This window comes from Thalassospira lucentensis (assembly GCF_032921865.1).
Classification (GTDB): Bacteria; Pseudomonadota; Alphaproteobacteria; order Rhodospirillales; family Thalassospiraceae; genus Thalassospira; species Thalassospira lucentensis_A.
In genome coordinates, this window is sequence record NZ_CP136684.1 from 4,306,850 (window position 1) to 4,364,520 (window position 57,671).

The following is a 57,671-nucleotide window of genomic DNA, read 5'->3' on the forward strand; positions in this document are numbered from 1 at the left end:
TCTGCGCCTTGATGGCGACCTCGTTGCTGCGCAGATGTTCGATGGTAACCTTGCCGGTCGCGACACCGCTCAGATAGGGATCGGCGGCAAAACCGACCTGCTCCAGCGCAGCGAGATCAAGATCGCCTTCAAGGTCATAGTGGCTGATGACGGGGGTATCGTCGGCAAAGCTTTCGACCCATTTGATGTTGGTTCGTCCCTTGCCAATCGCGGCCTCGCCCGACAGTTCGAGCCCCTTGGTATTGACCTGCAATTCAAAGGTGCCATCGGAAATATCAAGGTCGCGGAACGCATCGGTAATTGCGGCATTTTCGATGCGCGAAGCGGCTGCGACCTCGACATCATCAAACGACAGATCCTTTAACAACGGGAAATGCAGCTTCACACGGGTTGCCTGCTCACCTTCGATCTGTGCCGGATCGATACCGAGCTGTGTAGCAAAACCAAGCGGTTCTTCATCGATCATTTCAAGCGCATTGCGCGCACCACCATGGGCGACGATTTCGAAATCGGCCATTTCGCTGTCGGTATCGAGCTGCGAGAAAACAAGCGTTGCCTCGTCAACGACGATGCCGTCGGCTTCGCCCTCATTAACAAAGATGCTGAAGCTTGACTGATCAAACTCCGCCCGACCGCCAGCGCCCAGAACCGATGGCATATCGCCAAGGTAATGCACGGTAACGCCGGTCATGTTCATTTCGCCGTCCAGATGATCGACGATGATATTTCCGGTTTCGTCCTGATGCAGTCTGGTGCGCAGTTCGGCCTGATGAACGATGCCCTCGGTCAGGTTTTCAACAACCCATGTCCGCGCATTGTCGCCAACGGTTTCGGGCCACAATTGCGGCAGATCGTTGGTCCGGACGTCGGTTGCCGTCGCCGTGATATCGATGGCCCACTGGCCAAGCGGATTTATTGCCTGCCCTTTGAGCACGGCGGCGGTTTCGCCAGCTTCGATCCGGACATCATCAAAGCTTAACCGGCCGGGTACGAAGCTTAAGCCCACCTTGCCACCGGTGACGTGATAGGCCGCGACCATTGGGGCGGGCAGATCGACCCGGCCCACACCAAGGTCAAGATCGGTACCAAGTTCGATAACGCTGCCATCCGCGCCAAGCTTTGCCGTAAGCCTGCCGGATACCGGGACATCAACCCCGGCCAGATCAATAAACGTATCCGATATGCTGGTCAGGTTTGACGGGATCACTTCGCCAATATCGGCCACCATGTCGATTTCCTCGACCCGGCTGTCATATTCGGCCGTGACATTGACATCGGTTGATACCAGCCCGGCATTGACCTTCATCGTTGCTTCGGCGTGAATGCCCATCGGTTTGCGTGACAGACGGATATCGGCAGATGGTGCCGCCCAGACAAGATCAAGTGCCTCATCCCATACTTGAAGATCCGCGCCAGATACGCCGAAGCTTTCGAAATAGGCGGCGGCGGGAAAATCGGCCATCTCGCCCGACAGGATCGCGACAATTTCGCGCATCGCCGCACTGCCATCGCGAATACCGCGTTGCGCATCGCTAAGCGATTGATCGGGTTCGGTCCCGGTGCCTTCCGACGGCGACGGCAGGGGCATATTCACGCCCGGCTGTTCGGCATTGTTGCCGCTGGCATCACCGGATGCCGGGGCGCCCGGATTGTTTTGTGCCGGTTCTGGCGCTGTTTCGGGTTCAGGTTCTGTTTTGGGATCTGTTTTGAAATCGGGGACTGGCAGGGATTGCAGCGGGGTTTCGGCTTCGGCCTGTCCTTCGGGATTATAGCCGATATCGATCTGGCCGTTGGCGTGCCGGACCAGACGCAATTTCGGTGCGATCAGGTTCAGTTCCCGCAGGGCCAGAACCCCGTCAAAAAGCGCCTTGCTGGAAAACACCACGTCGGCCTCTGGCACATGGAGCATTTCACTTCCTGCCCCGTCGCGCACCGACACATCCTGAAGACGGATATCAAACCGTTCTTCCCATCCGCGCCAGAACAGGACCATGTCGCCGACTTCGAATTTGGTGTCACCGCTGCTTTCATTCAGTTCGGCAACGACATAAGGCACGAGACGATGCAGGGAAACCGGGCCCTGCGCGATGCGCCAGACCAGAACACCGGCAAAAACGCCGACAAACAGGATCACGGCCGCAAGAAACAGCCCACACCAGCCAGTAAAGATTTTGATGCGACGCACCTGCCTAAAGATCCCGAATTTGCGATGCCATGAATGACATTTCCAATCAATGTAACAACGCCGTCAAGCCAATGATGTTTCCCGGCCTGCGAAAAACCCAATAAATGTAAACTGATACTGTTTCCCTGTCCCCTTTTTGGTATCGTCGGGGGCATAAGGAAACCTTTCCGTGTCATGTCGCGTGCGTGGCCGGATGCCGGAGATATCCTGCGTTGCGTCACGAAGCCAAGGGATAGCCCGGTTTTACGTCCAAGAGCAATAACAAGAGCAACACAAGGAAAGCAAAAAGTGTCTCTTTCCTGGATTACGCCAGATTTGCCGAAACCCTTCGATACCGATCGTTGCAATAACGGTTTCGAAAGATGGTCTGCGCTTGCCGATCGCCCCGCTTTCGAGCATCTCGCACAACAGATTGGCGATATTGCGGCCAACAAACCAAAACGCGACGTTTTGGCGGCGATGTTTGGCAACAGCCCCTATCTTGGCAATCTGTGTCTGCGCGATCCCGATATCATCTGTCTAGTGTTTGATCAGGGGCTTGACGCGGCCTTTGACGCGGCCCTTGATCCGGTGCGCAAAAGTGCGGACGCCGCCCAGACCGATCAGGCGACAACCATGATGATGGTGCGCAAGGCAAAACGCCGGGCGGCCCTTGTGATTGCGATTGCCGATATCTGCAAGGCGTGGTCGCTTGATAAAATCACGGGCGCGATTAGCACCACGGCTGAAGTGACCCTTGAATTTGCACTGGCCCATTGCCTTTCGGCGACGGCAAAGCAGCGCAAATTCGACCTGCCCCATCCCGACGATCCGCTGCGCGATTGCGGGATTTTTGCGATTGGCATGGGAAAGCTTGGCGCCAAGGAGCTTAACTATTCATCCGATATCGACCTGATTTTCCTCTATGACCACGAGGTCGTTACCTATATCGACCATGATCGCCTGCAACAGGACCTTGTGCGGATGGTGCGCGATGTCACCCGCATCATGGAAGAACGCACCGGCGACGGGTATGTTTTCCGCACCGATCTGCGCCTGCGCCCCGATCCGGCATCCACCCCGCCGATCCTGTCGATGCTGGCGGCTGAAACCTATTACGAGACGGTCGGGCAGAACTGGGAACGTGCAGCAATGATCAAATCACGGATCGTTGCAGGTGACAAAAAATCAGGGGATATATTCCTTGAAATATTGCGCCCATATGTCTGGCGCAAGCATCTCGATTTCCTTGCGATCCAGGATATTCATTCGATCAAGCGCCAGATCAACGCCCATAAAGGCGGCAGCAAGGTCGTTATTCCCGGCCATAACATCAAGCTTGGCCGCGGTGGCATTCGCGAGATTGAATTTTTCGCCCAGACCCAGCAACTGATCTGGGGCGGGCGGGCCGTTGCGCTTCGATGCAAGGCGACCTGTGATGCGCTTCGTGAACTGACCAAATTCGGGCAGGTGTCCGAACAGGTGCGCGATGAAATGCTGGCGGCCTATGAGTTTCTGCGCACAGTCGAACATCGTTTGCAGATGACAAACGATCATCAGACCCAGACCCTGCCTGAAACCGAGGAAGGGTTGCATGCTCTTTCGACCTTCCTTGGTTATGACACGCTTGATGGTTTCAAGGCCGATCTTTTGCATCACCTGCGCAAGGTCGAAAGCAATTATGCCGAATTGTTTGAAGACGATATTCCGCTTGCAGCAGCGGATGGAAACCTTGTCTTTACCGGCACGGAAGACGACCCTGAAACACTTGAAAATTTGCGCCAGATGGGGTTCGAGAACCCGACCAATGTTTCGGTCACGGTGCGGGGATGGCATCACGGGCGGTATCGCGCCACCCGGTCGCGGCGTGCGCGTGAAATCCTGACCGAACTGATGCCGACCCTTTTGAAGGCATTGTCGCAAACCACCAATCCGGACATGGCGTTTCGGGCGTTTGACGAATTCCTGAAAGGTCTGCCTGCGGGGGTTCAGCTTTTCTCGCTGGTGACGGCAAATCCGGAACTGCTGGAGCTTCTGGCACAGATCGCGGGCACAGCGCCGCGCATGGCCAAATATCTGGGGCGCAATGCCGGGGTGCTTGATTATGTCCTGATGTCGGGTTTCCACGATGAACTGCCCGATGCCGACACGATGCTCGATGAACTTAACACTCGGCTGGCGCGCGAGGATATGGTCGAAGACTGGCTTGATACAGCACGGCGCTGGGCGAATGATCAGAAATTCCGCATTGATGTCCAGACCATCCAGAACCGCCATACCCCGCATCAGGCAGGCCGGGCCCTTGCCGATGTGGCCGATGTCGCCATCCGTGCCCTTTTCCCGCGTATTGCCGATGATTTTGCGCAAAAGCATGGCAAATTTGATGACGGCGGGCTTGCCGTCTTTGCACTTGGCAAACATGGCGGGCAGGAACTTTCGCCCGGATCCGACCTTGATATGATCTTTGTCTATGAGGTGCCAGAGGATGCCGAGGAATCAAATGGCGAAAAGCCGCTTAGCCCCGGCCATTATTACATCCGGTTAAGCCAGCGTTACATCAATGCGCTTTCGGCACCGACGGCCGAGGGGGTCCTGTTTGAAACCGACCTTCGCCTGCGCCCCAGCGGCAACAAAGGGCCCCTTGCCACCCATTTCAAAAGTTTCGAGGCCTATCAGCTTAACGAAGCCTGGACGTGGGAGCATATGGCGCTGACGCGCCTTCGTGCGGTTTATGGTCCGCAAGCCCTGTGTGACAGGGTGATGGAAACCACCAATGCGGTCCTGCAGAAAAAGCGTAATCCCGATGATCTGCTGCGCGATGTTTATGACATGCGCAACCGCATGGATGCGGGCAAAGGCGATAGTCATCCCTGGGCGATCAAGATGCGGCGCGGCGGGTTGGTTGATCTGGAATTCATTGCGCAATATCTGCAACTGGCGCATGCGCACACCCATCCCGAAATTCTGTCCCCCACCACGCGCGAGGTGTTTAAAAACCTTGGAAGTGCTGGCATTCTGGATGCCGAGGAAGCCACATTCCTTGCCAATGCCGGGTCGTTCTGGCTGGCACTGCAGGCGATCCTGCGCCTGACGACCGAGGGGCCGTTTGAGCCGAAAAATGCCAGCACCGATTTGCGGCGCATGCTGGCGCGCGCCGGGCAGTGCGATGATTTTGATGCGCTTCAGGTCAAGCTTGATGAAACAGCAATGCGGATCAAGGCCGTCTATGACCGACTGATCACGCAACCGGCAGAAAAACTTCCGCCGCGTTCGGAATGACTAGAGTGATCCGGATGAATTGGCAATGCTTATAAGGCTTTGTAATTTGGTATGCAGATTTTGGCGAAACTTCCTGACATGGCTTTCCGAAGCCGGTCAGGGACGCGACACTTTGAACAAGGATAAAGAAATGACGCTTGATGTTGGTGACAAGGCCCCCGATTTCGACCTGCCGACCGATGGTGGCGGTTCGGTAAAACTATCGGACCTTAAAGGCAAACCGGTGGTGATCTATTTCTATCCCAAGGACATGACGCCGGGCTGCACCACGGAATCCTGCGAGTTTCGCGATGCCGAACCCGATTTCAGTGCGGTCAATGCACAGATCATCGGCATTTCAAAGGACAGTGCGGATCGTCATGACAAGTTCAAGGCCAAGCATGATCTGAACTTTATCCTCGCATCGGATGAAAACAGCACGACCTGCGAGGATTACGGCACCTGGACCGAAAAAAGCATGTATGGCAAAAAATTCATGGGAATCGAGCGCAGCACCTTTGTCATTGATGGTGATGGCGTGATCCGCAATGTGTGGCGCAAGGTAAAGGTCAAGAACCACGTCGCCGAGGTTCTTGCCGCCGTCAAGGCGTTGTAATTTCCAGCCCTGCCCTTACGAACAGGACCGGTCGGACCAAAATCCGGCCGGTTTTGCATTTTTTGTAACGGTTAAAAGAAGATAGTTTTCAAGCACCTAATAAACCACAGGCTTATTCAATATATTGCCTTGCCTTGTTTGTCGGGCTAAGAATCCGGATATGGGAGTTATGGGTGTAGCGATTTTGCACTTCCTGGCGTATGGCGAATGACCGGGCAACCGGCAAGGCAGGATATAATAATGAGCAAGAATGTTATCGATCTCGACGATCAGATGCTCGCCGATTTCCGTGATGAAGCGAACGACATCGTCAACAGCATTGGCGTGCATCTTCAGAATGCGCGCAGCAAATCCGATCCGGCGATCCTGACAGCAATCCAGCGCGAGATTTTCAATCTTCGATACAAGGGCAAGTCGGTCAATGCGCCGCTGGTCAATCTGACAAGCCACCGTCTTGCCGATTATGCCACGACATGCCGTGAACTGACCGAAGAGGCGATTGCCGATATTCAGGCCTTTATCGACAAGATCGAAGGATTGCTTGATGGCGACGTCACCGGGGGCGGTGCCGATTCAGCCGAATTCGTGCGTGAACTACCATCCAAACGAGCGCCTGATATCGATCCGGCGTGGCTGAAAAAAACCAATGTCGAAGCCCTTCTGGTTATTCCGCAGCGTTCCATGTCGGCCATTGTCGAACGCGAACTGGCGGCCTGCGGTTATCGCTGCTCGGTCACGCAAAGCTCGTTCGAGGCGATTGAACTTGCCGTGCGCACCCGCCCGGATTTCATCATTGTTGCCAAAACCATCGATGAACTTGGCGGTGTTGATGTCGCCAATGCGTTGCAGGCCATGCCGAAAACCCGCAACATCCCGACCGCCGTTCTGACATCGGATGCGCCGAACCATCCGTCGCTTCGGGACCTGCCCTGCCGGACGGCCATCATCCGCAAGGGCCCGGCCTTTGGCGAAGATCTGGCCGAGGCACTGGCGCGCTTTAACATTACCTGATCAACAGACCATACCGCTTTGACAGGGCGACCGTGTTTTTCCGGTCGCCCTTTTTTGTGTCATCAGTATGCCGGGATTGACCCGCCTTGGCGCACATGGCACAGAAAGCCGGTAATTCTTCATGTTCCGGAAACAGCCCCATGTCCCGCCTTACCCTTGCCGAAGCTGCCAAACGTGCCCTTATGACGGCGGACGCCACGGAAAAAGCCGATGTCACCGCCGAAATGGCGGCGATGTGGCGCAATGGCGAGATTACCGAGGTTGGATCAACCGATCTTCCGGACCGCCCGGGCCGCCCGGCAAAACCCGAACTGCTGCCACCCAACAAAATGCCCAAACGCAAAAAAGGCAGCGTTCAGGGGCGTATCGGGCTTTTGCATGCGCTGGCGCATATCGAACTTAATGCCATCGATCTGGCGTGGGACCTTTGCGTGCGGTTTCCCGAAGCCGACATGCCCAAGCATTTTCATGATGCCTGGGTTCAGGTCGCCGATGACGAGGCGCGCCATTTCAAGATGATCAACAAACGTCTGGGTGAAATGGATGCGACCTATGGCGATCTGCCGGCCCATGATGGCCTGTGGCAGACATCGATGGATACGGCCTATGACATTCTGCCGCGTCTTGCCGTGGTGCCGATGGTGTTCGAGGCGCGCGGTCTTGATGCCACCCCGCCGACCATCGAACGGTTGCTGTCGCATGGTGATACCGAAAGTGCGCGCATCCTTAAAATCATCGCCCATGATGAAATCGCCCATGTCGCGGCAGGGCGTAAATATTATGAATATGTCTGTGATCAGCGCGGCCTGCCCTATTACACGACATGGCATGACATGCTGCGCAAACATTTCCGCGGGCCGCTTAAACCACCGTTTAACGACGAAGCCCGATATGAGGCCGGAATGCCGCCCGACTATTATCAGGACTATGTTCTGGAGCTTCCGGGCGAGGATGAATAGTCGGCTTTTATCGCGTTCCTTGATACAGCGCAAAGTTTAGAACCCCAACAACCTATACCCTTCCTGCGCGCTTAATGCATGCCCGCATTTTCGGGCACAAAGTCATTCCGCAAGGAGGATACGAGCATGCCTGCTACCATGAAGGCCGCCGTCGTGCGGGAATTCGGCAAGCCATTGTCGATCGAGGAAGTCACTGTTCCCAAAGTCACGCCTGGCAAAATCCTTGTAAAGATCGAGGCATCCGGTGTTTGCCATACCGACCTGCACGCCGCCGAAGGCGATTGGCCGGTCAAGCCGAACCCGCCCTTTATCCCCGGCCATGAAGGTGTCGGCATTGTTGCCGAAGTCGGCGAAGGTGTTACATCGATCAAGGAAGGCGACCGGGTGGGCGTGCCGTGGCTGCATTCGGCCTGCGGGCATTGCCATCATTGCATTACCGGTTGGGAAACGCTTTGCGGGGAACAGCTTAATACCGGTTATTCGGTCAATGGCGGCTTTGCCGAATATGTTCTTGCCGATCCGAACTATGTCGGCCACCTGCCCGATCCGCTTGAATTTGGCAATGCCGCACCGGTGCTTTGCGCCGGGGTTACGGTTTACAAGGGACTTAAGGAAACCGAATGCAAACCGGGTGAAACCGTTGTCATTTCCGGCGTCGGCGGGCTTGGCCACATGGCCGTGCAATATGCCAAGGCCATGGGCATGAAGGTGATTGCGGTTGATATCAGCCCGGAAAAACTGAAACTTGCCAAGGACCTTGGTGCCGATTGGGTTCTGAATGCCAAGGAAACCGACGTGGTTACCGAAGTACAAAACCAGATGGGTGGCGCCAATGGGGTTCTGGTCACCGCCGTTTCCAAATCCGCCTTTGCGCAGGGTGTTGGCATGCTGGGCCGTCATGGCACGATGGCATTGTGCGGCCTGCCGCCCGGCAAGTTCGAGCTTGATATCTTTGACACCGTTCTGTCGCGCAAAACCATTCGCGGATCCATCGTCGGCACGCGTGCCGACCTTCAGGAAGCATTGGAATTTGCCGGCGACGGCAAGGTGCATTCGCACTTCACCACCGAACCGATGGAAAACATCAATTCGATCTTTGATCGCATGCGGGCCGGTACCATTGATGGCCGTATCGTGATGTCGATCTGATCGATCACAATCACGGCCCATAGCGAAACGGAAAAAGCAAAAGGGTCGCCCCATCATGCGACCCTTTTTGTTTTATGGCGATGATTACAAATCCTGACCGCTTAGCGGGTCTTCGCTGTAATAGCGGACCGGCACCGTGCCCCCGACAATCGCGCCAATCCGTTTGATCCAGCGATTGATCCCGTCATAAGGGGTCATATCCAGATCGGCCTCATGTGCCAGATGGGTGTAGGCATAGACCGCGATATCCGCGAGCGAATAGCGGGCATTTGCAAGAAAATCATGGTCGCGCAAATGCCGGTCAAGCATGCCTAAAACCTGTGTGGCCTTGGCCCGGCGCAACGGCAGTTGCCCGGCATTCCGGTCATTCTTCCCCGTCAGGTTCCAGTACCGAAGGCAGGCTATGGTTGCCTGTATATAATCGGTTTCAAAAAACAGCCACTGACAGACCTTGGCGCGTTCATAGGCATCAGAGGGCAAATAATCCGTTCCGTCCGCCAGATAAAGCAGAATGGCGTTTGATTCAGCAATACAGCGCCCATCATCAAGTTCCAGTACCGGAACCGCCCCCGCCGGGTTCATTTCATAGAACGCATCGGTATGGCTTTCGCCGGTAAAAATCGAAACCCACTGTGTCTGGTATTCAAGACCAAGATGGGCGCAAAGCTGGCGTATCTTCCACGCGTTTTGTGATCCGGCGTAATCATGAAGCTTCATCAGATGAAACCTTTCAGACAAGGAAATAGCGTTCCGGCACATGATCCGCCGGTTGGCATTCGCTATAATTCGGAATTATCGGGAATCAGAACCTAAAGGATCAGGCGGCTTTCGTGGCCATCGCCGCCTCGTGATCGAGCAGCCAGCGTTTGCGATCAAGACCACCGGCATAGCCGGTCAGGGTGCCGTCCGATCCGATCACCCGATGGCACGGCACGATGATCGATACCGGGTTCAGCGCATTGGCACGTGCCACCGCCCGCACCGCTTTCGGATTACCAAGGATATCGGCCTGCCCGGCATAGGAGCGGCTTTCGCCGCTGGGAATCGTGATCAGGGCATCCCACACCGATTTCTGAAAATCGGTGCCGATCATCCGGATATCCGCCATCGGCAAGGGCATGAGGCGACCGGCAAAGTAACCATCCAGCCAGTCCGTGACCGATTTGGGGGCAGTGCCGCCTTCGTGCCAATCGACATTTTTAAAACGTCGCGTCTGGATCGTGTGCAGGCGGTCATCGTTGTTTTCGAAATCCAGATGCACAAGTTTGCCATCCACCATCGCAAGGCTGAGTTTGCCAATCGGGCTGTGATAGCGGGCAATGTCGATGCGGGTTGTCATGATCATTTCCCTTTCTTTGTTTTCGGCTGGGGCTTTGGCGCATGTTCCTGTTCAAGTGCCGACCACAGATATTGCGCGGCATAAGCCCGCCACGGGCGCCAGCGTTCTGCATGCTGTTCCAGTGGCTTGGGCTTTGCCGGGCCCCCACCGATTTCAGATGCCTTCAGGATGCCAAGGTCCGCCGCCGGGAAGGCATCCGGGTCGCCAAGCCCGCGCAGGCCGAAATAATTCAACGTCCACGGGCCAATCCCCTTGGTCCCGGCCATTTCGGCCAATATGACATCGCCCGATTTGCGGTCACTGTCGGGATCGGCAAACAGATCGATGATATCGGCAAGTGTCTGGGCGCGTCGGGTCGTAAGCCCGATCGAGATCAGATCCTGTTGTTGCAGGGCGTCGGGTTTCGGGAACAGATGGGTGATGCCCGTTCCGGCAATCAGGTTTTCAGGCAGGGCTTCGCCAAAGCGTGCCACCAGTCGCCCGGCCAAGGTACGGGCGGCGGCAACCGACACCTGTTGGCCCAATACCGCCCGGATCGCCAGTTCAAACCGGTCCCAGCATCCCGGCACACGCAGACCGGGGCGTTTATCGACCAGGGGACGCAGCAATTCATCATCGGCAAACAGGGCCGTGATGGAGGGCACATCGGCATCCAGATCAAACAACCGCCGCACCCGGCCCCCGATTTCAAGCACGGCGTCACGCGCCGGACCGCGCAGGATAACATCGACACCGCCCTGATCGCTCGCAAACCGGCATATCATCAGACCAACGGCATCATTGATGCGAAAGCCGCGGGCATAGGTGCGGTCGCCCACCGCCTCCAGCCCCGGAATGGCGCGTGCCCGAAAGAATGTCAGAAGGTAGTCGGCATCAAAGGGTTGCCGCGCACGCAGGCGCAGGATCAGATCGTCGCTTTTGGGGGCGAATGGATCATTGTCGTTTTTATCTGACACGGGTTCGGCCTTTATGCCGCGCCGGAACGCGGTCGGGGCGTGGCCGTAGGCCGTTTTCATCGCATCGTTAAACCGGCGCAAACTGCCGAACCCGGCAATATCGGCGATTTCCGTCATCGACAGGTTGCTATCGACAATCAGTTGTCGGGCGCGCAGCAGCCGGCGTGCCTTGGCATGATCCTGCGGGGTGACGCCGGTATGTTCCTTGAAAATACGGCGCAGATGCCGGTCCCCGACGCCAAGCCGCCCGGCAAGCTGTTCGACCGATCCGGTTTCAAGCGCCCCTTCTTCGATCAGCCTTACCGCACGGGCAACGGTGGCGTGAACCCCGGCACTGGCCGGGGATCCGGGGGCGGCTTCGGGGCGGCAGCGCAGGCACGGGCGGAACCCGTGGGCAATTGCCGCCTCCGCACTGGGATAAAATTGCACATTCACGCGCTTTGGCGTGACGGCGGGGCATATCGGACGGCAGAAAATCCCGGTGGTCAGAACGGCGGTGTAAAACCGGCCGTCAAACCGGCGATCCCGGGCCTTTAATGCGTGATAGCAGATATCATCATTGAGCTGTTCCATGCCCGGCAGTCTAGCAGATCACGCAGATAAAACTCGCCAGATTCGGACTCAAACGTGAAAGTACCAGATGGTGCCCGTAATCCTAGTTCAGCGGAATATCGTTTGCGCCCTTGCCGTCCTGATACTGATCAGAAAGCGCGTCATATTGCGCGGCAATCGATTTTGCCTTTTCAAGCCATGGCGCGCGGTCGGCTTCGGGCAGGTCGGCGATCATGGCCATCATGGCATGGCTTTGCCAGAATGCGTTGGATTTGTTGTATTCCCCGGCATCAAGGGTGAAGACTTCCTTGAGGATTTTAAGGTCATGGGGGATTTCAAACGCATCGCGGGAATCCTCGTGGCTGAAGAAATAATAGAAATTATCAAACCCGGCCCAGGTGATCGCCGAAAGGCACATCGAACAGGGTTCATGCGTTGACAGAAAAATCAGATCCGACGTTGCGGGGCGCACATCGGCAGGCATTTCGTAAAACCGTTTCAGGCAATGGACTTCGCCATGCCAAAGCGGGTTTTCCGTTTCGTTGTTGGTTTCGGCCAGCACCAGCGAATGATCGGATTTGCGCAACAAAGCCGCCCCGAAAATCTTGTTTCCAGCCGCGACGCCCACACGGGTTTTGGGCAGGATATCGTTTTCAAGTGTGGCAAACAGGGTGGCAAGAAGGGCGTTTCTGTCTTCGCGTGGCATATAGGCGGTCCCCGATGAAATGCGTGATGCTTTTTGATGGCGTCCATTTCATCGTCATTGAACCGCCCTGCCAACAGAATTTATTGCAGGTTTTGTGAGCGGACGGGAAAAACACTATGTACGGCATCTTGATAACGGCGGGAAACGAAGGGTTTCCTAACCGCGCAGGATACCGTCATTGTAATCTTCGTAACGCTGATCGGCGGGCACCGGGCGATAAAACTCCGGGTCCAGCAGCGTCGTTACCGCGATAAGCGTCGGCGATTTTCGATCCCGAACCTTGGTGATCAGGGCATGATCGACCGGTCTCATTTCACGGATTTTGATAACTTCGAAAACAGGGCCATTCGGGGTGGCAAGTTTGAACTGGTCGCCAACAGCGACCTGGCCATGGGACTGACGCGGCATTTTTGGACTTCACCTGACTGATAGACGTTTGCTCAAGATGCAAAACCCGTCGAGGCCCTATTTTTCAACGACTTGGCCCTTTCGTTTTTCAACGGATTTTGCGTATGGGCAATATACTGCCAGACATATCAGGCGAGACTATGACAGAAGCGGGATTTTTACGGGCAGAAGACATAAAAATGCAGCAATCGAAATCGCGGTATTCCTGCCCTGTCGGGCGTTCGGGTACGGGCATTATCCCTGACCAAACTTTTCTGCCGGTTTACAATAGATTAGACTGCGTCTGATCGATATTGCACTTTCATGCCGGGGGCATCAGCATGCTTGCGATCCGTTTATCCAAAATCCTGACCGTGGCGGCGATTGCCCTGTTTGCAACACTGGTCGCCTTTGGCAACATCACCGATTACGGCAGCAATTTCGAATTCGTCCGTCATGTTTTGATGATGGACACGATCTTTCCCGACAGCACCATCAAATATCGCGCGATTGAAAGCCCTGCCCTGCATCATGCTGCCTATATCGCGATTATCGCGACCGAAGCGCTTACTGCGATCCTGTGCTGGATCGGGGCATGGAAATTATGGTCGGTCCGCTATGCCACCGCGGCACTTTTCAATAACAGCAAGGGATATGCCATCGGTGGCCTGACCGTTGGCTTTCTGCTGTGGCAGGTGGGGTTCATGTCGATTGGCGGCGAATGGTTCGGCATGTGGATGTCCGATACATGGAACGGTATTGAATCGGCCTTTCGCTTTTTCATCACCATCCTTGCGGTGCTGATCTTTGTCACGCTTCGCGATGGGGAAGTCGATTAGGGCATTCCGCGTCAGACGCAAAACCCGCCGAAGCCCTATTTTTCAAAGACTTGGCCCTTTCGTTTTTCAACATATTTTGCGTATGGGCAACACACTGCCAGACATATCAGCCGAGACTATGACAGAAGCGGGATTTTTACGGGTAAACTAAAGCTAAGCTTCCACCTACACTTAAGGATGTGACAAAACTCACAGCACTCTAAAACCAACCGACCGATAAAGTTATAGAAACCTAGATATTCCACCACTTTATCTAAAAAGTTGGGTCGTTGCGATGAAACTAAAATCACTAGCTTTGATTTCTCTGTTTGCAGCCTCATTAATGGGCTGCAAGCACACACTTACACCACAACAATTGAACACACTGGAGGGAAGGGAGATCTATTTCGCAAAAGTCGGCTCCCCAGTCGATCACGACCCAAACCAAACGAATTTTGGTCTCGACGGGGTTTCAACCGCTACTCGAAACAAAATCGCAAATGGCCTATCTGAAGCGTTCAACATGAAATCAACGTCAGAAATTTTCTACTTATCTGAAGACGATTTCAATATGTGGGATGGATTTGATCAATCTTACTTGAAAATAATTGAAGAAAACCCACAAAAAGTCTTAACCGGCATCCTCATTCAAACAGGATATCTAGGTTACAATATTACTGACTTTGGAGGATGGGTTTTTGATAAACAGAAAATTGTAGAACTTCAGCTTCCCGTTCATATTGTGGATATGCAAGAAAAGAAGAGAATTGGGTACAGTATCTGCAAAAGAACATATGTTGTTTACATTGACGAATTAGACCAAAAAGAAAAACATTTACCTGTATATAATCAATTTTCAAAAGATTGTAGCACCGAAATCCTATCTTTTATATTCGGCTTAAATTTCACTACATAAAAAATATAGGGAATCTTGAGATAGATAAAACACCCCGCCAGTTTCCTGTGCGGGGTGTTTTGTTTGGTAATCCTGTTCGGATCAATCGATGTCTTCGACCTCACCGGCGGAACCGGTGACCTTGGCGGCAAGGGCCGCAGCCATGAAGTCATCAAGATCGCCGTTCAGAACGCCCTGGGTGTCGGATGTTTCAACACCGGTGCGCAAATCCTTGATCATCTGATAGGGCTGCAACACGTAGGAGCGGATCTGATGGCCCCAGCCGATATCGGATTTGGTATCCTCAAGCGCCTGGGCTTCGGCTTCGCGTTTCTGAAGTTCGGCTTCATACAGGCGGGCTTTAAGCATCTTCATCGCGGTATCGCGGTTTTTGTGCTGCGAACGGTCGTTCTGGCACTGCGCAACGATACCGGTCGGAATATGCGTGATACGCACGGCCGAGTCCGTTCTGTTGACGTGCTGACCACCGGCACCCGATGCGCGGTAGGTATCAATACGAAGGTCCTTGTCGAGCACTTCGATATTGATGTCGTCGTCAATCACCGGATAGACCCAGCAGGACGAGAAGCTGGTATGGCGGCGCGCGGCACTGTCATAGGGCGAAATACGCACCAGACGATGCACGCCGACCTCGTTTTTAAGCCAGCCATAGGCATTGTGACCGGTGACTTTATAGGTCACCGATTTGATACCGGCTTCCTCGCCATCGCTTTCTTCGAGCATTTCAAGCTTGTAGCCCTTGGACTCAGCCCAGCGCACATACATGCGCGCAAGCATGCTGGCCCAGTCCTGTGCCTCGGTCCCGCCGGCACCGGCATGGATTTCGAGATAGGCATCATTGGCATCAGCTTCGCCCGAAAGCAGGCTTTCAAGTTCACGCTTGGCCGCGATTTCGCGAATATTGCGCAGGCCCTGCTCGGCCTCGGCAACGGTTTCGTCATCGCCTTCGGCTTCGCCAAGTTCGATCAGACCGATATTGTCTTCGAGTTCCTGGGCAAGCGCCTTGTAGCCATTGATGGCATCATCAAGCCGGGTGCGTTCCTGCATGACTTTCTGCGCGTTTTCCGGCTTGTCCCAAAGGGTGGGATCTTCGGCCAGCGCGTTCAGTTCGTCGAGGCGTCTAAGAGCGTTATCCCAGTCAAAGATGCCTCCTCAGCAGTGCCATCGACTGCTTGATTTCATCGACCAATGCCTGTGCTTCGGCGCGCATTGATGTCTCCGTTATTCATATGAAATTCTGTAAGGCCGCGAAGGATCGCAGCAACTTCGGCGGCGCTTATAGCAGTTTTTGCCCCGATTGAAACCCCCGCGGGGACATACAACAGGCATGGAAAAACCCGGCACATCAAATGCGCCGGGTTTAAAGGTGGTATCGCGCGGCCTAGCTGTAAACCGGATCGAGCGTCACGGTATAAAGTTCTTCGTCGGCAACATCGCGAAGCGACACGCGGAACTGTTCGTTTTCGGCGTCGATATCGACAAGGCCAAAGAACTGCAGACCAAAGGATGGCGGCAGGTTTATGCCCTGCTCCTTGGTCGGGTGTTTGGTAAACATCACCTGCGGGCCAAAGGTATTGTCCATGGCATTTGGCCCGAATGTTCCGGCATGAAGCGGGCCGGAAACAAATTCCCAGAACGGTTCGAAATCCTGGAACTGGGCCTTGTTCGGGTCATAGTAATGGGCCGCGGTGTAATGCACATCGGCCGTCAGCCAGACGGTATTGAGGATACGAGCCGATTTGATGAAACGCAGCAATTCGACAATGTCAAATTCGCGCCCGGCCGGGGCACCATCCCCATTGGCAAGGTTTTCGAAATTGTCACCATCGCCAACCACCATGCCAATCGGCATATCGGACGCAATGACCTTCCAGGTGGCGTTGGAATTCAGAAGGCTGCGTTTAAGCCATTCGATCTGTTCCCGACCAAGGAAGACGGTTTTGTCATTTGGTTCCGGGCTGTTATTGGCATCGTTCGCACCACGATAGGTGCGCATATCAAGGAAAAAGATATCAAGTGACGGGCCGTAGGATACCTTGCGATAAACCCGCCCAGGTTCGGACGCATGTTCGGTGATCGGCAGCATTTCGCGAAACGCCCGGTTGGCGCGTGCGGCCAGAAGGGATACCGATTTTTCGGTGTAACGGTCATCCCCGGTCAGCATTTCACCCGGATACCAGTTGTTGGTCACTTCGTGGTCGTCCCACTGGTAATAGACCGGGATCAGGCGGTTGAATTCGCGGACATTCTTATCAAGCATGTTGTATTTGTAATTGCCGCGGAATTCGGCAAGGGTTTCGGCGACCTTGCCGGTATCCTCGGTCGTGATGTTTTTCCAGATATCGCCATCGGGCATTTTTGCCTGTTCGGCAAACGGGCCATCGGCATAGATGGTATCGCCGGAATGGATGAAGAAGTCCGGGTTATGTTTTGTGATCGTGGCATAGGTTTTCATGCCGCCGCGATCCTCGTCAATGCCCCAGCCCTGCCCGGCGGTATCGCCTGACCAGCCAAAACGGATATTGCGCTTTGCCGCCGGTGCCGTACGGAAATGACCGATCACCGGTTCCGACGATGCCCGGCCATCATCAAGATTTTCGAAATGGATTTTGTAAAACACGTCCTGCCCGGCAGGCAGATCATTCAGGGCAAGCTTGCCAGCGAAATCACGTTCCGGCAGGACATCGACATGCGGAATTTTGACTGAGCGTGCGAAATTTTCCGTTGTGGCAATCTCCGTGATCATGCGCGACGCACGATCCGCACGCCCCCAGATGCAGGCGGAATTGGCGGTAACGTCACCACTTTGCACGCCATGGGTGATCAGCGGACGATCAGCCGCGCGTGAAATTGACGGCATGAAAAAGCCGCCCATGGCAGATGCCGCACCGGCCGTGGCCGTTACAGTGGCGGTCGTGGTCAGGAATTTTCGGCGGGAAACACGAAAAGACATTGAAAGAACCCCTTCAAAATTTGAAGTAACACCTTGAAGAGTATGGCAAATTCAAATGACAGGACGGTTGCGGCCCGTTGATGGTTTTATCAACATTTGATGACAAAGGCGCGCGCAATACGACACCCGCGTCCCTGCCCGGTTTTCAAATGAAAAAGGCCTGATGCAGTTTGCACCCGGCCCGTAACTATCGACGCAAGATCGTACCAAAGATCAGTAGATACCACCCGGGCTTGAAACCCCGCCGGTATTGCCTTCGGCACCGACACCGCTATAGCCGGCATCGCCACCATCAATAACATTGTCGTTCGACGACGGAATGGTACCGGCTTTGAAGGCCTCCCAGATCACGTTCTGATCACCCGGACGGGCCGGAAGACCGGAACGGGCTTCGACGCGAACCATGCGGATGCCGGGCGGCGTTCTGAACGGTACGGCTTTCGTACCTTTAAGCGCATCGCCCATGAACTGCTTGAAGATCGGGGCGGCCGCACTGGCCCCCTGTTCCTGATCGCCAAGCGAGCGGTTATCGTCAAAGCCAACATACACCCCAACCGCGAGGTCGGGCGAGAAGCCAACAAACCATGCATCGCGGCTGTCGTTCGTGGTGCCGGTTTTGCCGGCCAGCGGATAGCCGAGTTCACGAATGCGACGCCCGGTACCGCGTTCAACCACGCCTTCAAGCATCGATACCATCTGGAACGCACTTGCCGGATCGGCAAGCTGTTCGCGATTGTCCGGAAGTTCGGGCGGCATCTGATTGCGGAATTCAACATCCTGACATTCCGCACACTGGCGTTCGTCACGACGATAAATCACTTCGCCGCGGCGGTTCTGAATGCGGTCGATCAGGGTCGGGGTGATTTTCTTGCCACCATTGACCAGTTCGGCATAGGCCGCCGTCAGACGCATCGCCGTGGTTTCAGCAGCACCCAGCGACATCGACAGAACCTGTGGCAGGTCATCGACGATCCCGAAACGTTCGGCATAATCGGCAACCTTGTCCATACCGATGGTCTGCGCCAGACGCACCGTCATCAGGTTACGCGAAAGTTCGATGCCCAGACGCATGGTCGAAGGACCATAGAACTTGCCGCTATAGTTGCCCGGCTTCCATTTGCCAAGTCCCGGCCCCTGATCGATCACGAACGGCGCATCAAGCACCATGGTCGAGGGGGTAAAGCCCTGATCAAGGGCTGCCAGATACACAAACGGCTTGAAGGCAGAGCCCGGCTGACGGCGGGCCTGTGTCGCGCGGTTGAATTTCGACATATCATGCGAAAAACCACCCGACATCGCCAGAACACGCCCGGTATGCGGGTCCATGGCGACAAGGGCACCATTGACCTCGGGAATCTGGCGCAAGCCATAGGTGTTTGGCGGTAATTCCTCGCCATCGAGTTCGGTGAAATGCTTTACATAGATCACATCACCGGCTGACAGCACATCAGACGGGTTGTTGACGGCCGGACCAAGCGTCTGGCCTTCTTTCCATGCGCGCGCCCATGTCAGGAAACGCAGCGGAATGCGCCCCTGCTTGCCCGACAGAAGGCCAAGCGTGACTTCATCGCTGCCAACGCGCATGACAACGGCCTTGTCCCACGGCACATCGTTTGGCGTTTCGACTTCACGCAGTTTCTGCTGCCAGTCATCAGCCAGATCGATATTGGTGATCGGACCGCGCCAGCCATGACGACGATCATATTCGACCAGCCCTTCGACCAGCGCCTGATCGGCAATGGTCTGCAGGCGCGGATCGACCGTCGCACGCACCGAGAGCCCCCCGTCATACAGCATGTTTTCGCCGTAACGGTCGACAAGCTGACGGCGGACTTCCTCAGCAAAATAATCGGCGCGATATGTATCGACCGACTGGCGTTCCTTGGCGATCAGCGGGCTTGCCCATGCGGTCTGGGCTTCGGTTTCGGTGATGAATTTTTCTTCAAGCATCCGGCCGATCACCCAGTTGCGACGCGCCTTGGCCTCGTCATGGTTGCGGACCGGATGATAGTTCGACGGTGCCTTTGGCAGGGCGGCAAGATAAGCCGCTTCCTCGATATTGATTTCATCAAGAGATTTATCGAAATAGCGCAGGGCCGCGGCGGCAACGCCATAGCTGCCATTGCCGAGATAAATCTCGTTCAGATAAAGTTCGAGGATATGTTCCTTGGTAAAGGCACGTTCGATACGGAATGAAAGGATCGCTTCCTTGACCTTGCGTTCATAGGAAACTTCGCTGGTCAGAAGGAAGTTTTTGGCGACCTGCTGGGTAATGGTCGACGCGCCGACCGGACGTTTGCCCGAGCCCATATTGGCAACGTTGGTCACGGCCGCGCGCAGCACGGATGCGAAATCAATGCCCGGATGGCTGAAAAAGTTTTTATCCTCGGCCGCGACAAACGCATCAACAACAACATGCGGGATCGAGGTGATCGGCACGAAAACACGTTTTTCACGTGCATATTCGGCGATCAACGCCCCGTCACCGGCATGAACGCGCGTCATGACTTCGGGTTCGTAGGTTTCAAGCTGGGTGTAATCGGGCAGGTCCTGACCGAAATGCCAGAAGATCGCCAGAACGCCAATCCCCCCGGCAACCGCCATGAGGAAGAGCACACCGAAAATACTTAGTAAAATACGCATAAACAGGTCTTTATCATTTTGCTGTTTTGGCCTGATCCGGCTGGCGCGCACCAAAGCGCATATTCCGGAGAATTGCAATCAGCCCTATCATAGCGGCAAAAAAGTGACAGCGTTGTGATAGCGCGCACGATTACCGCAAATTTCCTTACAGACCGGAGAATAACTATACTCCCGCCACCCCGTCAAAGCGAGGACTGGCTTTTCCACCTTGCGGAAAATCGCGCAAACCACCCATGCGAATTTTCCGATTCCGGAATTCAGGATTTTAGAATTTGTGCTTCTCGAAATAGATATCAATCGCGCGTAGCACGGCTTCGGCAACCTTGCGCCGATGTGCCGGGCTTTGCAGAAGCTTGGCATCCGTCGGGTTCGACAAATAGCCCATTTCAAACAGGGCAGATGGAATATCCGGCGCCTTAAGCACGGCAAAGCCCGCGAAACGATGTGTACGGCGTTGCAGTTCAATGCTTTTGCCGAGTTCGGAGACCATGTTGGCCGCAAGGGTCGCCGACAGGTTCATGGTTTCACGCTGTGCCAGATCGATCAGGATGCTCTGCACGAGCGAGTTTTCCTCTGACAGGTCAATACCGGCGATCACGTCGGCCTTGTTTTCCTTTGATGCCAAGGCGGCGGCTTCCTTGTCCGATGCGTTTTCAGACAGGGTATAGACCGACGCACCACGATGCTTGGAATTGCCAATCGAGTCCGCATGCAGGGAAATGAACAGGTCGGCACCGTTTTTACGCGCGATTTCGGTTCGCTGGCGCAATTTCAGGAACACGTCCTTGTCACGGGTCAGAAGCACGCGATATCGACCGGAATCAGTCAGAACCTTTTCAACTTCGCGCGCCGCAGCAAGCGTCAGGTCCTTTTCATAAACCCCGCCCACCCCGATCGCCCCGGGATCAACGCCACCATGACCGGCATCGATTGCAATCAGCGGCTTTTCCGAACCGCCACGACCGGATTCCACGGCCACATCGGCACTTTGTTCCGTGGCACTGGTGTCGTTGCGGCTGCGGGCGGAATAGGCTTCCATACTTTCACGCGACGCCGTCATAAAGGCGTCCCGCTTCGCCGGGGACAAATCGACGACAAGACGATGCGGTTTGCCTTCTGACGCCGGTAACGTGAATATTTTTGACACTAGTGCCGGTTCGGCAACATCGAGAACCACGCGGAAGGTACCCGGTTTAAACAGGCCGTAACGCAACCCGGAAATCAGACCACCGCCGGATGTCACCTTGCCCGGGGGGGCGCTCCATTCGATTTCGGGCATGTCGATGATAACGCGATACGGATCGGGCAGCAGAAAATAGCTGAATTCGACATCATGGTCGAGATCGATGACAAAACGGGTATAGTCGGGATAAACGCCAAGGCGCGCGCCAAGAACCTTGGTTTCCTGCGCGTTTGCGGTGGCAAAAAAGCCAATGCAGATCATCAGCGACAGACATAGTGCGGCGATCATCCGGACGGATTTTTGTCCGACCAAGGACAGCTTTTCTGTCGTCGCATTTGCCTGCGAACCCGTTTTAACTGATACCATCGCCCTGCTGCGTTAATCGTGGTGATGCGGATTACCCGTTTGCGCTTATAGCAACGCGTTGGTTAACGGGCAATTGACCGCCCATGAAACACACGACGCGAATGGCATTCCCGGTTCTGGTATTCCCGACATCAATGTAAACGGTAAAAACATTGCAGGATCATAGATTTGGCAGAAGGCATCCGTGATTGGCGCATTCGGGCGAAAAACTTTGCCATTTTCAATTCAACCGCAATAAAGTCATCGGACAACGTAACAAAACTGTTTGTCGCGCGACTTCAAAAGGGATATGTTGCACCCGAGATTCCTATGTCTTGCGGTGTGAACCTTATTAATCCGCCAGACTGAGGACGCGACGAGGCCAGTTCTCGGGTCGGTGTCTCGGTGACGCGGCAATTCCCGCTCCCGATAGAGCCCTCCCATTCAAGGCTGTCTTGGCGCGCTCGAGATTACGCAACCAATTTTTGTTTCAACACCAAAACCAGGTCCGAACCGGAAGAGCAGCCGAAACGCGATGAACCAGATATATACAGGACATATCGCGACCTTGATGGACGGCGCCTCCGGATACGCCGGTTTGTTTGCATACCAGCGCAACATCGCTTTACGCAGGAAACTGGCGGGACCTTCAGGAACAGGTTCCGAATGGTCAAACGCATGCTTATCGATGCAACGCACGCGGAAGAAAGCCGCGTCGTTGTTATTAATGGAAATCGCCTAGAAGAATACGACGTCGAAACTTCGACCAAGAAGCAGATAAAAGGAAATATCTATCTCGCGAAAGTGACGCGTGTAGAACCGTCCCTGCAGGCGGCCTTCGTCGATTACGGCGGAAACCGCCATGGTTTCCTCGCCTTCAGCGAAATCCATTCCGACTATTACCAGATCCCGGTCGCAGATCGCGAAGCACTTTCGCGTAGCCACAGCGACGTCAAGGATGCCGACATCGTCGAAGACAATATCGGCGACGCATCCGAGGGCAACGATACCCCGAAAAAAGAAAAGAAACCGGCCCGTACCCGCAATCGCCGCAAACCGCGTGCGAAGGCATCGGACGAAACCGCGGTTGAAACCGATGCAGAAGCACCGGCAACCGACGAAAATGCCGATAGTGCGGCAACTGTTGCAGCAGACGCCCCGGCAAGTGACGATGCAGGCGATGAGGATGCAAAACCGCGCCGTCGTCGCACACGCAACCGTCGCAAGAAATCCGATGATGTCGAGGCATCAGGTGATGACAGCGCGGATGCATCGTCGAATGACGGTGATGATACCGATGGATCGGGCGGCGGTAATGCTGCCATGTCGGCCGAAATTGCCGAACTGACCGTCGATATCGAAACCGAACCGGCCGGTGCGGCCGAAGGCGAAGAAGAAATCGACGATCTGGGTGGCGATGACGGAGATGAATTCTCCGACAGTCATCGTCCGCAGATGCAGAAACGCTATAAAATTCAGGAAGTGATCAAGCGCCGCCAGATTCTGCTGGTGCAGGTCGTCAAGGAAGAACGCGGCAACAAGGGTGCCGCCCTTTCGACCTTCCTGTCGCTGGCGGGCCGTTATTGCGTACTGATGCCAAACACCCCGCGTGGTGGCGGCATTTCGCGCAAGATCACCAATGCACAGGACCGCAAGCGCCTGAAATCCATTCTGGCCGAGCTGGAAATTCCGGACGGCATGGCCGTTATCGTGCGTACCGCCGGTTCGGAACGCACCAAGGCCGAGATTAAACGCGACTTCGATTATCTGATGCGTTTGTGGGATCGTATCCGCGAAACCACCCTTCAGAGCCAGGCACCGTGCCTGATTTACGAAGAAGCCGATCTGATCAAACGTTCCATCCGTGACCTTTATGCACGCGATGTTGATGAAGTTCTGGTCGAAGGTGACGAAGGTTACCGGATCGCCAAAGACTTCATGAAGATGTTGATGCCGTCACATGCGAAGCGTGTGCAGCCCTACAAGGATCAGGGCGTGCCGCTGTTCCACCGTTTCCAGGTGGAAAGCCAGCTTGACGCGATGCTCAATCCGGTCGTTCAGCTTAAATCGGGTGGTTATATCGTTATCAACCCGACCGAAGCACTGGTCGCGATTGACGTTAACTCGGGCCGTTCGACCCGTGAACGCAACATCGAAGAAACCGCATACAAGACCAACCTTGAAGCCGCCGAAGAACTGGCCCGCCAGTTGCGCCTGCGCGACCTTGCCGGTCTGATCGTCGTCGACTTCATCGATATGGAAGACCACCGCAACCAGGCATCGGTTGAACGCAAGCTTAAAGAAGCCATGCGCAATGACCGTGCCCGCCTGCAGATCGGCCGTATCAGCCCGTTCGGTCTTTTGGAAATGTCGCGTCAGCGCCTGCGTCCGTCGCTTGTTGAAAGCGCGTTCGAGGTTTGCGCCCATTGCCGTGGTGTCGGCCTTGTCCGTTCGATCGAAAGTGCCGCCCTTCACCTTCTGCGCGTGCTTGAAGAAGAAGGCATGCGCCGTCGTTCCGGTGCACTTACCGTGCATGTCGCAAGCGAAGTCGCGCTTTATATCCTGAACCGCAAACGCGATACGCTGGCTGAAATCGAACAGCGCTATGGCTTTACGGTCATGATCTTTGGCGATGACAGCCTGATTTCGCCAGATCACCGCATCGAGCGCACACGCGCGAAAAAAGGTGACGAGGAAGAAGCCCTGCCGGTTCTGAACACCGACAGCGTTTCGCTGACGGCGATTGAAAGCCCGGTTGAAGCGGACGAAGACGACGAAGAAGATGACGTCGCCGAAGCCCGTGACACCCGCGATCAGCGCGATGACGATGATCAGGGCAACAAACGCCGCCGCCGTCGCCGTCGCCGTCGTGGCCGCAATGATGACCGTGATGATCGCAATGATCAGAATGACGCCGATGCATCCGATGATGCCGCTGGTGCATCGGATCGTTCCGATCAGGACGATAACGAAGATGATGACGATGACGAGGCACAGCGCAAACGCCGTCGTCGCGGCAAACGTGGTGGTCGCCGTCGTTCGCGCCGTCAGGAATTTGAGAACGCACCGCGTGTCAAATCGCCTGCCGATGATGCACAGGCAACCGCCCTTCGCCGGGATCGTGATCACAGCGCACCGGAAGGCCATGCTGAAGATCAGGTTGTTGATGCCGACAGCGAAGGTCAGGACGCAGACAGCTTTGATCAGGAAGGTGTCCGCGCCGGTCGCCAGCGCAGCACGACCGCCCCGGCACCGGCACGGCCGCGCCGCGAACGTCGTGATCGCAATGACAATCGCCGCAATCGTCGGGATCGCAATGATCGTAACGACCGGGCTGATGTGAAAAACATCCCGATCCAGAGCGGCCCTGCCCCGGAAACAGCGGAAGAAATCGCCAAGGAAGCGGTTTCGGCACCGGCACAAAGCCCGGCGGAAACCGTGGTGGAAAAACCGGCAAGCCCGGCCCCCGCGGCAGCACCGGCAGCGGAAAAATCCGAACCGAAGCCAGAGCCGAAGAAACCGGCACCGAAAGCCGAAAAGGCCGCCGAGCCGGTGGCAAGTGAACCGGTTTCAACTGAGCCGGCAAAAGACGAAAAACCGAAGCCGAAGAAACGCGGCTGGTGGAGCCTTGGTCGTTAAGATCAGGGTCCGACAAAATCAAAAAGGGCTGCCGAATATTCGGCAGCCCTTTTCTTTGCGACGTGATCAGAAATGCAAAGGCGCTTATCGCTTCCAGTTCTTTAATGCCGCAACCGCGCCCAGCATGGTGGCTTCGCTGTGCGCGAACGAGAAGCGGACATAATGTTTGCCGCGCAGGCGATCAAAATCGGTGCCCGGCGTGGTGGCAACACCGGTTTCATCCAGCATGCGACGGCAGAAAGCCTCGCTATCGGATGTCAGATCGCGAACGTCGGCATACAGATAAAACGCCCCATCCGCCGGGGCGAATTTTGTGAAGCCCGCAGCGGGCAGCTCATTTAGCAGAATTTCGCGATTGCGCGCATAGGCCGCGACATTCGCCTGCAATTCGTCCTCGCAATCAAACGCCGCGACGGCGGCGATCTGCGACAATGCCGGGGCCGAAATAAACAGGTTCTGTTGCAGGCATTCCACCGCGCGCATCAGATCAGGCGGCACCACCGCCCAGCCCAGACGCCAGCCGGTCATCGAGAAATATTTCGAGAAGCTGTTGATGATGATCGCCTCATCACCGAATTCAAGGGCGGTACATTCCCGAACATCGCCAAATGAAATGCCCTGATAAATCTCGTCACTGATCAGTCGAATGCCGTTTTCCCGGCAATAGGTCGCCAGTTCATGGTAGGTTTCGACATCGATCATGCTGCCCGCCGGGTTGGACGGGCTTGCAACGATCAGGCCGTCAATCGGATCATCAAGATCGCGCAGCATGGCGACCGTCGGCTGATAATGGCTTTCGGGGCCAGCCGGCAGATTGACGGTTTCAATGCCAAGTGCGGTCAGGATGTTGTGATAGGCCGGATAGCCCGGTGCCGCCATTGCGACACGATCACCGGCATCAAAGGCCGCCAGAAACGCCAGCACGAAGATCGAGGACGAACCACTGGCAACGCAGATGCGTGACGGATCGACCGGCGTGTTGAATTTGCGCTGATAATGACCGGCAATGGCTTCGCGCAGGGGATCAATTCCCATCGCATTGGTATAGCCGATCAGATCGTTATCAAGGGCACGTGCCGCGGCCTCCCGGACCTTGCGTGGGGCTGGTGTACCGGGCTGCCCGACTTCAAGGTGAAAGACAGCCTTGCCATCGGTTTCGCGCGCATTGGCGGCACGCATGACATCCATGACAATAAAGGGCGAAATAGCGCCGCGACGCGATTGTTTCAAAGCCATTTGCGGGGTCCTGACTTGCAACTGAAAAATCGGGGCAGGAAAACCTGCCCCGATGAAATGCCTGTAAAGGGTGGCTTACTGCGTGCCGGCCATGCCGCCGCCCGCAGGGTCGGCGATGAACTGGCAGCTTTCGGGATGTGGCGGGGTCCCTTCAAGGCAGCGCACGATATTGACCGCCGGTTTGCCATCCGAATTCATCGGAACATTGGCAGCAGCCCCCTTTTCGATCAGGTCCTCGGCCATGGTCGCAATCTGTTTGGTTGCCCCGGCCGGGGTGCCGGTACCGGCGATGCCATAATAATATTCAAAGACGAACGGGTTCACCATAAGGGCCGGGCCCATCAGCGGGGTCTGGGCATAGTCCGCATCCCCGGCGGCAAGGTTAAGACCGAACGCATCGGCACCGAGCCCCGCGCCAAACGGCTTGTTCATCGTGGTCATGCAGGCAACCGCATTGGCCGCACGGTCCAGCACGACAAAGCCGCTGCGACCTGTATTGGACTGAACGTTACTGTCGGCAGCATCGATATCGGCCAGATAGCGGTTCAGGACCGCACCAAGTTCGGTGCTGGCATCAATGACCGCACGTCCGGACTCCGCACGCGGCGGATAGGCCAGATACAGTGTTTCGTTACCAACCTTGACCTCGGTCGCGGATTTCCATTGCGGTTTGTAATCGCGCATGTCTTCGGCGGTCAGTGTCCCACCGGCATTCTGTACGGCGGTTGCGATCTGGGCACCAAGGGCACCGTTATAAAATTCACCCGGTCCCTTGACCCGAAGGGATGTCAGGAGCGCACCGAGATTGACCGAGCGAATCCGGTCGCCGACCTGCAAGGTATTGCCATCAGGCATGAAAACATCACGCAGAATCGGGCTTGCCTCGATCCGGTCGCGATTGGCTTCGATGTCATCCACCATCGAACGCGATACCGGCACACCCAGGCGGGCATATTGTTCAGCCGCCGACAGGAGCTGCGGCCATTGCAGGCGACCGTAACGCGCACTAAGCGCATAAAGCCCGCGCGGGACGCCCGGAATGGTGGTTGCGGTCTGGCTGTCGGCAGTGCGAGTCCCCGGACGCGGCCAGAAATCAAGCACTTCGACCTTTTTCGACTGGCGATCATGAACAACGCACACCCCGCCGCCGCCAATACCGGCGACCGAGGATTTGGTTACGGTCATGGTCGCGTAAAGCGCAACAGCCGCATCCGCCGCCGTACCGCCCGCCGAAAGAACGTCGCGTGCGATGCGAACCGCGCGGGGTTCGTCGGCGACCACGCCACCAAGGAAACCACTGACGGCCCCTATTTGGCCAAGATTTTCAGTATTATCGCTACTGCAGGCAGCAAGACCGGCAGCCATTGCGATTGCCGTCATGATCCGCCATGATGGCTTGCGCGTCGGCAACCTGTCCGCACTGGTCGGGTCGACATCGGATGAACGAGAACACGGAACGCACAATTTGCTCAGACGCATTATTACTCTCACTGCCATTTTCCTTGTTGCCCTGCCCAGCACAGTTTTTGCGCAGGGTCGTTCTTTTATCCGGGATACCGAGATTGAGGAAACCCTTCATCTCTATGCGACCCCGATATTCAAGGCTGCCGGGCTCGATCCGCGCGGCGTTACTGTCTATATCGTCTCAGATCCCAGCCTGAACGCATTCGTTGCAGGTGGCCAAAAGCTTTTTATCAATACTGGCCTCTTGTTGAAAGCCCAGACTCCCGAACAGGTTATGGGCGTGATGGCCCACGAAACCGGCCACATTGCGGGCGGGCACCTTTCGCGTATTCATGATCAGCTTCGAAATGCCTCGGCGATATCGATTCTGTCAACCATCGTCGGTGTTGCCGCCGGTGTTGCCGCCGGTCGTGCAGATGTCGGTACAGCCGCCGTTCTTGGCGGACAGAACGTGGCAGAACGCAATTTCCTGGCTTATTCGCGGACACAGGAAAGTAGTGCCGATCAGGCCGGTGTCAACTTCCTGACCGATGCGGGGATTTCATCGCGCGGTCTGATGGAATTCATGGAAACGCTTGAAGGTCAGGAATTGCTGAGCACGGCACGTCAGGACCCGTATCTGCGCAGTCACCCGCTGACGACCGAACGTGTCGAGTTCCTTGAAAACTATACTGCGAATTCACCGTTAAGGGACGCCAAGGTCGATCCGGTTCTGTATGAACGCCATGACCGTATGCGCGCCAAACTGTATGCCTTTACCAACCATATCCAGCATACATTGCGTACCTATCCCGAAACCGACACCAGCATTTCGGGGCGTTATGCACGCGCGATTGCCTACTACCGGGACTCGCAACTTGATCCGGCGATGAAGCTTATTGACGAGCTGATCGCCGAAGAACCGGAAAATCCGTATTTTGAAGAGCTTAAAGGTCAGGTCCTGCTGGAATTCGGCAAAGCCAAGGAAGCCACCGACCCGCTTCGCAAAGCCGTCGAACTGTCCAACGGTGCACCTTTGATCCGGTTGCTTCTGGCGCATGCGCTGATTGAAAGCGGTGACAGCAGTGTCCTGCCGGAAGCCAAGGAAAACCTTTTGGGGGTTCTTTCGGTTGAACGCAGCAATGCCTCGGCCTGGCGGTTCCGGGCGATCATCGAAAACCGCCTGGGCAACGAAGGCGAAGCGTCGCTTTCGCAGGCGGAATACAGCCTTTTGACCGGAGATCGGGAAGCCGCGAAATATCATGCGGTTCAGGCCGACCGGAAACTTGAAAAAGGCACCGCGACCTGGCAGCGCGCACAAGACATCATTCGCGCGACCGATCCGGAAGGCAAGGACAACCGGAATTGACAGCAATCGCCCCAAAATGGGCGGCGATGCGGCGTTTACCAACCCCTCGCCGTATCGGCCTTGCCTTTGCGGTGTTTTACCTGTTGACCGGATGCAGCCTGCCCGATGCCGGGGTGAGCGTCGAGGGGGATCTGAAGCTTCTTTATGCCCCTTTCCCGCTGAATAATCCGCCCCGGTACTGGCATTATGCCGAACGACCGGCAAAGCTTGATACGGGTGAACAGTCAAAGGCCAACAGCCTTTACTGGGAAGATATCGACGGGCGCATCGCGCTTGCCATGCGCCCGGCAATCGGCACATTTGAACTTGGCCGTCGTACCAATATTGCGGTTCTGGCATCCCCCTATCTGTCATTCGATTGGTTGATGAACGCATCGGCACAGCCCGGCGATACCGAGCTTGTCCTTGGTTTCCGGGCGCAATCGCATGGCGATTGGGGCGAAAGCGATCTGGGGGCAGGCAAACCGCCCGTCGATCATGTGATCCGGCTTCCGATTGGGGGCGACATGACCGGTATCAAGGAATGGCAACGCGATTATTTCGATCTTTCGGCACTGCATCGCCGATACTGGCCCGACACAGATACCATCGATGTCCGTCTGGTATGGATCGGGATTGCCGCATCTGGTGATCAGGGGGCCGATGTGGCCGGTGTCACATATCTCTCGCATATTTTACTTTCCCGTTAGGTACCCGTCTCGTATCAATTAGCCAAAGAAATCAGGTCCCGCGCGATGCGAGAAACATCCGGGACAAAGACAACAAGGGATTTTCGATGAATTCGCACATGATCAAACGCCTTCTTGGCGGTGCCGCCATCATGCTTTCGCTGAGTTTTGCCGTGGGCGCACCAGCACAGGCGGAAGAACTAAGCGATGCCCAGAAGGCCGAGATCGAAGGCGTGATTGAACAGTATCTTCTGGAAAACCCGGATGTTCTGCTGCGTGCGATCCAGAATGTTCAGGTCTGGCAGACAACCGAACAGGCCCGCCAGCAGGCCGAAGCCATTGAGCCGGTTTGGGATGCGCTGGTAGCCGACAGTTCGGTGCCATCGGTCGGCCCGCTTGATGCGCCGGTGACCGTGATCGAATTTTTTGATTATCATTGCGGTTATTGCAAACGCGCCTTTGACGGCGTGAAGGAACTTGCTGAAAATTCCGATGGCAAAATCCGCACCATGTTTGTTGAATTCCCGATCCTGCGCGAAGAAAGTGCCGATGCGGCCCGCGCGGCATTGGCCGCTGCCAAGCAGGGCAAATACATGGAAATCCACGCGGCCTTCATGGAAAACCGCGGTATCCTTGACGAGGCACAGATCAACACATTGGCCAAAGACGCAGGTGTCGACGTTGATCAGATGCGCAAGGACATGCAGTCACCGGAAATCAATGGCATGTTACAGCAATATGCCGCCATGGCGCGCAGCATCGGGGTCAATGGCACCCCGGCCTTCCTGATCAATGGTCAGATGGTGTCGGGTGCGGATATGGAGCGCGTCAATGCGCTGGTCAAAGCCGGACTTGAACAGGCGTCCTGATTCTACACCAAACCGCTACTACGGATGCAGTCAATCCGTTACGCAGTCTGAATAAAACAAAAGCCCCCGTTTCGATACCGAAACGGGGACTTTTTATCGGACATCTATGCGATCAGATCAAACCGGCCAGCGGCGAGGACGGATCAGCATATTTTTTCTTGGGCATGCGACCGGCAAGGAAGGATTCACGACCGGCGATGATCGCGTGTTTCATCGCGCGTGCCATGCGGATCGGGTCCCTGGCACCGGCAATCGCGGTATTCATCAGAACGCCGTCACAGCCCAGTTCCATGGCAAATGCCGCATCGGATGCGGTGCCGACACCGGCATCGACAATCACCGGCACATTGGCGTTTTCCTTGATCAGCGCGATATTGACCGGGTTGAGAATCCCCATGCCCGAGCCGATCAGCGATCCCAGCGGCATGATCGCGACACAGCCCATATCTTCAAGCATTTTGGCCTGAATGGGATCGTCGCTGCAGTAAACCATCACGTCGAAACCATCCTTGATCAGGGCCTCGGCGGCCTTGAGGGTTTCGGGCATGTTGGGATAAAGCGTCTTCTGATCGCCCAGAACTTCAAGCTTCACCAGATTCCAGCCACCGGCCTCGCGGGCCAGACGCAGGGTCCGGACCGAGTCATCAGCCGTAAAGCAACCCGCCGTATTCGGCAGATAAACGTATTTTTTCGGATCGACATAATCGACCAGCATCGGCTGTGACGGGTCGGTCAGATTGACGCGACGCACGGCAACCGTGACCATTTCCGCGCCCGATGCATCAATCGCGATGCGGGTTTCTTCGAAATCCTTGTATTTGCCGGTACCGACGATCAGACGCGATTTGAATTTGTGGCCCGCGACAACGAAACCCTCGTCATTGGCGGACGCAAGATCGGCATCCGAGGAACCGCCACCAATAAAATGAACGATTTCAAGCTTGTCGCCATCGGCAAGTGCAGTATCGCCATAAGCCGTTTTCGGCACGATTTCGAGATTGCGTTCCACCGCGACCTTGGTCGCGGTAATCCCGAGTTCGCCGAGAAGATCGGCAACGGTTGCTGCGGTTTCGATGGTGCGGTCTTCACCGTTGATGGTCAGGCGCATCTGTTCGTCTTGTCCTTGTGGTATCAAAATATTCACCTATTGGCGCGCAGTATGCGCAGCTGCCGGGCGAGAGGCAAGCTGTGATCGGCGGATTCTGCCATGCGGGGCACACAAAGCTGCACCAATGGCGATGATGCCAACATGATCGTGTGGTTACAGTCACATGCCTCGTCCGAATGCAACGTTGCGTCAGACTTTGGTCGTGTTATAAACGCATCACTATATGTTGGGCATGTGGGAACGGATGACAAAACCCGTCTACATTCTGAATGGGCCGAATTTGAACCTGCTGGGACAGCGTCAGCCGGAAATTTACGGTGCGACCACCTTGCAGGATATCGACAACATGTGTTCTGCACATGCGTCGAAGATTGGCCTGTCCGTCGTCTTTCGCCAAAGCAATCACGAAGGCGAGCTGGTTGACTGGATTCAGGAAGCCCGGCAAGAAGCTGCTGGCATTATTATCAATGCTGGGGCATATACGCACACATCGGTTGCGATCCTTGACGCATTGCTGGCATCCGATTTGCCGGTCGTCGAGGTGCATCTGTCAAATATTCATCAGCGGGACGCATTCAGACATCATTCTTACGTCTCGAAAGCTGCAAAAGGCATGATCTGTGGTTTTGGCGCGCAGGGTTACATTCTTGGCCTTGATGCCATCAGATCACTGATCCACACACCATCATAAAAGATATCGAAATGAGCAAGTTCAACATCGACAACGATACCATTCGCCAGCTCGCAGAGCTGCTGGACGAGACCAACCTGACCGAGATCGAAGTTGCCGCAGGCGACAATCGCATCCGCGTCGCCCGTCAGGGCACCATGGTTGCAGCCGCTCCGGCAGCTGCACCGGTTGCCGCTGCTCCTGCTGCGGCCCCTGCTCCGGCGGCTCCTGCCGATGCGGGTTCGCATCCGGGTGCTGTTAAGTCGCCGATGGTTGGTGTCGTCTATTTCGCGCCGGAACCCGGTGCCGCACCGTTCATTTCGGTCGGTTCCAGCGTTTCCGAAGGCCAGACCCTTATGCTGATCGAAGCGATGAAAACCTTTAACCCGATCCGTGCACCGAAGTCCGGCAAGGTTACCCAGATCATCGCAACCGACGGCCATCCGGTCGAGTATGACGAGCCGCTGGTCATTATTGAATAAGCCGGGGTAACACCGCATGTTCGACAAACTCCTGATTGCCAACCGTGGCGAAATCGCGCTTCGTATTCAGCGCGCCTGCCGCGAAATGGGCATCAAAACTGTCGCGGTGCATTCCACCGCCGATGCCGATGCCATGCATGTCCGCCTGGCAGACGAAGCCGTCTGCATCGGCCCGGCCGCATCGAAAGACAGCTATCTGAATATTCCGGCGATCCTGTCGGCAGCCGAAATCACCGGCGCAGAAGCCATCCATCCGGGTTACGGCTTCCTGTCGGAAAATGCCGACTTTGCCGCCATGGTCGAAGAACACGGCTTTGCCTTTGTCGGTCCGTCGGCGGAACATATCCGCATGATGGGTGACAAGATCACCGCGAAACTGACTGCAGCCAAACTGGGCATTCCGGTTGTTCCCGGGTCGGACGGGGAAATCACCACCGTTGCCGAAGCCCAGAAATGTGCCAAGGAAATCGGCTATCCGGTCCTGATCAAGGCATCGGGTGGTGGTGGCGGCCGCGGCATGAAAGTGGTCGAGCGCGACGAAGACCTTGCCGAAGCCTTTTCCATGACCCGCAAGGAAGCATTGCAGAACTTTGGCAATGCCGCGGTTTATATGGAAAAGTACCTTGGCAAACCGCGCCATATCGAACTTCAGGTTATTGGTGATTCCCACGGCAATGCCGTCCACCTGTTCGAACGCGACTGCTCCCTGCAGCGTCGTCACCAGAAAGTGCTTGAAGAAGCGCCTTCGCCGACGCTGACACCGGAAGAACGCGAACGCATCGGATCAACAGTTGCCAACGCGATGCGTGGCATGGGGTATCGCAATGCCGGGACGATCGAATTCCTGTATGAAAACGGCGAGTTCTATTTCATCGAAATGAACACCCGTCTGCAGGTCGAACATCCGGTAACCGAAGCCATTTCGGGCGTTGACCTTGTGCGTGAACAGATCCGCGTTGCGGCTGGTCTTGAACTGTCCTTTACGCAGCAAGATCTGGAAATTCACGGCCATGCGATTGAATGCCGCATCAATGCCGAAGATCCGGAAACCTTCGTGCCGTCACCGGGCAAGATCAAGGAATATCATGCACCGGGCGGTTTGGGCGTTCGTGTCGATAGCGGTATCTATACCGGTTATTCGATCCCGCCCTATTACGACAGCATGATCGCGAAACTGATCGTGCATGGGCGTGACCGCGAAGAATGCATGATGCGCCTGCGCCGTGCATTGGCCGAATATGCGATTGGCGGGATCAAAACCACCATTCCGCTGCATCAGAAGCTTCTGGCGCAACCCGATATCCAGAAAGGTGATTACGATATTCACTGGCTGGAGAAATTCATGGGCATGAAGAAGTAATTTTCTTTATCCCGACGCAAAAAAGCGGGGCTTCCTTTCGGGAGCCCCGCTTTTGTTTGCGAATTTCCGTTAACCCAGCACGATGCATCAGGCGCGAGGCGATGGCGGCCCCGGCAAAACAACCAGCGAAGAAATTTCGAGCATTTTACCGATCCCGGTACGAAGAATTAATCATCCATTTCGATTATCATGCCAAAGATAGCTGACAGACCGAAAGCTGCTATCTTGTCAGACCAGTGCGCGTTCACATATGTAAACAGACGACTTGCAAACAGGACCGAAACCATTATCACCGCGATCATGTCGAACCAACTGACCCCTGATCTGTTGATCCGTGCCTATTCGGTCGGCCTGTTTCCCATGGCCGAAAGCCATGATGACCCGACCCTTTACTGGATTGACCCGGAATGGCGTGGCGTATTGCCACTGGATGGCTTTCATGTACCCAGAAGCCTGCGCAAAGCCGTGCGCAAGGGGACATTCAAGGTCCATGTAAACAAAGCCTTTCCCGATGTCATTCGTGCCTGTGCGGAACCCACCGCCAGCCGGGACGATACCTGGATCAATGACAATATTCTTGATGCCTATTGCGCGCTTCACAAGATGGGCTGTGCGCATTCGATCGAGGCATGGCTTGATGGCAAGTTGGTAGGCGGGCTTTATGGCGTCAGCCTTGGTCAGGCGTTTTTTGGCGAAAGCATGTTTTCGCGCGCGACCAATGCATCGAAGGTGGCGCTTGTGCATCTTGTCGCCCTTTTGCGGCAGGGCGGTTACACACTGCTTGATACCCAATTCGTCAATGATCACTTAAAACAGTTTGGGGTGGTCGAAATCCCGCGGGAACGCTATCGTTCCGATCTTGCCCGTGCGCTTGCCGGACGGGCAAGCCTTCCGTTTGAAGCCGATCCCGAATTTATCGAACAGGTATTGCAGCAAGGTGATCATTGACGCCACCGCCCCTGTCCCCGCCCCCGCATCCCTTCCAGAAAAGACTGAACATCCCGATGCAGATACGGCCTGCCACACAGAATGATATCCCGAAAATCCTTGAAATTGTTGCCCCGGTCCTGCGTGCTGGTGAAACCTATGTCATGCCGACCGACATGACCGATGACGAAGTGCGTGCCTATTGGATGGGGCCGGACAAGGAAACCCTTGTTGCCGAGGAAGACGGGCAGATTGTTGGCACCTATTACCTGAAGGCCAATCAGCCGGGCAATGGCGCGCATGTCGCCAATTGTGGCTATATGACCGCCCCGGATGCAGGCGGACGCGGAATTGCGCGGCGGATGTGCGAAAACTCGCTGATCCGTGCAAAGGATCGCGGCTTTAAGGCCATGCAGTTCAATTTCGTCATCGCCAGCAACAAGGCCGCCGTGCATCTTTGGCCGCAGCTTGGCTTTGAAATTGTCGGGCGTTTACCCGGTGCCTATTTGCACCCGGTACATGGCGAAACCGACGCACTGATCATGTATCGCAAACTTTAATCCTTCTGCTGCGCCCGTAAACGAAAACTGACGCCACATGGGCGTCAGTTCACTGTTTGATCGGCGATTTCGAATTGCCTGACTACTGCTGCAGGCCGGGGAATGCCCAGATGCCTGATACGCGCAGCATATCGCGATAAACGACAAGCTTTTCGCTGTCGCTGACTTTCGATGCTTCTTCGATGCTGTCGAAATCCAGTGCGATCAGGGGATGAACCGGTGCATCCAGACCATACTGATCCAGCGCATCCTGAAGCACGGTTTTGGCGCGACGCATATGGCTGGCACTGGTGACCAGAATGACATCATCGGTGGTGTGCCGGTTCAGAAGGTTTGCAATATTCAGCATGTTGCCAACGGTGTCTTTTGACTTGTCCTCGACCATGATCCGGTCGCGATCAATGCCCTGCTCGACCAGCCAGCGCATCATCATGTCGCCTTCGGTCACGCCCGATTGCGGCTGTCCCCCGGTTACCATCACGCGGGCATTCGGGTTTGCCTTGGCCGCTTTCAGGCCGATTTCAAGGCGCTGCATCAGCGGTTCGCGCATGGTGCCATCTTCGGCAAGCGCATAACCCAGAATGACGATGGTGGATTTTTCGCCCAGTACCGGGACGTCCTGATTTGGGGCCTCGGCCATATTGGCATCCGCGCGCAGGAAGCGTTTGCGATAGGCATCCGCACTGTCGCGGTCAATGCCGGCCATCGCATCCATATAATTGCGATACTGATCGTCATCACCACGTATATGGGCCAGTGCCGCCAGCCAGGTATAGGCATCGAAGGCATGCGGATCGACGCGCGTGATACCGATATAGGTTTCGGCCGCATCCTCGAGTTTCTTTTGCAGAATACGGGCCGATGCGATCCCGTATCGCAGATCAATCCGTTCTGGTGCCAGTTTCGACGCCTCGGCAAAGGCCTGTTCAACGACATCGTATCGCCCGTGCAGGGTGATGCCCTTGAATACTTCGGCCTCGGCCTTTTTGATGTCGCCACCCGACCAGTAATAATGCATTCCCGTGTCGACCAGTTCGCGAATACGCGCCCCGTCCGTGGCATCCGCCGCCAGTGCCGTGCCAAAAACCGCACCCGCCAGCATCAGCGAAACACCACAACCAACAGCCAATTTCTTTATTGTCATTGTTCTTGTCCTACTGTGAAGTCAACCAAACTCAGCAGGGTAATCCAATCATGAACGATACCTTTTGAGTACCACAATGTTCAGGGCAGCCGGGAATGATCATAATTCCGTAAAATTGGTATTTATTGGTATTACATTTTCAATACCAGTCTTTCGCCACGGCCAATAAAAAAGCGGCGATGCAAATTGCACCGCCGCCTTTGTGACTCGATTTCCGATCCGATCAGAACAGGAAGCGGACCCGAAGCGTACCGTCGATGGCTTCCAGTTCCTTGCGAATGCCAAGGCCCGGCTGGATTTCCTCGTCGACCTCGACAACCACGTAACCCACGCCGCCTTCGGAACGCAGATACTGGCCGCTGATATTCATGCCGCGGGTGGCAAACACGTCGTTGATTTTCGACAGAACGCCCGGAACGTTGCGGTGAATATGCATGAAACGGGTGTGTTTGCGGTCCTTCACCGGCAGGGAAACTTCCGGGAAGTTAACCGCACCAAGCGTCGATCCGTTATCGGAATAGGTGATCAGCTTGTCAGCGACTTCGACACCGATATTTTCCTGTGCTTCCTGGGTGGAACCGCCGATATGCGGGGTCAGGATCACGTTTGGCATGCCACGAAGCGGGCTTTGGAATTCTTCATCCTTGCCTGCGGGCTCGACCGGGAAAACATCCAGTGCTGCACCGGCCAGATGACCGCGTTCAAGGGCAGCCGCCAGGTCATCAATAACGATGACATTGCCACGTGCCGCGTTGATCAGATGCGCGCCCGGCTTCATCTTGGCGATTTCGGCCGCGGTGATCATGTTTTTGGTCTGCTCGTTTGCCGGAACATGCAGCGAAACAACATCCGAACGTGCCAGCAGTTCATCCATCGAGCTGCACGAGGTAGCATTGCCCATGGCAAGCTTGTTGATCACGTCATAATAAATGACATTCATGCCAAGCGATTCAGCCAGAACCGACAGCTGCGACCCGATATGGCCGTAGCCGATGATGCCCAAAGTCTTGCCGCGCGCCTCGTAGGAGCCCTTGGCGTTTTTAAGCCAGCCACCGGCGTGGGCCGCCTTGTCACGCTGCGGGATACCGCGCATCAACATGATTATCTGGCCCAGAACCAGTTCGGCGACCGAACGGGTATTGGAATAGGGTGCGTTGAAGACCGGAATACCGCGCATCGCGGCAGCCTTCAGGTCAACCTGATTGGTGCCGATACAGAAACAGCCGATAGAGGTCAGTTTGGAGCCGGCATCGATAACGTCTTCGGTCAGTTTGGTGCGGGAACGGATGCCCAGAAAATGCGCTTCGGAGACGACGGATTTCAATTCATCCGCATCAAGAGCAGCAGGGTAGTGGTCGACATTAGAGTAGCCGGCCTCTTTGAACATCTTTACAGCGTTTTCATGGATACCTTCGAGCAGGACGATCTTGATCTTGTCCTTCTCCAACGAAAGCTTGCTGTTCACGGCGCACCATCCTTTTCTTTGCGAGGGCGACACGGGCATTTCCCGAGCCGTAGGGCCGTAACGTTACGCGCCCTTGGCCCAATGAAATAGGGCCTAAGGCGGCTTGCGTCAAAGGCTTTCCCTTGCGCAAACACGCAACACGCCTATCTTCTGAACGCATATACCGGCTATTGCGTATAGAATGCAGGTCCGGACGGCGACCAAGGATTGAATACAGGGGACCCCATCTTGCCTGCCGAGATAAGAACCGTTACCGATATCCATAAAATTGGCCAAACCGACTGGGACAGATGCGCTGGCGCAGACAACCCGTTTGTCAGCTTTGCCTTTCTTTCGGCGATGGAAGATAGCGGGTCTGCCAGTGCGGATACCGGTTGGCAACCCTTTCATCTGCTGGTGACAGATGACGACGATACGGTTGCCGGTATTGTGCCGCTTTATGTCAAATCCCACTCGTACGGCGAATATGTTTTCGACTGGAGCTGGGCAGAGGCATATGAGCGCGCGGGCGGGCGTTATTATCCGAAATTGCAGGCCGCCGTGCCGTTTTCCCCCGTACCCGGCCCGCGGCTTTTGATCCGATCCGATCATCCGGCACCGGAACGCATCCGCAAGCTCCTGATCAGCGGGCTTTGCGCCCTGCCCGAACGGCTTGGCATTGCCAGCCTGCATGTAACATTTTGCAGCGGTGATGAAAGCCGGGCGATGGAAGATGCCGGGTTTCTGCCCCGAACCGGCATTCAATATCATTGGTACAATCGTGGTTACGCCGGCTTTGACGACTTCCTTGGCGCGCTTAATTCGCGCAAGCGCAAAAATCTGCGTAAGGAACGTAAACAGGTGCGCGATGCGGGATACAGTTTCGAAGTGCTATCGGGTGACGACCTTAAAGCAACGCATTGGGACCGGTTTTATGCCTTTTACCATGACACATCGGACCGCAAATGGGGGCAGGCCTATCTGACACGGGAGTTTTTCGAACTTTTGCATGAAAGATTACGTGACCGGACCGTTCTGGTTGCGGCTTTTCGGGATGGCGACATGGTTGCCGGGGCGCTTAACCTGATCGGATCGGATACGTTGTACGGGCGCAACTGGGGCACCATCGACCGGACACCACTTTTGCATTTCGAGACCTGTTATTATCAGGCGATTGATATCGCGATTGAACGCGGCCTTAAAACGGTTGAAGCCGGGGCGCAGGGTGAACACAAGATCCAGCGCGGCTATGAACCTGTCCTGACCCATTCGGCACATCTGATCGCAGATGAGGGTCTTCGCAATGCTGTCGCCCGGTTTCTTGATCAGGAGCGCAGCCACATCGCGCAGGACCGCGAATTCATCATGGCCGAACACAGCCCGTTCAGGCAGGAATGAACCGGCAGAACGGTCAAGCAAAAAGGGCGCGATGCATGACCACCGCGCCCCTTCCGGTTCCCCCGACCAAGCGGGATTCTAGACAGCCCTGACGTCGTTCAGGAAGCCGTTCACATGGGATCTGAGCTCGTCATTGGCGGCTGCGAGACGGCCAACGCAGTCAAGCTGACCATGCGAAAGGTCACCGCTTTCGGTTGTTGCCTCGGCCACGTTTTTCACCGCGTTTGAAATGGCGACGTTGCCATTGGCAGCCCCTTCGACGCTGCGTGAAATTTCTTCGGTTGCAGCCCCCTGCTCTTCGACGGCACTGGCAACAACCGACATCAGTTCGTCGATTTTATGGATCGTTTCGGCAAAACCGCGAACAGCGTCGGCGGCAGCACCGGTTTCACCCTGCATTTCGGTAATTTTCGCCGTGATCTGCTCGGTTGCCTTCACCGTTTGGGCGGCAAGGTTTTTGACCTCGCCCGCCACAACCGCGAAGCCCTTGCCTGCATCACCGGCACGCGCCGATTCAATCGTCGCGTTTAGTGCCAGCATGTTGGTCTGATCAGCGATATCACTGATCAGACTGACAACTTCCCCGACACTTTGTGCGGCATCATCAAGCAGCGCAACACGCTGATTGGTCCGTTCGGTTTCTTCCACCGCAAGCTGGGTAATTTCGGTAACACGTGCAATCTGCGAGGCGATTTCGGCGATTGATGCCGAAAGCTGTGCTGTTGCCGATGCAACAGTTTCGATGTTGCTTGACGATTCCTGTGCCTGCTCTGCCACATTTTTCGCATCCTGATTGGCGCGAACCGAATGTGACGAAAGCGTTTCCGACGCACTGCGCACTTCATCAAGTGCGACATTCACTGCCGAAAGAACTTCCTGGATTTTATGATCGAAACCGGCAGTCAGCGTACCCATGCGCTTGCTGCGTTCGATCTGGCGTTCGGCTTCAATCCGTTCCTGTTCGGCCATCCGGGCACGTTCACGGGCGTTTTCGCGGAACACCTCAAGCGACTTGGCCATCGCGCCGACTTCATCGGCACGCTTCATATCAAGGATTTCGATATCAAGGTTGCCTGATGCCAGACTTCCCATCGCATCCGTCATCTTGCGGATCGGGGTTGCGATCATCCGCGACAGGGTGCCGCCAAACAATGCCGCCATTGCGATCAGCAATGCAACACCGATACCCAGCGTCGTCTGGAAGAGCATCATGGCCCGTTCAACACGGTTTTCGACTTCAAGGCTCATCTGGTCAATGTTGTTTGCAAGTTCCAGGGCAATCCGTGACACGCTGTCAGACAATTCGCGCGGTTCGCCGGATGCCTCGATGGCACGGGCGTGGTTGACCGTCAGATAGTGACGCATCAGTTTGGCCTGCTGACTTGCAATTTCTTCCCAGCGGTCAATGGCACTGTCCATTTCCTCGATCAGACCGGCAACAGTTGGGTTGATCGTCGCATAGGTTTTCAGAACATCCGTGCGGGTGTCGATCTCGGTCAGCGATTTCTCGTAGCTTTCAAGCCCGATCCGGTCCCCGGTTGTCAGGAAATAGACGAGTTCCTGGCGTGCCATCAGATAGGCACGGTCAAGATTGCGATAATCGCGTTCGAAATCGGCGAGATAGTCACGTTGCTCATTGGCGGATTTGACCTGGAATGTTGCAAACATCCCGGCGCCGGCAACCATCAGAATGACCACAATCATCACAGCAAAGCAGGTTGTCAGCTTGGCCGGTATGGAAAGGTTTTTGAAGAAGTTCATTTTCCATCTCCCCTAGAGCTGTTGACGGCGAGCGAGTTCATTAAGGTTGACCTCGATCGTAACAGCGCCGATCGGCGTCCCCTGCGCATCCGACATCGTCATATTGAGCTGCGAGCGCCAGGTATCGGTTTCTTCATTATATTCGGCCTCATCAATGAAGACCGCATTGGCACCTTTGGGGAAGGTATTCTTGAATTTTGCCTCATCTCCCTGCCAGAAGTCGGACGTAATCGAACTTTGCCCGACATTCAGCCCCATCTGGTCCATCACAAATATCTCGGCCAGCAAACCACCGGACCGGGCCTGTATCTGGGTCAGGTAACTCGAAAGAGGATTTGTCAGAATGGCAGCAACAAGCGGCTGATCTTCAGCCTCACGCTCTGCCACCCACTGTTTGTCGGCAGAATCAATCTGATCCTGCGTCATTCCAACGCGCAAACGGTTTTGCGAAGTGATGGAAAGCTCGACGACGGGATTGGCCAACCATTCACGAACGTCGCGGATCATGTCGTCCGAGATCATGGTACCGGGTTCGCCCGGAAGTTCGGATTTTGCATCTGCTGCTAACGGTATGAAGCCGATCATTCCGGCAACCCCCAGGGCAGTGCAAGCGCGCAAAAAGGTTCTCATAGTTTCCTCTCCGGCGTAGCGCAGATTATTTGTTTGTTTCGGTATGACGCTACACCACCAAACAGACCTATCCAAAAGGGCAGAAGCCCTAATTCCTATGTGAATCCTCACATGCATGCTTTCAAGTAGAGGATGTAAAATCATCTACATGAAAAATATGGGGAATTCGGAGAAGACAAGAAAAAAGCGGCGGGAAAACCGCCGCTGAGTTTGGTTGGGACACGAGCAAACTGCAGAAGATTACGTTGTTCCAGGCGCAAGATGCGCCCCTGCAAAGAACAACTGTCCGACACCACCTATGCATAGGGTGTGCCAGTTTTTGAAAGCGCGTAAAAATCCCTGAATTGTGCCGATTATCGGGCAAGAAAATATTGAAAAGACAATTACTTCAAAATTTATTCGCATATTGCGACAAATAAAATTGCAAAATGCGAACGCAAATCTTTGCATTTTGCAAAACACAATTCAAGGCCGTGATCCCGACCTAATCATTGCCGATTACCCAGCGTTACGACTTGGCGCTTTTCGTTTTTTGCGCTTGCTGAAATTCAGCAAAGCCGGAGCATTTTCAATAATTTCCTGGAGAATTTCCTTGGCGACCTCAAGGTCATCCTTGGCAAACTCGTCAAGATGACTGACATATCGCGGATGAGAGATCATGCGTTCGGCTTCATAAAGAGTCCGAAGCTCGCTTTGGAACATTTCGCGCGCACCGAGCGGCAGAACCGGTTTGGCACTCATCACAAAGAAAAACTTGAGACTTGTTTTAATCACAATCCGAAGCATCAGGATCTGAAGCTTGTGGAACTGCTCTTCGAGCTCGTCTTTTTTGGGATGCTTTTCAAGTTTGGCAAGACGGTCCGTAATCACCAGTGAAAGCGCTTTGAAGTTATCGACTTCTTCGCGAAACGGTCGGTAACCGGTCACCTCGGTTGTATCTACCGTCTTTTCAATCACATCCGCCAGCGCGACGAGCTTACGCGCCTGCGTCTCAAGCCTCGACAAAAACGTCTCGACCTCATCCCGGTATTTCCGCTGTGTCACCTGGTTCATTATTTTTTATGCGCCATCAAAAGCAATTGCCCGAAACAACTGTTCCGGGCAATTACAATAACCTGCCAAAACTTAATGACAAGGTAATCGATCACGAGACAATCAGTTTGCCATCTCCGGATCTTTTTCCTTTTTCGATCCGCCACCATTTTCTTCCGGATAGCGGAAGATAACGGCATCGTCTTCGATATCGACCAGAACCGCCCCGCCCTTTTCGAGCTTACCGAACAGCAATTCTTCGGCCAGCGGCTTTTTGACGTGCTCCTGAATGACACGCCCCAACGGACGCGCCCCAAATGCGACATCGTAACCCCGCTCGGCAAGCCAGGTACGCGCAGCTTCGGTCAGTTCAATCGAGACATTCCGATCCGCAAGCTGGACTTCAAGCTGCAGGATGAACTTGTCGACCACCATCTTGACGACATCAGGCTGCAGGTTGGCAAACGGGATGACCGCATCCAGACGGTTCCGGAATTCCGGGGAGAAGGTCCGCTTGATCGCTTCTTCGTCCTCGCCGGTACGCATCTCGCGTTTGAAACCGATTGGCGGTTTTGCCATATCCGATGCGCCCGCGTTGGTGGTCATCACCAGCACAACATTGCGGAAATCAACGGTCTTGCCGTTATTATCCGTCAGCTTGCCATGGTCCATGACCTGCAAAAGGATATTGAACAGGTCCGGATGGGCTTTTTCGATCTCATCAAGCAGGACAACCGCATGCGGATGCTGATCAACGGAATCGGTCAGAAGCCCGCCCTGATCAAACCCGACATAACCGGGCGGCGCACCAATCAGCCGTGAAACGCTGTGGCGTTCCATATATTCCGACATGTCGAAGCGGATGAACTCAATCCCCATGACATGCGCCAGCTGTTTGGTGACCTCGGTTTTGCCAACACCTGTCGGGCCGGAAAACAGATAACTGCCAATCGGCTTTTCCGGTTCGCGCAGACCGGCACGTGCCAGCTTGATTGCACTGGCGACGGCCTCAATCGCCTTGTCCTGACCAAAGACAACAGTCTTGAGATCACGTTCAAGGTTGGCCAACGCCTTGCGATCATCGGTCGATACCGATTTTGGTGGTATGCGGGCGATCTTGGCGACGATTTCCTCGACATCGCGTTTGGAAATCGTGCGTTTGCGCTTGCTTGGTGCCACCAGCATCCGGGATGCCCCGACCTCGTCGATCACATCAATCGCGCTATCGGGACGCTTACGGTCGTTGATATAGCGTGATGCAAGTTCAACCGCGGACCGAATGGCTTCGTTGGTGTATTTGACGTGGTGATGTTCCTCGTAATAGGGCTTGAGCCCCTTGAGGATTTTGATTGTGTCTTCGGGAGAAGGTTCCTCTACATCGATTTTCTGGAAACGACGCACAAGGGCACGGTCCTTTTCAAAATGACCGCGGAACTCCTTGTAAGTCGTTGAACCGATGCAGCGAAGCGAACCGCTGGCAAGGGCCGGCTTCAGCAGGTTCGAGGCATCCATTGCCCCGCCCGAAGTCGCACCCGCGCCGATTACAGTGTGAATTTCATCAATAAACAGAACCGCGCCGTCGAACTCTTCAAGCTCTTTGACGACAGCCTTGAGGCGTTCCTCGAAATCACCACGATAGCGGGTACCTGCCAGAAGGGCGCCCATATCAAGGGCAAAGATCGTGGCATCGGCCAGAACTTCGGGGACATCGCCATCAACAATCCGACGCGCCAGACCTTCGGCAATGGCAGTTTTGCCAACCCCGGGATCACCGACATAAAGCGGATTGTTTTTGGTGCGGCGGCACAGGACCTGAATGGTGCGCTCGATCTCGCTCTGGCGACCGATCAACGGATCGATCTTGCCCTTCTGCGCCTTGACATTGAGGTTCACGCAATAGGCCTTGAGGGCCTCACCTTCACCGGCTGCGGCCCCTTCCTCAGTATCGGCAGTTGCCCCGGGCGCAACTTCTTCCTCGGCGCCGCGCGGAATGCGGCGTTCGTTCAGCTCCGGCGCCTTCGCAATACCATGCGAAATGTAATTGACCGCATCCAGACGGGTCATGTCCTGCAACTGCAGATAATAAACCGCGTGCGATTCACGTTCCGAAAACAGCGCGACCAGCACATTCGCCCCGGTGACTTCTTCACGTCCGGAGGATTGAACATGAATGGCTGCGCGCTGTATCACGCGCTGGAACCCGGCCGTTGGCTTGGGATCGACCAGACGCGCACTGATCAGCCCGGAAAGTTCGCTATCGGCGAATTCCAGCAAATCCGAACGCAGACGGTCAACATCGACCCGGCAGGCCTTCAGCACCGACAACGCATCCTGATCTTCGGTCAGTGACAACAGAAGATGTTCCAGCGTTGCGTATTCATGACGCCGTTCAGACGCATAAGCCAGCGCACGATGTAAGCTTTCTTCAAGGTTACGTGAGAGCATGTTTCACTCCTTCTCTAACGTGCACTGCAGCGGGTGCTGGTTTTGCCGCGCCAGATCCATGACCTGGTTGACCTTGGTTTCCGCAATTTCATAGGTAAAGACACCACATACCCCGACCCCCTTGCGGTGAACCTGAAGCATAATCGCGGTCGCCTCTTCCCGGCCTTTTTCAAAGAACCGTTCAAGCACATGGACAACGAATTCCATGGGGGTGTAGTCGTCATTCAGCAACAGCACCTTGTACATGGACGGCTTCTTCGTCTTTGGCCGTGTCTTCGTTACGATCCCCGTGTTCGGGAGACCACCACCGTCATTGTCCTGTTCACTCATAATCTGCTTACCGGAACCCTTTTGTTCTGCATTGTCTCCATGATAGGTCATTGAACATCTGTTTCAAAGTCCGCAGCGACAAAACGCTTATTAACCTCATCCCAAATTCATGTAGGCCGAGATTGACGCGGTGCAAGATCATCAGCAAAACTTCATCGGTTTTGCCGTAAATATCAGTGCAAAAACAAAAAAACGGACATGATCCGCCGACCATGTCCGTTCCGGTACGTTAATGCAGCAAACCTTGCCCTGCGTCAGGTGCGCTTATTTAAGCGGCACTCCTGCGGCTTTGCTCATTGCGGCAAACCCGTCGGAAAAGGCTGCAAACATCATTTTCTGAATTTTCTCGCCCTCCGACATGCCGGATTCGACATAGCGTTTAAAGATACGCTCGTTCAGTTCCTGCAGTTCAGAGAGGCTTCCAACCTTTGCAAGCGCTTCGAGGTCAGCCTGCGAAGCATCCATTTCGCGTTGCGCCCAGGAAACCAGTTCAGCCCCGAATGAACCGCTTTTTTCCATCAGGTCGGTCGACATCTGCCAAACGCCATCGAGACTTTTCTGCTGCGTCTCGATCAGTTCTTCGTATCTGGCCATCATATGCGTACCGGCATCGGAAAACACATCTGCCTGTTCGGTGAACTTTTCGGCCATCTGGGCGATAACATCATTGGCAGCGGTCATGCTGCCTTCGAAAGCATCCTGGGTCGCGGCAACCATGGCATCGACTTCGGGTGCCTTCCAGAGCTCCGCGAACGGCTCAAGCGTCATCATGCCAAATGCAGTCACATCAGGGGCATCGACCTTGGCAGCGGCAGTTGCCGGCTTTGCCGTGACCTTGACCTCAACAGTGGCTTTCTCAGTTGGGTTATCCTTCGGCGCAGCCTTCGCCACCGTAGCCGATTTAACAGTGGCAGCCGGTTTCTGTTCCTCTGTCACGATCGTAGCCTTCTTTACAGGTTGAGCCGTTTGGGCAGCGGCAGCAGGCGCCTTATTGCCAGAAACGGACGATTTGGATGTGCCTGCTGTTTTTGAAGTCGAAACAGCGGGCTTTTTCGACTTGGCAATGACCTTGGGGCGGCTGGCAGGCTTGGGACTTGTCGAAACTTCTTCCTTGGCCTTTGCCGACGTGGCCCCGGTGGATGTGCGCCCCTTTGACGGGGAACTTTTGGCATCAATGTCGGTCACGGCTGCCTTTGTCTGCGAATCGTTTGCCGGTTCAGGTTTTGCTTGCGGTTTCGCCTCAGCCTTGTTTTCTGTCTCAGCGGGTTTTACCGCCTCCTCGGCCTTCGCCGGGGCCGCAGTATTCTGTGACGCGGCAGAGGATGCTTTCTTTGTCTCCGGCTTCACATCATCGGGTTTCGATGTCTTGGCCACAGCCTTTGGCGGTTCTTCCATGGGGGTCTGACGCAAGGCTTCTGCTTCCAGCGCACTAGAAGTTGTGACCACACGCTTTGGACGCGCCGCCGGGCTTTCGGTAATTTCGACTGCCGCGGCCTTTGCCGGGGCTGCAGTCGACTTTTTGCTAACACCGGAAGGCGTTTTCTGTGCTGTCTTTGCACGAGGTGAGGTTTTGGTTCGGGTTGTTTTAGCTGAACCGGGCGCAGTTTTTTTGCGAGGAGTCACCATGTGTCGACCTCCTAGGACTGGGCTTGGCATTCAAATTAATGCTGCATCGCAACATAACCCTAGATGGAACAACCTCACCTCGTCAAGGTGGCTTTGGTGACATTTTTATTTGAAGGATCACGTTAATCGGTGCCGATGAACCTGACGATCTGTAACCACGAAAATCGATTTTCAAAAACCGGATTTCGTTCAATTGCTTAGATGGAAAGTTACGCTAATCCTTATATTCAGCAGTCATGAAAACAAAAATGGCACATGATATCACGTGCCATTTTTGTTGGTGTTATTTGCCCTGAAAATTCTTATCGCAGCTGATTTCCGCGAACCGTGCGATAGAAATAGCGAGACTCGGCCTGCTTGTCATTCTTGCTGTAAAACGGATCAGGCTGCTTTGGCGTGCCGAATGCTGGCGGCTGGGGCAATGGTTTCTCCAACCCCGAAAGATTTTCCAGCACATTCGGGAAAGTCAAAGCGCGCAAATCGTCCTTGGCAGACGTCCAGGCTGCCAGCGTGATGTTTTGTGACGAACATCCGATCGCAACCCAGTAATAGTCGTCGGAATGCAGGCGCAATCCGTCACGGCTTTGATATCCGAAACCGTCGGACTGAAGCGCGTCGGTTAGGGCAAGATATTGCCCGCGCGACAGGTTTTCCCGCGATTCTGTACCACCGAAAGCACCAAGAGGTGCTGTTACCTCGACATTCACCTCGCTGACGTCAAGCGGACCAAATATCCGTGACACCATTTCAAACTGCTCTGCGCCGTTCTTGGGAATAAGATCGTAGCTGCGCGTTTCCTTATAATAATCAGCATTGTAGACAAGGCGAATCCGTCCTTCTGCGTCCCCGGCAGAACAGGCGGTTCGAATGTCATCCGCATTGATAAACGAGAACCAGGTTCCCTTGCGCACCAGGGGATTTTCGATATCGCTTGTACCGGTAAAGCTGCATGCTGAAAGAGCAATCAGTCCGGCTGCAGAAAGGGCACTTCCTCTTAAAATTGATGATTTTGTTCTTATCTTACTGACAACAGACATTATTTTTTTACGCATTCGATCCTCGATTTTTAACCTTTTGCCGGATATAAATTGAGACTGACGAAAAAATGAGACCGCAACAAGGCGGCAAATCAGTTTATCGGGACACGTGTTAAGCATTTTTTTAATGCCGTGATGAGATACTGATCATATTTCGTCTTGGGGATCACCGTAAAGCCGAGCCCGTCAAATGCGTTTTAAGACCCGTCTTGGGCCAAAAGCGATGGCCACCGTTAGAACTGATGAAAGTCAATCGATCTGGCAATTGCAAGGTCGCAGGATTTATTGTGCCCTGTCCGTGATGATGCTGATCATTGCTGCTGTTGTGTTTACAACGCCGGCTGCGATGGCGCGTACCTATACCGCGATGGTTATCGATGCCGAAACCGGCGATATTCTGCATGAATATCGCGCCGATCATAAAGTTTATCCGGCGTCACTGACCAAGATCATGACGCTTTACATGCTGTTTGATGCACTTGATTCCGGCAAGGTATCGCTTTCGACCCGCATGGAAGTTTCCAAACGTGCATGGGGCCAGGCGCCTTCGAAACTTGGTCTTCAGCCCGGTGAAAAAATTTCGGTCGAAGATGCCATTCTGGCGCTCGTGACGAAATCGGCAAATGACATTGCCGTTGTAGTCGCCGAACATCTTGGCGGGACCGAGATAAAGTTTGCCCAGATGATGACAGCCAAGGCGCGTCAGATCGGTATGAAAAACACCACCTTCCGCAATGCATCGGGTCTTCCGAACCGCGGCCAGCTGACCACGGCGCGCGATATGATCCGCCTTGCCGTGTCGCTGCGGAAGGATTACGGCAACTATTACCATTATTTCAGCACCCAGAAGTTCAGCTATGGCAAGCGTACTTATGGCAACCATAACAACCTTCTGGCGTCCTACTACGGAACCGACGGGATCAAGACCGGCTATATCAATGCGTCGGGCTTTAACCTTGTAGCCTCGGTCAATCGCAATGGCCGCCGGTTGATTGGTGTTGTCTTTGGTGGCCGGACGGCCCGGTCGCGCGATGACCAGATGAAGAAGCTTCTTGATCAGGCGTATCTTGACCTCAAGAAAGATGGCGAGATCATCGCGCCGCGTCCTCGCATCAGCCCCGATGGCAAAATTCTTCCGGCTGATACACAGCTTTTGATGGCCAAACAGAACAATGCGAACGAGGTTGAACAGCCCGGCCGCATCGACACTGAAACGGTTGTTGCCCGCCTTTCGCCTGAAACTGGCGGCTGGGGCATTCAGGTTGGTGCATTTAGCGATCAGCGACGCGCACAGGAAGCCGTCCTTGCCGCGGCACGCACAGCACCCGATGTTCTGCGCCTGACCCGTGCGGCGGTTGAACAGCAAAGCAACGGATCCGGCATTGTTTACCGCGCCCGTTTGCTTGGATTTGGTGGCGAACAGGAAGCGCGCAGTGCCTGTGCTGCCCTTCGCAAGGAAAAGGTCGCATGCATCCCGGTTAACGCCGGTGACGCGGGATAATATTCCGGACATAAACATCAAAGAGCCCGCTGAATTGCTTCAGCGGGCTTTTTTTTATCGTCCTGATCAGAACAGCCTAGTGGCCACCACCCGATGCAAAGAAATCATCGGAGGACAGACCGCTTTTTTGAAGCTGAGCGGTGACTTGCGTTTTCAGCCGCTTCAGACCGTTTTCATCGGCAGCCTCGCAACGGGCGACGATTGCAGGCTGGGTGTTGGATGCACGCAGCAGCCACCAGCCGTCATCGGTGCTGACGCGAACGCCGTCAATGCCGCTGACTTCGGCACCGGCTTCGGACAAGCGACCACGCACCTCTTCGATCAGGGCGAACTTGCGATCATCCGGGCAGTCGATACGGGTTTCCGGGGTATTGACCGCCACGGGCATGGCATCGCGCCAATCATCAAGGCTTTTGCCGCTCTGGACCAGAATGCGATACAGCCGCACAGCAGCATACATCGCATCATCATAGCCATAGTAACGCTCGGCAAAGAAGATATGGCCGCTCATTTCACCGGCAATCGGCGCTTTTGATTCAACCATTTTGGTTTTGATCAGTGAATGGCCGGTCTTCCACATGATGGCGTTGCCGCCAAGACGGGTAACCTCGTCAAACAGTGTCTGGCTGGCTTTGACATCGGCAATAATCGATGCGCCCGGCAGGCGCCCGAGAACGTCGGCGGCATAAATCTGCAGCAGCTGATCGCCCCACAAAACACGGCCCAGCCCGTCAACAACACCGATACGGTCACCGTCACCGTCAAAGGCAACGCCCCAGTCCGCATTCAGCGATGCCACCTTGGCCTTCAGATCGACCAGATTGGCCTCGACCGTCGGGTCCGGGTGATGGTTTGGGAAAGTGCCATCGATCTCGTCAAACAGCAGATGGTGGTTGCCCGGAAGCTTTGCGGTCAGTTTGCGAACCACGTCGCCCGCAGCACCATTGCCACAGTCCCAGACAATTGTCATCGGCCTGGCAACATCGCAATCCAGCTCGGCCAGCAAACGTTCGACATAACGATCTTCGATGTCGATATCACTGATTGCGCCATTTCCGGTTTCGAAATCACCCGAGGCGGCAATCCGGCCCAGTTCCTGAATGGCTTCGCCAAACACCGATTGCCCGGCATTGAGCATCTTGAAACCGTTGTAATTTGACGGATTATGCGAACCGGTCACCATGATGCCGGCGTCGGTTTTCTGATCATAAACCGTAAAATACAGCATCGGGGTTGGTCCACGCCCGATCCGAACCACATCGCAGCCCGTCGACGCAATCCCTTCGACAAGGGCGCTTGCCAGTTCGGGCGAACTCAGACGTCCATCCCGGCCAACGGCAACACGTTTCCCGCCAGACTGGCGCACCTTGGTACCGAATGCCTTGCCAAGAGCAAGCGCATCGGCCGCGTGCAGGGTTTCGCCCACGACACCGCGCACATCATATTCGCGCAATACGGAAGGATCAAAATTGTGTCCGGCAGAGATGGTCATATTCTAACTTAGCCTCCGATTGATGCTCGCCCGATGCAGGAATAGCTGAAACCCTGTTCTGCCATTTCAGCGGGGTCATATACATTTCGCAAATCCACCACGATCGGGTGTTTCAAGGTTGATTTGATGCGATCCAGATCCATGCCGCGGAACTCGTTCCACTCGGTCAGGACCACCATCGCGTCGGCACCTTCAAGTGCTTCATAGGCGCTTTCACAGTAAAAGATGTCTTCAAGAAGCTTTCTGGATTCCTCCATGGCTTCCGGGTCGAATGCCCGAACCGTTGCACCGGCAGCAATCAGGGCAGGAACAATATCAAGGCTTGGCGCATCACGCATATCATCGGTGTTTGGTTTGAAGGCCAGACCAAGGATGCCGATGGTTTTACCAGCAACCGAGCCGCCGCAAGCCGAAATGACGCGGTCGGCCATGGCTTTTTTGCGCCGCGCATTCACATCGACCACAGTTTCAATAATGCGCAACGGGCTATTATGTTCCTGCGCAGTGCGAACCAATGCCAGGGTATCCTTCGGGAAGCATGACCCGCCGTAACCCGGCCCTGGATGCAGGAATTTCTTTCCTATGCGGCCATCAAGGCCAATCCCGCGCGCCACATCATGGACATCGGCGCCAACTTTCTCACAAAGGTCGGCAATTTCATTGATGAACGTGATTTTGGCGGCTAGGAAAGTGTTAGCTGCGTATTTGATCATTTCCGACGTTTCACGCGTGGTGAAAACAATCGGTGTTTCGATCAGATAAAGCGGGCGATACAAGTCGCGCATGACGTCTCGTGCGCGTTCATCGCTTGTCCCGATGACCACACGATCCGGGCGCATAAAATCACCGATTGCCGATCCTTCGCGCAGGAATTCAGGGTTGGAAACCACGGCGAACTCCGCATCCGGACGGCGTTCACGAATAATACGTTCGACTTCACGACCCGTGCCCACAGGTACTGTCGATTTGGTCACGATGACGGTGAAGCCTTCGATAGCGTCGGCAATTTCTTCGGCAGCAGCATAAACGTAGCTGAGATCGGCGTGACCATCACCACGGCGGGTCGGTGTTCCGACTGCAATGAAGATTGCCTCGGCACCTTTCACCCCTTCCTTAAGATCGGTAGTGAATTTCAGGCGCCCGGCTTTCACGTTGTTTTCGACAAGAACATCCAGCCCCGGTTCGTAGATCGGCATGATGCCGTCTTCGAGACGGGCTATCTTGTTTTCGTCCTTGTCCACACAAATGACTTCTGTGCCGAACTCCGAGAAACAGGCACCGGAAACGAGCCCCACATATCCGGTACCGATCATTGCTACGCGCATGAATTTTTACCCTGGTAGTGATGATAGCTGGCAGGAGTCTGTCCCGGCTCCTGCCAGCATATTTGAAATTGGTATCTGTTATTCTGCGGCTTCGCCTTCGGCGAACTCGTGAATGAGATTGCGAACGTCGTCGCGCATGTCTTCGCGTGCGAGCGCAAAGGACATGGTCGCCTTGAGGAAGCCGATCTTGTTACCGCAGTCAAAACGACGGCCTTCGAAGCGATAGCCATAGAAAGGTACTTTTCCGATCATGGCGGCCAGTGCGTCGGTCAACTGGATTTCGTTACCAGCCCCGCGCGGAATATTTTCAAGGGTGTCAAAGATGCCCGGATCAAGAATATAGCGACCAATGGCCGACAGGGTTGATGGTGCGTCTTCGGGTTTCGGTTTTTCGACCATGCCACATGCGCTGACCAGACGACCGTTGGTACCTTCGACTTCAAGCACACCGTAACGCTGGGTTTCCTCGCGCGGGACGTCCATAACGGCAACCATGTTGCCACCCGTGCGGCCATAACTTTCGACCATTTGCTTCATGCAGGGCACGTTTGACTGGATCAGGTCATCTGCCAGCAAGACGACGAAAGGCTCGTCACCGACAAGAGATTTCGCACACAGAACGGCGTGACCAAGCCCCAGCGGATTGCCCTGACGGGTATAGGTCACACGACCGTTTTCCGGGATCATCGCAAGCGAGGTTTCCAGCGCATCATGCTTGCCGCGCTCCATCAGGATTGCTTCAAGTTCTGCGGAACGGTCAAAATGGTCTTCAATCGCGGTTTTGCCGCGACCGGTTACGAAAATGAATTCTTCGATGCCTGCCGCGATCGCCTCTTCAACGGCATACTGAATCAGCGGCTTGTCCACCACCGGCAACATTTCCTTGGGCATTGCCTTGGTTGCTGGCAAAAAACGGGTCCCCATACCCGCCACGGGGAATACAGCCTTCTTGATTCGCTTCGACATGCCTCTTTTCCTCTGTTTTGACCGCGTCATATCCGCCTCATCCGCATTCGGCCAATCTTATGCTTCTGCCACATTTCAAGAACGCGGATCAAGCGAACGCGCTGTTTGTTCAGTTCAATCTTTACAAAGCTGTAACAGGAGGCTTCGGGCTGCATTGATTTTGGATGCAAGATAATCTGATCCGCCATGATCCGGGTGGACCGCCTTGATCAAGACCTGATAAGCCCGATTGATATCCTCGCGGGTTGCTCCTTCTGAAACACCCAGGATTTTTCGGGCCTCGCCTGCATTCATTTCTCCGCTGCGAAATCCGCTGCCAGCTTGCTCGCTATCGTTTCCGGCCCTGCCGTTTCCATTATTGTTCGCATCCCGGGATGCCTGCCAGTTCTGCCATCCCGAACAATCCGGACGACGCTCCAGATAGGTTTCCAGAACTGTCTGGCTTTGATCTTGTGCACCGCAACAGTCATCATAAAGTGCCTGCAGCTCGTCAAGCCCGAGTGTATCCAGATCACGCTCGGCCATTGTGCCCTGCACCACCGTGCCGCCCAACTGGCCACTATCATGATCAAGATACATATGCAGATAATCCGTTTTTATTTCAGATACCCGGCCCGAACCGGCAGACGAGGGTCCTGATCGACCTCCACTGCCGCCCCATGACCGGGCAAAACCGAACATCCTGCGCAATAATGGCCACATTAAGCCGATTTTGAGGATTCTAACGAGGAAGGGTATGGCAGCAACAAGGGCGGCAACCATGGCGGCGAGCTTTCCGGTCAGAAGCAACCATGCTGCCAGCCCGCCCAGCAGCAGGACAACGACCCACAACCCGATCTTTCTGATGTCCTTTGGCTCGGCTGACGATAACCATCTGATGATAAATCCGGCAGCGACGAAAAGCCCTATCCCCAACAAGAACCATTGCATTATCGGGATTTCCGTAACTGAGAACCCAGCAGTTTGACGTCCTGCGATGATGTTTTATTGCCGTATTCTTCAAGCGCGTTAATGCCGCCAACCGCGTAACTCGCAACGGCGCCAAGCAGATCTCGTAAACGATCCGCCGCACTGGCATCAAAACGGGCAAACGCACCACCGGTGATCCGGGCAATCTCGCGGAAGGCTCTCTCGGCCGTGGGGTCATAGCCTTCCTGAAACATGAATGCCTTGATGCCTTTCAACGCCAGTTGTCCTGCCAAACCGGCAAGATTATCGATATCTTCCTCAAGACAATCACCGACATAAATCAAGGCATTGATCTTTTTATCGCGCGCCTGCCCTTCGACATGACCAAGCACACGCGCAAGCTGCGTATGCCCGGCCCGGCAGGTAACTTTTGTCATGGAGTCACGCAACCGTGCCGCATCCCGATACCAGGCACTTGCCTTGCATTCCGAAATACCGCGGAAAAAAACAAGCTGAATGTCCAGCGTGCTGCCAATTCCAGCAACAGCATCGAACATTTCAGCCTGCAGAACCGCAGCACTGTCCCAGCTTGGTTGACGGCTGGCCGTTGCATCCATCGCAAAGATCAATCGTCCCTGTGCCGGACCGGAAGCCGGGGCAACCGTCGCCAATGTACGGGCCTGCCTCACAAAGGCGGTTACGTCCGTATGGCTTGACGTATCAGACGCAACACGGCTTTGCTGCTTGGCTTGTGTTTCGGGTGTTGCTTTGTTTTCAGGCACGGGCACCAACCAGTTTTCAGGGTACGCAAGTGTACGATCATCCTGATATAGGGGCGCTTATATCAGATCGGCAACTCTTCACCGTCCGCCGGTGTGAAGCCGATTATTTCCAGCAGGGCACGGACTTCCTGCCGGGCTGCCATATGCGACATGCTAAGCGGAATGCCAACCCCCTTCTCGCGAAGGTCCAGCAACGTCAGACCTTTCAGGAACAATTCCCTGTAGATCACGCGTTCGCCAAAGCCCGGCGCAACACGGAAGCGTATGCGGGCCGCCAGCTTGTCGACGATTTCGGCGATATCACGTTTGTTACGCGCATCAAGATGCGACAAGCGATTCCGCATAACGATCCAGTCAATGGTGCCGCCATCGACCGCGGCACGACGTTTACGGGCATCCCAAACCATTTCGGCATAGATGCTGGGTCCCTTGATATCAAGGGTATCGGGATCAATACGCGCCAGCATATCAAGATCAATGTAACTGTCATTGATCGGGGTGACCAGCGTATCGGCACAGGAATGCGCAAGACGCGACAGGTAGTTGTCACTGCCAGGGCAATCCATGACCACGAAATTGCAGCTCATGACCAATTCGCCCAGCGCCCTGGTAAAGCGGTCACGCTCGTCAAGCTTGGCGGCATTGCCGTCTTCAAGTTCGCTACGGTAAATCGGACGATGATCCGGAACGGGCAGCTTCAGCTTTTTCTGCGCATTAAATGAGATGCGGTTTTCAACATAGCGGGTCAGCGTTCCCTGACGGGCATCGATATCAAGCGATCCAACGGAAAAACCCATTTTCATCAGCGATACAATCAAGTGCATCGCCGTGGTCGACTTTCCTGATCCGCCCTTTTCGTTGCCAATCACGATCACATGGGCGCGCTTCGCACCTGGCTGTTTGGCGGTAGCGGTTTGTTGGCCTGCGCTTTCCCCGGTTGCGCCGGTCTCTTGCACCGTCATTGCAGTTTGCTCCGTTATTCAGGCAATTTTCTGTCCCCAGGGTCACAAAAACCCTCACCCCAATGACCGTCTTTGCCCGTAAAAATCAAGAACAAAGAATTTCATCGACAGCGAGTTGTCTACTGGACCCTAGCCAATCTATCACCGTACAGGTAAAGATAGGAGTAGGGAAAAGTGATTTCCCCAGCAATAACATGAAGGAAGGACGCAAAGTGACCAATCGGGGGGCCCTGTTGGGCGGCGTAGTGGCCGGCACTTTGATGATGATTGGTATGGTGCCTGCAAATGCGCAGGATACCGGCGGATTCGAACAAATCCCAGCAGACCAAAGTCCACTTTCATTTAAATCGGACATGCCGGTTAACGCCGTCTTTCTGAGACAATATCGTGAAAACAATACCGTATTCGTTGGTCGCTGGCTGTCCCCGGCGGCAGAAGGCAGCCTGAAAGGTGCTGCTGGCGATCTGTTTCTCGAAAGCGTTTTTTCGACATCTGCCCCGGGTTTTGCATTCAACAATGAAATGCCGTCCGAGCAGCTTTTGGAAATGTTCGACGGGTTACGTGGTCGCAGCACTGCCAACGGTGATAATTTCACACAGGA

47 protein-coding genes and 1 pseudogene (2 of these 48 running past the window's edge) are annotated in these 57,671 nt (G+C 55.0%); 19 read left to right on the forward strand and 29 right to left on the reverse strand.

Annotated elements, in window-relative coordinates:
• Nucleotides 1-2,185, reverse strand: partial view of an AsmA-like C-terminal domain-containing protein gene (locus tag R1T41_RS20795; protein ID WP_317338995.1) — the 5' portion only. The gene continues 1,391 nt to the left of window position 1, outside the view; the window shows 2,185 of its 3,576 coding nt (coding positions 1-2,185); the start codon lies at nt 2,183-2,185; its stop codon lies beyond the left edge, outside the window.
• A gap of 288 nt (nt 2,186-2,473) precedes the next feature.
• Here R1T41_RS20795 and R1T41_RS20800 point away from each other — a divergent pair, with 288 nt between their 5' ends.
• The 5 genes from R1T41_RS20800 (at nt 2,474) to adhP (ending at nt 9,157) form a co-directional block, all read left to right on the forward strand.
• Nucleotides 2,474-5,443 (forward strand): bifunctional [glutamine synthetase] adenylyltransferase/[glutamine synthetase]-adenylyl-L-tyrosine phosphorylase, encoded by a 2,970-nt coding sequence (locus R1T41_RS20800; RefSeq protein ID WP_317338998.1) that lies wholly within the window; start codon nt 2,474-2,476, stop codon nt 5,441-5,443.
• Nucleotides 5,444-5,573: 130 nt separating this feature from the next.
• The gene (gene bcp / locus R1T41_RS20805; protein ID WP_062952108.1) at nt 5,574-6,038 is read left to right on the forward strand and encodes a thioredoxin-dependent thiol peroxidase; all 465 of its coding nucleotides are present in this window, start codon (nt 5,574-5,576) and stop codon (nt 6,036-6,038) included.
• A 240-nt stretch (nt 6,039-6,278) separates the two neighbouring features.
• Nucleotides 6,279-7,049 (forward strand): response regulator, encoded by a 771-nt coding sequence (locus R1T41_RS20810; RefSeq protein WP_317339000.1) that lies wholly within the window; start codon nt 6,279-6,281, stop codon nt 7,047-7,049.
• 140 nt (nt 7,050-7,189) lie between these two features.
• Nucleotides 7,190-8,008, forward strand: coding sequence for a ferritin-like domain-containing protein (locus tag R1T41_RS20815; RefSeq protein WP_062959460.1), 819 nt, complete (start codon nt 7,190-7,192; stop codon nt 8,006-8,008).
• 126 nt (nt 8,009-8,134) lie between these two features.
• The gene (gene adhP, locus R1T41_RS20820; RefSeq protein WP_317339002.1) at nt 8,135-9,157 is read left to right on the forward strand and encodes an alcohol dehydrogenase AdhP; all 1,023 of its coding nucleotides are present in this window, start codon (nt 8,135-8,137) and stop codon (nt 9,155-9,157) included.
• Nucleotides 9,158-9,241: 84 nt separating this feature from the next.
• Here adhP and R1T41_RS20825 read toward each other — a convergent pair whose 3' ends face one another.
• The 5 genes from R1T41_RS20825 to R1T41_RS20845 all read right to left on the reverse strand — a co-directional run bounded on the left by R1T41_RS20825 (nt 9,242) and on the right by R1T41_RS20845 (nt 13,118).
• Nucleotides 9,242-9,874 carry a glutathione S-transferase family protein gene (locus R1T41_RS20825; protein WP_317339003.1) on the reverse strand — a complete coding sequence of 211 codons (633 nt, stop codon included), beginning with the start codon at nt 9,872-9,874 and terminating at the stop codon, nt 9,242-9,244.
• A 100-nt stretch (nt 9,875-9,974) separates the two neighbouring features.
• Nucleotides 9,975-10,496, reverse strand: coding sequence for a methylated-DNA--[protein]-cysteine S-methyltransferase (locus R1T41_RS20830; protein WP_317339004.1), 522 nt, complete (start codon nt 10,494-10,496; stop codon nt 9,975-9,977).
• Nucleotides 10,497-10,498: 2 nt separating this feature from the next.
• On the reverse strand, nt 10,499-12,025 hold the full coding sequence (locus tag R1T41_RS20835; RefSeq protein ID WP_317339006.1) for an AlkA N-terminal domain-containing protein: 1,527 nt from the start codon (nt 12,023-12,025) through the stop codon (nt 10,499-10,501).
• 82 nt (nt 12,026-12,107) lie between these two features.
• Nucleotides 12,108-12,710 carry a nucleoside deaminase gene (locus tag R1T41_RS20840; protein ID WP_317339008.1) on the reverse strand — a complete coding sequence of 201 codons (603 nt, stop codon included), beginning with the start codon at nt 12,708-12,710 and terminating at the stop codon, nt 12,108-12,110.
• Between the two features lie 156 nt (nt 12,711-12,866).
• Complete coding sequence (locus tag R1T41_RS20845; protein WP_062952100.1) at nt 12,867-13,118, reverse strand: hypothetical protein; 252 nt, start codon at nt 13,116-13,118, stop codon at nt 12,867-12,869.
• Nucleotides 13,119-13,438: 320 nt separating this feature from the next.
• Here R1T41_RS20845 and R1T41_RS20850 point away from each other — a divergent pair, with 320 nt between their 5' ends.
• Nucleotides 13,439-13,936 carry a DUF2165 domain-containing protein gene (locus R1T41_RS20850; protein WP_317339010.1) on the forward strand — a complete coding sequence of 166 codons (498 nt, stop codon included), beginning with the start codon at nt 13,439-13,441 and terminating at the stop codon, nt 13,934-13,936.
• Nucleotides 13,937-14,210: 274 nt separating this feature from the next.
• Nucleotides 14,211-14,831: a hypothetical protein gene (locus R1T41_RS20855; RefSeq protein WP_317339013.1), complete on the forward strand. Its 621-nt coding sequence runs from the start codon at nt 14,211-14,213 to the stop codon at nt 14,829-14,831.
• Nucleotides 14,832-14,912: 81 nt separating this feature from the next.
• On the opposite strand, the gene prfB is transcribed toward R1T41_RS20855, so the two are convergent.
• The 4 genes from prfB to R1T41_RS20875 form a co-directional block, all read right to left on the reverse strand.
• A protein-coding gene (prfB, locus tag R1T41_RS20860; RefSeq protein WP_114110669.1) for a peptide chain release factor 2 occupies nt 14,913-16,041 on the reverse strand; the annotation gives its coding sequence in 2 pieces (ribosomal slippage) (nt 14,913-15,971 and nt 15,973-16,041; 1,128 coding nt in all).
• Nucleotides 16,042-16,212: 171 nt separating this feature from the next.
• Nucleotides 16,213-17,784: an alkaline phosphatase D family protein gene (locus R1T41_RS20865; RefSeq protein WP_317339016.1), complete on the reverse strand. Its 1,572-nt coding sequence runs from the start codon at nt 17,782-17,784 to the stop codon at nt 16,213-16,215.
• A 213-nt stretch (nt 17,785-17,997) separates the two neighbouring features.
• Entirely contained in the window at nt 17,998-20,427 is a 2,430-nt protein-coding gene (locus tag R1T41_RS20870) for a penicillin-binding protein 1A (protein WP_317339018.1), read from the reverse strand.
• A gap of 265 nt (nt 20,428-20,692) precedes the next feature.
• The gene (locus R1T41_RS20875; RefSeq protein ID WP_062959468.1) at nt 20,693-21,976 is read right to left on the reverse strand and encodes an N-acetylmuramoyl-L-alanine amidase; all 1,284 of its coding nucleotides are present in this window, start codon (nt 21,974-21,976) and stop codon (nt 20,693-20,695) included.
• 645 nt (nt 21,977-22,621) lie between these two features.
• Between R1T41_RS20875 and R1T41_RS20880 the strand changes: the two genes are divergently transcribed.
• Complete coding sequence (locus tag R1T41_RS20880) at nt 22,622-25,594, forward strand: ribonuclease E/G (RefSeq protein WP_317339020.1); 2,973 nt, start codon at nt 22,622-22,624, stop codon at nt 25,592-25,594.
• 84 nt (nt 25,595-25,678) lie between these two features.
• On the opposite strand, the gene R1T41_RS20885 is transcribed toward R1T41_RS20880, so the two are convergent.
• Nucleotides 25,679-26,830 (reverse strand): pyridoxal phosphate-dependent aminotransferase, encoded by a 1,152-nt coding sequence (locus R1T41_RS20885; protein ID WP_317339022.1) that lies wholly within the window; start codon nt 26,828-26,830, stop codon nt 25,679-25,681.
• A gap of 75 nt (nt 26,831-26,905) precedes the next feature.
• Entirely contained in the window at nt 26,906-28,210 is a 1,305-nt protein-coding gene (locus tag R1T41_RS20890) for a gamma-glutamyltransferase (protein ID WP_317339024.1), read from the reverse strand.
• Here R1T41_RS20890 and R1T41_RS20895 point away from each other — a divergent pair.
• From R1T41_RS20895 to R1T41_RS20905, 3 genes are all read left to right on the forward strand, one after another.
• The gene (locus R1T41_RS20895; protein WP_231886930.1) at nt 28,209-29,642 is read left to right on the forward strand and encodes a M48 family metalloprotease; all 1,434 of its coding nucleotides are present in this window, start codon (nt 28,209-28,211) and stop codon (nt 29,640-29,642) included. The genes R1T41_RS20890 and R1T41_RS20895 overlap by 2 nt on opposite strands.
• Nucleotides 29,639-30,331: a hypothetical protein gene (locus R1T41_RS20900; RefSeq protein WP_317339028.1), complete on the forward strand. Its 693-nt coding sequence runs from the start codon at nt 29,639-29,641 to the stop codon at nt 30,329-30,331. Before R1T41_RS20895 ends, R1T41_RS20900 begins: the two co-directional genes overlap by 4 nt.
• A gap of 98 nt (nt 30,332-30,429) precedes the next feature.
• Nucleotides 30,430-31,179 carry a DsbA family protein gene (locus R1T41_RS20905; protein WP_317339029.1) on the forward strand — a complete coding sequence of 250 codons (750 nt, stop codon included), beginning with the start codon at nt 30,430-30,432 and terminating at the stop codon, nt 31,177-31,179.
• 112 nt (nt 31,180-31,291) lie between these two features.
• Here R1T41_RS20905 and R1T41_RS20910 read toward each other — a convergent pair whose 3' ends face one another.
• Together R1T41_RS20910 and thiS are read right to left on the reverse strand one after the other, a co-directional pair.
• Complete coding sequence (locus tag R1T41_RS20910) at nt 31,292-32,101, reverse strand: bifunctional sulfur carrier protein/thiazole synthase protein (RefSeq protein WP_258547385.1); 810 nt, start codon at nt 32,099-32,101, stop codon at nt 31,292-31,294.
• Nucleotides 32,102-32,287: pseudogene (gene thiS / locus R1T41_RS21985) on the reverse strand (sulfur carrier protein ThiS); the annotation flags it as partial. It abuts the gene before it with no gap.
• Between the two features lie 244 nt (nt 32,288-32,531).
• On the opposite strand from thiS, the gene aroQ reads away from it, so the two are divergent.
• The 5 genes from aroQ to R1T41_RS20935 all read left to right on the forward strand — a co-directional run bounded on the left by aroQ (nt 32,532) and on the right by R1T41_RS20935 (nt 36,286).
• Nucleotides 32,532-32,978 (forward strand): type II 3-dehydroquinate dehydratase, encoded by a 447-nt coding sequence (gene aroQ, locus R1T41_RS20915; protein ID WP_062952191.1) that lies wholly within the window; start codon nt 32,532-32,534, stop codon nt 32,976-32,978.
• A gap of 11 nt (nt 32,979-32,989) precedes the next feature.
• Nucleotides 32,990-33,439 carry an acetyl-CoA carboxylase biotin carboxyl carrier protein gene (accB, locus tag R1T41_RS20920; RefSeq protein ID WP_114110677.1) on the forward strand — a complete coding sequence of 150 codons (450 nt, stop codon included), beginning with the start codon at nt 32,990-32,992 and terminating at the stop codon, nt 33,437-33,439.
• 16 nt (nt 33,440-33,455) lie between these two features.
• The gene (gene accC / locus R1T41_RS20925; protein WP_062952087.1) at nt 33,456-34,799 is read left to right on the forward strand and encodes an acetyl-CoA carboxylase biotin carboxylase subunit; all 1,344 of its coding nucleotides are present in this window, start codon (nt 33,456-33,458) and stop codon (nt 34,797-34,799) included.
• A gap of 300 nt (nt 34,800-35,099) precedes the next feature.
• The gene (aat, locus tag R1T41_RS20930; RefSeq protein ID WP_317339034.1) at nt 35,100-35,747 is read left to right on the forward strand and encodes a leucyl/phenylalanyl-tRNA--protein transferase; all 648 of its coding nucleotides are present in this window, start codon (nt 35,100-35,102) and stop codon (nt 35,745-35,747) included.
• A 56-nt stretch (nt 35,748-35,803) separates the two neighbouring features.
• Nucleotides 35,804-36,286: an N-acetyltransferase gene (locus R1T41_RS20935; protein WP_317339035.1), complete on the forward strand. Its 483-nt coding sequence runs from the start codon at nt 35,804-35,806 to the stop codon at nt 36,284-36,286.
• 82 nt (nt 36,287-36,368) lie between these two features.
• Here the strand turns inward: R1T41_RS20935 and R1T41_RS20940 are convergent, their stop codons facing one another.
• Together R1T41_RS20940 and serA are read right to left on the reverse strand one after the other, a co-directional pair.
• Nucleotides 36,369-37,430, reverse strand: coding sequence for a YdcF family protein (locus R1T41_RS20940; RefSeq protein ID WP_317339037.1), 1,062 nt, complete (start codon nt 37,428-37,430; stop codon nt 36,369-36,371).
• A gap of 223 nt (nt 37,431-37,653) precedes the next feature.
• On the reverse strand, nt 37,654-38,934 hold the full coding sequence (gene serA, locus R1T41_RS20945; RefSeq protein WP_197467382.1) for a phosphoglycerate dehydrogenase: 1,281 nt from the start codon (nt 38,932-38,934) through the stop codon (nt 37,654-37,656).
• Nucleotides 38,935-39,123: 189 nt separating this feature from the next.
• Between serA and R1T41_RS20950 the strand changes: the two genes are divergently transcribed.
• Entirely contained in the window at nt 39,124-40,272 is a 1,149-nt protein-coding gene (locus tag R1T41_RS20950) for a GNAT family N-acetyltransferase (RefSeq protein ID WP_209223148.1), read from the forward strand.
• 78 nt (nt 40,273-40,350) lie between these two features.
• Here the strand turns inward: R1T41_RS20950 and R1T41_RS20955 are convergent, their stop codons facing one another.
• The 7 genes from R1T41_RS20955 to R1T41_RS20985 all read right to left on the reverse strand — a co-directional run bounded on the left by R1T41_RS20955 (nt 40,351) and on the right by R1T41_RS20985 (nt 49,007).
• The gene (locus tag R1T41_RS20955; RefSeq protein WP_297010623.1) at nt 40,351-42,033 is read right to left on the reverse strand and encodes a methyl-accepting chemotaxis protein; all 1,683 of its coding nucleotides are present in this window, start codon (nt 42,031-42,033) and stop codon (nt 40,351-40,353) included.
• Nucleotides 42,034-42,045: 12 nt separating this feature from the next.
• Nucleotides 42,046-42,663: a hypothetical protein gene (locus R1T41_RS20960; RefSeq protein ID WP_097052370.1), complete on the reverse strand. Its 618-nt coding sequence runs from the start codon at nt 42,661-42,663 to the stop codon at nt 42,046-42,048.
• Nucleotides 42,664-43,161: 498 nt separating this feature from the next.
• Nucleotides 43,162-43,716 (reverse strand): hypothetical protein, encoded by a 555-nt coding sequence (locus R1T41_RS20965; protein WP_317339043.1) that lies wholly within the window; start codon nt 43,714-43,716, stop codon nt 43,162-43,164.
• A gap of 102 nt (nt 43,717-43,818) precedes the next feature.
• The gene (gene clpA / locus R1T41_RS20970; RefSeq protein ID WP_062952080.1) at nt 43,819-46,140 is read right to left on the reverse strand and encodes an ATP-dependent Clp protease ATP-binding subunit ClpA; all 2,322 of its coding nucleotides are present in this window, start codon (nt 46,138-46,140) and stop codon (nt 43,819-43,821) included.
• 3 nt (nt 46,141-46,143) lie between these two features.
• On the reverse strand, nt 46,144-46,470 hold the full coding sequence (clpS, locus tag R1T41_RS20975; RefSeq protein ID WP_062952188.1) for an ATP-dependent Clp protease adapter ClpS: 327 nt from the start codon (nt 46,468-46,470) through the stop codon (nt 46,144-46,146).
• Between the two features lie 264 nt (nt 46,471-46,734).
• Entirely contained in the window at nt 46,735-48,096 is a 1,362-nt protein-coding gene (locus tag R1T41_RS20980; protein ID WP_317339046.1) for a phasin family protein, read from the reverse strand.
• Nucleotides 48,097-48,398: 302 nt separating this feature from the next.
• Nucleotides 48,399-49,007, reverse strand: a complete 609-nt coding sequence (locus R1T41_RS20985; RefSeq protein ID WP_231886932.1) for a hypothetical protein — start codon at nt 49,005-49,007, stop codon at nt 48,399-48,401.
• Nucleotides 49,008-49,323: 316 nt separating this feature from the next.
• Here R1T41_RS20985 and R1T41_RS20990 point away from each other — a divergent pair, with 316 nt between their 5' ends.
• Complete coding sequence (locus R1T41_RS20990; protein WP_317339047.1) at nt 49,324-50,634, forward strand: D-alanyl-D-alanine carboxypeptidase; 1,311 nt, start codon at nt 49,324-49,326, stop codon at nt 50,632-50,634.
• Nucleotides 50,635-50,710: 76 nt separating this feature from the next.
• On the opposite strand, the gene pgmG is transcribed toward R1T41_RS20990, so the two are convergent.
• From pgmG to R1T41_RS21020, 6 genes are all read right to left on the reverse strand, one after another.
• Nucleotides 50,711-52,126 carry a phosphoglucomutase/phosphomannomutase PgmG gene (gene pgmG / locus R1T41_RS20995; protein WP_317339048.1) on the reverse strand — a complete coding sequence of 472 codons (1,416 nt, stop codon included), beginning with the start codon at nt 52,124-52,126 and terminating at the stop codon, nt 50,711-50,713.
• Between the two features lie 8 nt (nt 52,127-52,134).
• A complete protein-coding gene (locus R1T41_RS21000; protein ID WP_317339049.1) occupies nt 52,135-53,451 on the reverse strand; it encodes a UDP-glucose/GDP-mannose dehydrogenase family protein in 1,317 nt (438 codons plus the stop codon).
• 78 nt (nt 53,452-53,529) lie between these two features.
• Nucleotides 53,530-54,417, reverse strand: a complete 888-nt coding sequence (gene galU, locus R1T41_RS21005) for a UTP--glucose-1-phosphate uridylyltransferase GalU (protein WP_062952076.1) — start codon at nt 54,415-54,417, stop codon at nt 53,530-53,532.
• A 114-nt stretch (nt 54,418-54,531) separates the two neighbouring features.
• A complete protein-coding gene (locus tag R1T41_RS21010; RefSeq protein ID WP_317339050.1) occupies nt 54,532-55,347 on the reverse strand; it encodes a molecular chaperone DnaJ in 816 nt (271 codons plus the stop codon).
• Nucleotides 55,347-56,108 (reverse strand): VWA domain-containing protein, encoded by a 762-nt coding sequence (locus R1T41_RS21015; protein ID WP_317339053.1) that lies wholly within the window; start codon nt 56,106-56,108, stop codon nt 55,347-55,349. The genes R1T41_RS21010 and R1T41_RS21015 overlap by 1 nt, the downstream gene beginning before the upstream one ends.
• A 62-nt stretch (nt 56,109-56,170) precedes the next feature.
• Nucleotides 56,171-57,070, reverse strand: coding sequence for a division plane positioning ATPase MipZ (locus tag R1T41_RS21020; protein WP_062952075.1), 900 nt, complete (start codon nt 57,068-57,070; stop codon nt 56,171-56,173).
• A 62-nt stretch (nt 57,071-57,132) separates the two neighbouring features.
• Here R1T41_RS21020 and R1T41_RS21025 point away from each other — a divergent pair, with 62 nt between their 5' ends.
• Nucleotides 57,133-57,671, forward strand: partial view of a hypothetical protein gene (locus R1T41_RS21025; protein WP_317339056.1) — the beginning only. Its footprint extends 646 nt past the window's final position; the window shows 539 of its 1,185 coding nt (coding positions 1-539); its start codon is at nt 57,133-57,135; the stop codon falls past the right edge of the window.

What these genes read in the sequence shown, in the direction of transcription:
- bcp (WP_062952108.1), top strand. Translation starts at nt 5,574, where the DNA reads ATGACGCTTGATGTTGGTGACAAGGCCCCCGATTTCGACCTGCCGACC.
- R1T41_RS20810 (WP_317339000.1), top strand. Translation starts at nt 6,279, where the DNA reads ATGAGCAAGAATGTTATCGATCTCGACGATCAGATGCTCGCCGATTTC.
- R1T41_RS20815 (WP_062959460.1), top strand. Translation starts at nt 7,190, where the DNA reads ATGTCCCGCCTTACCCTTGCCGAAGCTGCCAAACGTGCCCTTATGACG.
- adhP (WP_317339002.1), top strand. Translation starts at nt 8,135, where the DNA reads ATGCCTGCTACCATGAAGGCCGCCGTCGTGCGGGAATTCGGCAAGCCA.
- R1T41_RS20825 (WP_317339003.1), bottom strand. Translation starts at nt 9,874, where the DNA reads ATGAAGCTTCATGATTACGCCGGATCACAAAACGCGTGGAAGATACGC.
- R1T41_RS20830 (WP_317339004.1), bottom strand. Translation starts at nt 10,496, where the DNA reads ATGACAACCCGCATCGACATTGCCCGCTATCACAGCCCGATTGGCAAA.
- R1T41_RS20835 (WP_317339006.1), bottom strand. Translation starts at nt 12,025, where the DNA reads ATGGAACAGCTCAATGATGATATCTGCTATCACGCATTAAAGGCCCGG.
- R1T41_RS20840 (WP_317339008.1), bottom strand. Translation starts at nt 12,710, where the DNA reads ATGCCACGCGAAGACAGAAACGCCCTTCTTGCCACCCTGTTTGCCACA.
- R1T41_RS20845 (WP_062952100.1), bottom strand. Translation starts at nt 13,118, where the DNA reads ATGCCGCGTCAGTCCCATGGCCAGGTCGCTGTTGGCGACCAGTTCAAA.
- R1T41_RS20850 (WP_317339010.1), top strand. Translation starts at nt 13,439, where the DNA reads ATGCTTGCGATCCGTTTATCCAAAATCCTGACCGTGGCGGCGATTGCC.
- R1T41_RS20855 (WP_317339013.1), top strand. Translation starts at nt 14,211, where the DNA reads ATGAAACTAAAATCACTAGCTTTGATTTCTCTGTTTGCAGCCTCATTA.
- R1T41_RS20865 (WP_317339016.1), bottom strand. Translation starts at nt 17,784, where the DNA reads ATGTCTTTTCGTGTTTCCCGCCGAAAATTCCTGACCACGACCGCCACT.
- R1T41_RS20870 (WP_317339018.1), bottom strand. Translation starts at nt 20,427, where the DNA reads ATGCGTATTTTACTAAGTATTTTCGGTGTGCTCTTCCTCATGGCGGTT.
- R1T41_RS20875 (WP_062959468.1), bottom strand. Translation starts at nt 21,976, where the DNA reads ATGGTATCAGTTAAAACGGGTTCGCAGGCAAATGCGACGACAGAAAAG.
- R1T41_RS20880 (WP_317339020.1), top strand. Translation starts at nt 22,622, where the DNA reads ATGGTCAAACGCATGCTTATCGATGCAACGCACGCGGAAGAAAGCCGC.
- R1T41_RS20885 (WP_317339022.1), bottom strand. Translation starts at nt 26,830, where the DNA reads ATGGCTTTGAAACAATCGCGTCGCGGCGCTATTTCGCCCTTTATTGTC.
- R1T41_RS20895 (WP_231886930.1), top strand. Translation starts at nt 28,209, where the DNA reads ATGATCCGCCATGATGGCTTGCGCGTCGGCAACCTGTCCGCACTGGTC.
- R1T41_RS20890 (WP_317339024.1), bottom strand. Translation starts at nt 28,210, where the DNA reads ATGACGGCAATCGCAATGGCTGCCGGTCTTGCTGCCTGCAGTAGCGAT.
- R1T41_RS20905 (WP_317339029.1), top strand. Translation starts at nt 30,430, where the DNA reads ATGATCAAACGCCTTCTTGGCGGTGCCGCCATCATGCTTTCGCTGAGT.
- aroQ (WP_062952191.1), top strand. Translation starts at nt 32,532, where the DNA reads ATGACAAAACCCGTCTACATTCTGAATGGGCCGAATTTGAACCTGCTG.
- accB (WP_114110677.1), top strand. Translation starts at nt 32,990, where the DNA reads ATGAGCAAGTTCAACATCGACAACGATACCATTCGCCAGCTCGCAGAG.
- accC (WP_062952087.1), top strand. Translation starts at nt 33,456, where the DNA reads ATGTTCGACAAACTCCTGATTGCCAACCGTGGCGAAATCGCGCTTCGT.
- aat (WP_317339034.1), top strand. Translation starts at nt 35,100, where the DNA reads ATGTCGAACCAACTGACCCCTGATCTGTTGATCCGTGCCTATTCGGTC.
- R1T41_RS20935 (WP_317339035.1), top strand. Translation starts at nt 35,804, where the DNA reads ATGCAGATACGGCCTGCCACACAGAATGATATCCCGAAAATCCTTGAA.
- R1T41_RS20940 (WP_317339037.1), bottom strand. Translation starts at nt 37,430, where the DNA reads ATGACAATAAAGAAATTGGCTGTTGGTTGTGGTGTTTCGCTGATGCTG.
- serA (WP_197467382.1), bottom strand. Translation starts at nt 38,934, where the DNA reads ATGCCCGTGTCGCCCTCGCAAAGAAAAGGATGGTGCGCCGTGAACAGC.
- R1T41_RS20955 (WP_297010623.1), bottom strand. Translation starts at nt 42,033, where the DNA reads ATGAACTTCTTCAAAAACCTTTCCATACCGGCCAAGCTGACAACCTGC.
- R1T41_RS20960 (WP_097052370.1), bottom strand. Translation starts at nt 42,663, where the DNA reads ATGAGAACCTTTTTGCGCGCTTGCACTGCCCTGGGGGTTGCCGGAATG.
- R1T41_RS20965 (WP_317339043.1), bottom strand. Translation starts at nt 43,716, where the DNA reads ATGAACCAGGTGACACAGCGGAAATACCGGGATGAGGTCGAGACGTTT.
- clpA (WP_062952080.1), bottom strand. Translation starts at nt 46,140, where the DNA reads ATGCTCTCACGTAACCTTGAAGAAAGCTTACATCGTGCGCTGGCTTAT.
- clpS (WP_062952188.1), bottom strand. Translation starts at nt 46,470, where the DNA reads ATGAGTGAACAGGACAATGACGGTGGTGGTCTCCCGAACACGGGGATC.
- R1T41_RS20980 (WP_317339046.1), bottom strand. Translation starts at nt 48,096, where the DNA reads ATGGTGACTCCTCGCAAAAAAACTGCGCCCGGTTCAGCTAAAACAACC.
- R1T41_RS20990 (WP_317339047.1), top strand. Translation starts at nt 49,324, where the DNA reads ATGCGTTTTAAGACCCGTCTTGGGCCAAAAGCGATGGCCACCGTTAGA.
- pgmG (WP_317339048.1), bottom strand. Translation starts at nt 52,126, where the DNA reads ATGACCATCTCTGCCGGACACAATTTTGATCCTTCCGTATTGCGCGAA.
- R1T41_RS21000 (WP_317339049.1), bottom strand. Translation starts at nt 53,451, where the DNA reads ATGCGCGTAGCAATGATCGGTACCGGATATGTGGGGCTCGTTTCCGGT.
- galU (WP_062952076.1), bottom strand. Translation starts at nt 54,417, where the DNA reads ATGTCGAAGCGAATCAAGAAGGCTGTATTCCCCGTGGCGGGTATGGGG.
- R1T41_RS21010 (WP_317339050.1), bottom strand. Translation starts at nt 55,347, where the DNA reads ATGCAATGGTTCTTGTTGGGGATAGGGCTTTTCGTCGCTGCCGGATTT.
- R1T41_RS21020 (WP_062952075.1), bottom strand. Translation starts at nt 57,070, where the DNA reads ATGACGGTGCAAGAGACCGGCGCAACCGGGGAAAGCGCAGGCCAACAA.